Below are 56873 nucleotides of genomic sequence, written 5' to 3'. Positions count from 1 at the left end.
CTGTCGGCTGGCAGGTACGGGTCACCCAGCCCCGTCGCCAGCAGCGAGACGCGGGGGACGACAGGGGCGCCGGGCGCCGTGCCGGCGAAGTCGGAGACCACCGCGAGGACGACGGGATGGGGAGCGACGAAACGGACGTCGGGATCGCCTGACAGGGAGTCGATCAGGGCGCGCGGGTAGGCGGCGGTGCGGGCGATCGTGAGGCGAAGGCTCTCGGGGTTCTGAAGCAGCGCTGTGGTGCGATCTGTCAGGACGCCGTTCTTGATGCCGAGGAGGATCAGGAGCGGGACGAGCAGGGCGGCGAGCCCGATGATCTGGCAGAGCGAGGCCACCCGCTCGAAGCGCAGGTCCGCGAGAGCAAGGCGCAGGGTGAGCCCGAGGTGGGTCATGCGGGTCGGAAGATGGTTGCCCACTCGTCGCCGGTGCGGCTCGATTCCGCCCTGAGGACGGAGAAGCCGTATTCGGCGGCGAGGGCGAGCTGATGAGTGGCAAGGACGATGGCCGCGCCCTGCTCGGTGGCGAGGCGGCAAAGGCTCGACATGACGCGCGTCGCGTTCTCCGTGTCGAGAGCGGCGGTCGGCTCGTCCGCGAGGATGAGGCGCGGGCGGCGGGCGAGGGCGCAGGCCACGGCGACGCGCTGCCGCTGGCCCCCGGAAATGCGCGCCGGTCGGGCCGAGAGCAGTGTGCCGAGGCCGAGCGCATCGACGATGCCGGCGAGGTCGAGGCCGGTGCCGGCCCCCGCGAGCTCGGCCGCCGCGCGGATGTTTCCTGCAACGGTCAGGAACTCCATCAGGCCGTCGCGCTGGGGAATGTAGGCGATCGCACGGGCGCGGGCGTCGGTCAGCCGGCGCTCGTCCGCGGAGCGCCACGCGGCAGCGGCGTCGAGGCGGTTGCCCTCGCTCGCCCAGAAGTCGAACCGCTCGGCCCGGTCCGGGCTGGTGGCCAGCGCGAGCAGGCCGATCAGCGTCGACTTGCCGCTGCCGCTGGCGCCGACGAGGGCAAGGCGGTCGCCGGCGGCGAGGTGCAGCCGGGGCAGCGTCAGGGTAAAGCTGCGCTCGCTGTCGCGCCGCGTCTTGGCCAGACCGTCGATACGGGCGACGGGCGCGATCCCGGTCACGGCATCATTTCCAGCAGGACCGGGTAGACCTTTTCGCCATCGGCCGCGTCGGGGTTGATCGTCACCCAGGAGGAGGCGTCGGCATAGTAGAGCTCGTACATTGTCATCTTGGCTTTCACGGCCTCGATGACCTCGCGACGGCTGGCATCGCTCATCTGCATCCACGTCTCTTCCGAGATCGACGCGAGGTCGCTGCGGTATGGGAGGCCGGCGAAGTACCCGCCGAGGAGATCTCCGAGATTGTCGAACGCGTCGATCTGGGCCGGAGCCGTGCCAAGGCTCGGGTCGAGCGACCGGATCTGGCTCGGATCGCGCATCATGCGGGCGAGCGTGGTCTTGAGAGCGGAGAAGAAGGTGGCCGGGTCCGTGTCCGGCGCGGAGAACGCCTCCGTGATGGCCTGGAGCGTGACATAGAGGTCGTTCAGCTGGTCGCGGGTCAGCAGGACGCGCGGCGACATCGCCCGGCGGCTGGGGTCGTCGAGGGCGAAGTCGGCGGCCCAGGCCTGATAGGTGTCCGGGGCTTGGGCTTGCTGCTGGCGGCCGAGCCAGGCGAGACGCATCGCCTGTCCGACATCGGAGATCGAGCAGGCGATATCGTCGGGATTGGTTTCGCAAACGGTCGGCGGCGGCGGGCGGGAGTCAGCCGTCTGGCGGACCTGTTCGAGCAGGGACTGGGTCAGGTGGTCCACCTGAGCGCCGAACTGCTCGACGCTGCCGTCCTCGATGGGGAAGACGAGGGGCGCGCCGGCGCCGGGGCTGCGGCTGATGCTTCCGAGTTGGGCGAGAGCTTCGTCATGATAGGCCCGCCCGGCCCGGGTCTGCAGGAATAGCGAGAACGTGGCGATGCCGAGCTCGCCCTGCGCGCGGCTCGCGAAGAGGTCGGGCGTGGTGCCAGCGACCGAGCCCTGATCGTCGCCGATCAGCATTCCGGCGTCGCTGATGTAGATGATGTACCGGCCGTCGAAGTCGGACCAGCCGGGCATCTCGGCTGCGGCGGCGAGGCCGGCAAGGCCATCCTCGTCGAATTCGAGGCTGGAGACGGTGGTGGCCTGCACCTCGTTCAGTGCGGAAAGGAACGCGGCTTCGTCGAACTCGCTGGCGAGGGGATGAAACTCGTGCACCGTGTAGTCGAGGCCGGGAACCGCGCGCACGTCGCCGCGAAAGCCGACCATACCGAAACTGACGCGGGTGCGCTCGGCGTCGGAGGCAACGCCCTCCAGAATCCGGGTGATCGCCTCGCGCGTACGCTCGATGTAGGGGCCCATCGAGGTCGATGTGTCGACCACGAAGACGATGCCGACGCGGAACGGCTGGGCCTCCGTGGCCGGGGCGATCGGCAGAGCCTCCTGATTGATCGAGGCGACCTCCACGATCCGGCGTAAGCGGCGATTGACGCGCACGTCCCTGGCGTCGAGGATCGGCAGCAGATAGAATTGCTCGGTAATGGAGACCTGCTCGGCGGGCTCCACCGCGATCACGCCGCTCCCCTCGACGCTGCCATCACTGCGGACCGACTCGGCCAGCAGTTCGGCGCGAGTGCTCATCGTTTCGTTTCCAATGAACGTCTCGAGGGATGAACTGTCCTCGAAGAACAGGACCGGGATGCGGTCGACGGGACTGTTGAAGCCGAGGACGATCGTCTGTTTCCACAGGACGGTGGAGTCGGCGCGCATCCACCCGGTTTCGTTGCCGTCGCGGTTTGCGCCGATCTCGAGCCACTCGGTGCCGTCATGGGTTTCGCTCGCGAAGACATAGTAGGCGGTGAACACAGGCGGCTTCTTGATCGGGGCGCCGTCAGGCGCCTCGGCGAGAACGGCGCCGGGGCGTGTCAGGACACGTCGGTCCAGGATGCGCTCGGCCGGTTCCTCGGTGTCGAGCTTCATCGGCTCGCGGGCCAGGGTCGGCACGGCGAGGGCGAGGAGAATGGCAAGCGTGACGGCGGAGCAGTACCTGGACATCCGTTTTCTCCCTCAGCCGCCACAGGCCGCGAGCGCCTTCGGCATCGCGATGCGCAGGACGTCGACGGCGGTGGAGTCGCCCTGATCGGCCCGGCGCTTCAGTTCGTCAGCAAGCGTCAGGAGCGCGGGCTTCGCTTCTGGCAGGCCGGCCGCGCAGGCCGCCTGGTAGTTGGTGAGCGCGCGAATGTCGTTTTGCGTCTCGAAGAGGCAGGCGTTGAAGTCGACCGAATCTTGGGCCTCGGCGAAGGTGAGCAGGGTCGGGCCGTAGTCGGCTGCCCGCGCGGGTGCGAAGGCAGCGATGGCGCCGGCGCAGTCACCCGCGGCGAGGGCGTCGAGGCCGGCCTGATGCGCTTCGGCCGGCGTTGGCGGCGACGCCGGAGCCGGCGCCGGGGCGGGAGCAGGCTCGGGTGCCGGTACGGGCGCCGGGGTGGGCGCTGGTTCCGGCGCGGGCACGGGTTCGGGCGCCGGTTCTGGTTCGGGCGCGGGTTCCGGTTTGGTTGCTTCGGGGGCGGGGTCGACCGCCGGGGCAGGCTCGACAGCGGCCACTTCCTCGGTCGATTGCGCGTACCAGTAGTAACCGCCCGCGCCAGCAGCGAGCAACAGCAGGACCAGTGCGATCGGCAGGATGGGCCACGGGCGGGGCAGGGGCCGATCTTCCCGTGGAGGGTTCACCACGACCGGCGGCTCCTCTTCCGGCGGGTCTGTCTCCGCTCCCGGCTCTTCCCGCTGGATCGAGTCCTCTTCCGGTGGGTCCGTATCGACCTCTTTCGGTGGCCGGGTCTCTTCCTCCTTGGTGATCACGGTCGCCGACCCGTTCCTCGGCTCCTCCCGCGGCTCCTCCCTGGTGAGCGGAACAGGGACGAGTTCGATCGTGCGGGTGATGTCGCGCCAGACGACCTGGCCCGTCATTCCGACCTCGGGGAATGTCATGGCGAGGATGTCGTCGTCGCGCAGCGCGTTATCGACGACAGCAGGTCCGACGATCACGGTGAGGCCGGTTTCGGTCTCGGCGAAGGATTCGGCGCGGAACAGATGTTCGGCCTGCTGCCAGCCGTCGGGGCCGAGGAAGGCAAGTTTGGTGGTGCCGCGGCGGATCGAGATCGAGATCTGCGCTGGCAGGAACTCCGGCCGATCGATCCTGAGTTCGGCTCGTCCACCCGCGAGCGAGTCAACGTCGCGAAGTGCGATCGCGGTCGGCTTCATTGCGGAACCTCCCCCAGACGGGCGAGAATGCGCCCGAGTTTTTCGTTTGCTGCCACGTTGATGCCGCCCGCCTGGCCGGTGCTGGCATTGTCCCGGGCGAGGTCCAGCAGCGCGCGCATCCAGTCGAGGAAGTAGAGCTTGCGCAGGCGGTCGAGCGCTCGCGGGTTCTCGGGCAAGTCACAGGGCTCGCCGGGACCAGGCGGGACGAGCCGGACGAAGCGACCGGCATTCGAGGGCTCGGAGCGGCCGCCGGGGTAGCTGACGAGATCGTTGAGGGTGAGCGCGCCGAAGATCGAGACCCTGCGCGCGGCGGCGCTGAGCTGGAGCGAGTTCAGGGTGAAGGCGTCGAGCCGCTCCTCGAGCCGCCGGGCCGTGCCGAGGCGGTCGGCGCTGCCGACGATCTCGTTGACGAAGGCGCGCAGGACTTCCTCGTCGATGTCGAGGCGGATGCACCACGGGCTACCCGGCACGCGCTCCGAGAGGTTGCTCGCCCATCGGTCGAGCACGGTGGCGCCAAAGCCGGACGCCTCGTCCTCTTCCTCATTCTCGAAGGCGGCGAAGATGCTGCTGGTGCCGGCCTTGGCGGCGGACTGTCCGGCCCCGCGGCGGTCAGCGAGATAGGCCGCCTCGATCAATGGCTCATCGACCTGGAAGTCGGCAATGAAGGGGCCGATCTCCGTGCCATGCGCGTCGAGAGCCCGCACGAGCGTCTCCATCCGGCCGACGCGCTCGGCCACGCGTTTGCCGATGTCGCCGGACTCGTAGAAATCGATCAGAGATTTCTGGAGCGCGGTTCGCACTTCCTCTGCGCGGCTGGCGATCTGGTCGTACTTGAGGTCGGGGTTGCAGATCGGCGCGAGGCGCTCGGCGAGAAGCGTGCTGCCGCCATCGTTGAGAGCGAGAAGGGCGTCGAACTTCAGCTCCGGGTCTTCGACGTGGGCGCGCACGAGATCGTCGGCGAGGTAGCGCGGACGGAGGCTCGACGTGAGCCGCTCGGAGAACTCGTCGGCATAGCCGATTTCCTCGCCGACCTCCTTGCCGGGGGCGGCGGGGGCGTACGTGAAGAAGCCGGCGTTTTCCACACCCGGATTGCGCAGCATGAAGACGTTGCGGAACGGCTGGCCCGGGGTCCATTCCGTGATCCAGCCGCCGCCGAACGACTTGCGGAGATTGTTGTCAAAGCGCTTCTGCACCGGATCGTCGTTGCCGGTGGTCCGCCCGAGCATGATATCGCACTTGGTCATGCAGAAGAAGAGCGCGGGCGGCTTTCCACGGCGCTGCTCGGGGCTGGCGCCGTGGGTTCGCCGGATCCAGCCGAGCACGAGATCGCCGAGCTCGGCCACCTCCTGGTTGCCGTGGTCCTTGCAGAGCAGCATCGCGTTCAGGTCGAGATCGTCGGCGTAGTTGTCGAACAGCACGGCGACCTTGCCACGGCGGAAACACTGCGAGCGCGGGTGTTTGCCCTGCTCCTCGGGCTTGCGCAGCACCTCCCAGACCGACTTGCGACCGCGGGAGCGCGCGCCGGGGAAGTCAAGGAGATCGGTATGGGTGAGGAATTCCCACGGCGCTTCCTCGAGGGTCACGAAGAGCTCGGCGGTAAGGGCGCTCGCGACGGCGACCGGCAGAGTGATGAGCCCGCCACCGGGCACTTCGGAAAGGACGTTGAGCTGTGGTACGGCGCCGGTCGCGTCGAGATCCTGGAGCGCATCCACGTGCAGCACGCCACGTGCGCGGTCGGCGAGGGCGCTGAGCGAGGTGAAGACTTCGGACGGGTGCCCGAGCTGGTCGAGGGCGCGCTTGAGCGTAAGGTAGAGCTCGTTGAACTCCTCGATGTCGGCCCAGAGCAACGACAGGGCGCGGACGCGGCCGGACACATCGAGGAAGGGCAGAGTCTCTTCGAGAAACGTCCAGTATGCCTCGCCGATCTCGCCGGCCATCAGGTGGTCACGCACGTTGCGCTGAATGTATTCGCGAAGTTCGAACACCACTTCCAGCGCGAAGCCGGGCTGGGGCTTAGCGGCGCGCAGCGGACCGAGCGCGGCGGCGAGCGCGGTGATCGACTCGTCGGTCGGGACGCGGCTCTCGATGTCGGCCTCTTCGTCCGGGCCGACCTGGAGGCGATACTGGCCCTTGAGATCGAACTGGAAGCTGTTCGCAAGGATCTTGACGATGTCGACCTCGCGCAGCGTCCGGAGCACCACCGGATAGCCCGGTGGGGTCTTGCGGGAACGCAGCGAGAAGCGGGTGACGAGACCGGTGGTCTCGTCACCTCCGGCAGGGTTCACCTGTTCGAGAAAGTCCTGACGCACGGCCTCGTCGCCGCTGCCGAACACCACCTTCACGGCGCGGCCCGGCGGGGTGATGAGCTTGCCGATGAGGAATGACTTGCCCATCTGGCTCGCGCCGAAGACGCCGACCGACATCGGCCGCTCGGCGGCCACCGCGAGGCGGCGGGCGTCGACGGCATGACGGCGGAGCTGCTTCTGCAGAATCGTGATCTTGGCACTCGGGTCGCGGTTCTCCGCGAGCCAGTCGACAGCCTCGATCGCGGCCGTCGCCGCCTGGCGGCAGGCGTCGCCGAGGGCACGGTCCTTGTCCCGCAGGAAGGGTGTGGCCTCGGTCGTCATGCGCGCGCTCCCGCAGGATCGAGGTGCACCTGGAGGACTCCGGTGTCGAGCCAGTAGCCGGCCTCCGCCTGACTTTCGATCAGCATCGTCTGAAGCCGGCAGGTCACGGCACCGGTGAGGTCCTGCTTTTCTGAATCGCGAACCTCGGAGATCTTGAAATCTTCCATCATGTGCTGCTCCTCGCCCTCACGGAGTGCTTCCTGACGCTCGAAGGTGACGTGCAGCGGCAGATTCAGCTTGTCGACGAGGTCGGGGTTCTTGAACCCGACGTAGTAAAGTGGCGTGGAACGCCAGCGCGGGATCGGCAGCTGCCGGAAGCCGATGAAGGTCGGGCTGCCCAGCACGAGGGTGAAGGTGTTGATGCCCTTGCCGGTGTCGAGATCGACGTTCTCGAGGCGCACGTTCTCGGCGCGGATCTGCCCGGTGTCGGACATGGCGCCGATGTAGCGGGCGGTGGAGCGCATCTTCATGCCCTGGGTCCGCAGCGTGAGATTGCCGACCGCGCGGCTGAGCGTGTGGCAGAGCATCGCGCCGACGACGGCCGTGGTTTTCGGGTCGAAGATGCGGAAGTCGCTGGAGCGGAACGGATACCAGTTGCCGACGCGGTAGCTGCCCATTGGGATGATGCGGTTGGCGGAAACCGGCATGGCGGACCGGATGAGCCGTCGCACGATCGCATACTGCGAGGGCCGCCCTGAGATGAGCAGCACGTCGCAGTCGTGCGCCCGCACCAGATCGCAGAGATCGCGGATCATCGGTCCGATCAGGCCGTCGATCAGCCGCTCGATCAGGTCGGGGTCCATGGCGATGGGGGTTGCGAGGAGGTCGTAGTCAACTCCCCGGCGCAGGCGCAGCGTCGCCTGGAAGTGTTCGATGGCCGGGGTCGCCACCACCTCCACGCCGGACAGCAGCTCCCGGAGTGTTGCCGGGCCATCCGTCGCGGTGTCGCCGCGCTCGTAGCGCCGCAGCAAGCCTACCGCTGCCTGGGCGAAGACCTGGGCGACGAGTTGGCCGCGCATCGTGCGCTCGCTCTGGCTCATCGCCTCGCGATCGCCACCGAAGAGTTCCGACAGCAGATCGCGCGGAGCCTCGATCCCGGCCCCGGCCATGGCATCGCCGAGATCGCGCAGCAGGCAGTTCTCGACGAGCTCCTTCAGGATGTCGTCGCCGGCGAGCCGGAAGCCTTCGCGGAACACCTGCACCGGCTCGACCACGGTATCGGTGCCGGGCTTGATCTCGTGGCGCATGATCATGAGATCGGTGGTGCCGCCGCCGATGTCGATGCTGGCGACACGCAGCGCCGAGCGGCCGTCCTCGCTGCGGCGATTGCCTGCGGCGAGGTCCAGGAACTCCCTCGGCGTCCCATGAAACTTGTGCTGGATCTCGTTGAAAAGCCAGACGAGATGGGTGCAGGTTGCCTCGTCGAAGTCGAGACGTATCGCGGGTTTCGGAACGGGAGTCGCGCCGTTCCACCCCATGACGTCCCAGACGAGATCGACTGCCGCCGCGATGCGTTCGCGCATCATCCGCTGCTCGGCGAGGGGCGTGGCGGTCGGGAGCGTCAGGACGATCTGTTTCAGCGTCCGCGGCGAGGCGGAGTTCGGCCGGTTCTTGCGGACGTCCACCGAATTGATCTGCGTCGAGGCCTGGATCAGCAGTTCGCCCAGCATCAGCGTGTAGAGCGACGAGCGGGAGTACCGGCGCATCATGCCGGGCAGGGAGCCCTTCTTGCGCGACATGACGGTACCGTCCTCGGTCAGGCGCGCGATCATCGGCCCGCGGATTTCCTCCGGCTCGGCGAGATTGGAGCTGTTGTTGGTCCAGGGCTGGATGCGGGCCTCTCCGTCCCAGAGATAGCGTTTCGGGCTCGACAGGCCGCTCGCACCCTCCGTTCCGTCGGTCTTGGCCGCGAGCCAGGCAGCTTCCGGGCCGACCCGCACCGGGCTCGGCCACCAGAAGGCCTCCCGCTTGGTCCGGTTCGAGGCGCTGGCGTGGGTGATCGGGCCGAAATCCACGGACGCGAACTCGATCCGGCTCTCGAACGGCTCGGAATAGACATACTCGACCCGGCTGAGGTCGCGCAGTTCGAGCCGGTAGGTTTGCGAGACATCGGCGTAGGCGGTGGTCGACGCATCTTCGACCAGCACGCCGCACATGCGGCTGTTGCCGATGTCGAGAACAAGGCTGACGCCGACCGGATCGCGACGACTGAACTGCGAGAAGATATCGGTGAGCTCCACCGACGGGATCTGGCAAGTGCTGGCGATGGCATCGAGCAGGACCATGTAGGCCGCCCAGTGTTCGCCGGGCCTGGTGGGTTTTTTCTCCATCCGGCGCAGTCCGATCGCATACTGGTCACGCAGCCAGCCGGCGACCCATGGCCGAGCCATGAAGGCCGTGTTGCGGTCGTGTTCGGAGCAGAAGCCGAAGAAGACCCGATCCCTCGCGTCGCCGTCGTCCTCGGGTGCCGTGTACGGCTGGCCCGCCTGGCGCGGCGTGAGCAGCGTGTCGAAGGCGAGGACGACGCGGTGGGTGCGGCCGGCCTCGTCGGGGGTGTCGAGGGCGGCCACCTTGATCCGGGCCCACGTCGTCGGGCCGTCGTCGAAACTGCTTCCAGTGCGCCGGAAGAACGGGAATGGCAACCACAGCCGGTCGTAGCGGGCGAGGGCGTCGACCGCCTTCATGCCGAAGATCTGGTCATCGTCGGGCTCGATCGGCCGGGTCTGGCCGGGGACGGTGTAGAAAACCTCCTGGTCTGCGCCGACCTGCAACGGGAAGATGCAGACCATGCCTGGGGTTTCGTCGTCGGCGAAGGCGAACTTGCGCGAAAGGGAGTCGACGGCGGCGGCATCGAAGCCGAAATCCATGAACTGAACCCCCGAGTTCGGGATCAGGGATACCGTTTCGCCCGGCTTGAACTCGATGAGGGTCTTGAGCACGCGGGTTCTCTCTATTGGAGCGTGAAGGTGGTCATCCGCGCGACCTCGTCAGGACCAACCGCACCGCGGAGGGTCTGGACGTCCTCGCCCTGACGGATCTGCATCGCGAACGGGACGGAGGCATCGGGTGCCTCGCTGGCAGAGGCGAAGTGGCGGACATCGACCCGGTAGCTGCCGGGAAGCGCATCATCGCGGAGCAGGAAGGCGTTCTCGACGGGGCGCTGGCTGGGAGTGCTCATGTAGCGGACACAGACCGCACCCTCGCGCGCGTTGCAGCGGTTGGCGTCGACATCGACTTCGCCGCCGCAGGCCAGCGGCCTCCAGCTGGAGAGGGTCTGGTTGTCGGGGCAGGTGATCTGGAGGTCGAGGTCGGAGTGGCCGTTCCAGAGAAGCGTGATCGTGACGTCACCCACCTTGCCACCGGCGCGCTCGCGCGCGCTGTCGAGGTCGGTCCGCTCGGGAGCGGGTATCGGCGTCTGTGCAGGGTCGGGCCGCGAAGGGACGGGTGTCACCGTCGGCGCCAAGTCAGGCTGTGCGGGTGCCATGGCAGTCTCGATCCGGCATTGCGGGGCATGTGCGATCTGACTGCGGAGGGCGTCGAGATGGCGTTCGAGGTCGGCGCGCTGCCCGACGGCGGCGGCCTGCGCGAGCGCGGGTGCCTCGCAGATGCCGAACGCGCTGCCTGGCAGCACGACGCTGCAGGCGAGCAGCAGGCGCCAGTAGATCGCGGCGAGCAGTGCAAGGAAAAGCAGCCAGAGGAGCGGGGCCAAGATCCCGGCGATCCCGTGCTGCGAGGGAGGCAGGGACGCGACGCTAGCTGGAGGCGCCACGCTTGCGGGGGTGGGGGCGCTCGTCGGTGGCACGGCCCGGCGCGTGTTGTCGAGCGCGGTGACGATCTTGTCGCGGAGCATGCCGGTCTCGGCGGTGCGGTTCTCATCGCGCGTGCCCCACTGGACCAGGACCGGCTGCTTGTCGGCCACATAGAGGATGTCCGCGATGTCGACGGTCGAAGGCACCGTGAGAATGGCCTGCAGCAGCGCCGCCCAGCGCTGATCCTCCATCTTCGGACTGGCGGCCTTGGCGTCGGCGTCGGCCGCGATGTCGTCCATCAGACCGCGCAGGCGGTCGAGCGCGGCGATCCGGTCCTTCTCGGCAAGCGTGGAGACGGAAACCGGGTCGGCCTCGGTCGTGGCCATCCATGAGACGACGCCGCCGCCAGTGCGCGGTTCGGCAAAGAGGGCCGCGTGCGAGCTGCCGAGCGTGCCAAGAAGGTACGCGTGGACCTGGTCCCAGGAATCGTAGACGCGGTGCTGTCCCACGCTCAGGACGCGGAAGCCGTCGAGCTTCGTCTCACCGAGGAACCGGCGCATCATGACCAGGCTCCTACTTTCCGGCGGAGGCCGCGACGCGCTCCGGGGCGCAGGCGTCGGCCGACATCTGGGGTGCGAGGCCGTTTGCCTGGAGGAAGGCCACGATGTCCTCGCTCGACAGCGCATAGTCGCCGTGCACGAACTGCTCGTCGTTCGACTGGGTGATGAACGTGTTGATGCCGACGACACGACCACAGAGATCGACCAGTGGGCCGCCGCTGTTGCCGGGCGAGAGGCCCGCGGTATGGAGCACATGGGTGACGTCGCTGGCATCCTGGACCGTGGTGACGATACCGTTCGTCACGACTCCCGCCGGCGGGGGAGCTGGCGTGCCGCCGGTGATGGCCTGGGCGTAGGCGGCCACCTCGGCCTCGACGAAGAAGGTCGGGTAGCCGCTCGCATAGACCTGCTGAGTGCGTTGAGCGGGGGCGAAGCTCAGGGGCAGCGCCGTCTCGACGGCCGCGGGAACGCGGACGAGAGCGAAGTCGGTCCCCGAGCCTGCGGCGTCGCCGAAGCCGGTCCGGACGAGCACCTTTCCCGGAAGTGCCTCGCCGATCAGTTCGTTGGTCACGAGAACTTCGTCCGCCTCGCCGACCACATGGGAATTGGTCAGGATCGTGTCGTTCGTGACGAAGAGGCCGGTACCCGAACCGAGGCTGTCCCCTTCCGGGCGCAGGATCAGCACGCTGCTGCGCTTCAGCAGTTCGTCAATTGTGCCGTCGAAGCCAAGGGAATCCCCCTGCTGGTCGCTGCCCTTGGCGTCGGCCGGCGGCAGCGCATCGGGCGTCGGGCGCAGCGTGGCGGGCGGGGGTGGCAGAAGATCGAGGCGGGAGTCGGCTGCCGGTGGGCCGACGGCTTCCTGGACCGACGAGGGGTAGAACCCGCCGTCATAGACGCAGACGCCACCGTCGGTCGCGCCACGGAGCCTCGCGATTTCGGACTCCAGCGTGCGATTGCCCTCCTCGAGCGCGGCGAGCGCGACCGGCTCCTCCGGCACGGCGGCCATGGGGAAGCGGAGCACCCCGGGGATCAGCAGGGCAAGGAGACCGACGGCCGCGATGGCGCTGGCGATCGCAGGTGCCAGCCAGGGCCGCCCGGGCGGCGGCGGTGGCGGGGAGGGGGGGAGAGTGGTCATCGATTAGAATCCTTCCCCTCGGGGCCTTCGGATGCGGGCAGAGCAGCGCACTCTTCCGCCGACAGGAGCCCGCTCGCCTGACGCAGCCGTCGGGTGAGGTCCTCGATGTCGGTTATGCGGAAGAAGCTGCCGTCGGCACCGTCGGCGATGCAGGCGTTGGCGTTTGCCGCCTCCGCCATCGAAATCACGCTGACGCTGGCATAGGGCAGGTTGGCCTTGAGCGCCCTTGCGGCAGCGCAAGGGTCGCCGCTGCAATTGTCCTCCCCGTCCGACAGGATCACGACGTTCACTGGCTGGTCTGACGCTCGCCCGCCCTGTGTGAGGTTGGGCACGGCACCGATCGCTTCCGCGAGCGCCGTGTTTCCGCGGAGGCCCAGCCCGCGAACGGCGGATTCGTAGCCATCTCGGCTGGCGGATCCAAATCTGCCCTCCTGTTGCGGTGGGCGTCCGCATTCGGCGAAGCTGAGGAGATTGAGCTCCACGTCCGCCGGCACCGAACGGCCAAGGTCCACCAAGGCGCTGCGGGCGAGGTCGATGCGGTCGATGCCGGGTCCGTTGTCGAGCTGCGTCCTCGCGGCGTCATACTCCATCTGTCGCGCCATGTCGGCGAACATGCCGGCCAGCCCGCCCTGACCGGTACCGGGAGGTGTGTCGCGCATCTTGGCGAGAAGAGCGGGATCAGCGTCGAAGTCCCAACGCATGCTCATCGACACATCGACCAGTATCAGCACTTCCGCGGACCGCGGCGGCTGGCAGTCGGCCGTCTGTTCCGGTTCGGACGGTTCCGGAATGGAGGCCTCCTCTATCCGGCACTGCGGCGCGAGATTGGCGGTCGCAAGCAGATCGTTGCGGATCTCCAGGAGCTCCGCCTGGCGCTCGGCCGCGAGAGAAATCGGGCTGGGCGGCGCCGGCGTCTGGCAAGCGTCGATACCCCAAGGTCGCAGTCCGCAGGCAGGGAGCAGCAGCGCCCCGCCAGCGAAGACCAAACAGAAGAACAGAGCCCACAGCACAGTGCGAATCATGGCGACGCCATCCGCATCGTCTGAACGGGCGACAAGCGTCCGGTCACGGGAATCCCGTTACTTATGTTGAGTGAGGACAGGCAGGGAATCTGCTATCCTGTTCGTGATATTGGACTAAGGTTGCCTTGCAATGCAACGGAAGGCAAGGACCGCGAGTGCACGCATCATGTTCTCTCCAGGGTTTCGTAGGACAGCGGAGCAACGGTGGCCCGGGCAGGGCTCGAACCGTCCCGCCCCGGCCGCCGCCGGGAGGACGGACGCGGCAGGAGCGGGACCAGGCGCATCGTCAATCTCCCTGCGACCGGAAATAGGCGATGGCACCATCATTGTCTTCGCCGGATTTGAGGCCACCGTGTGTCAGCTACCCTCGGGGAGCCGCTTGGAGCGCCGCCAGAGCATCATTTTGCCGGGTCTGCCTGCTCGGCGCCCCCGTCGTCGCTGGAATCGCCCGGCGTCACGTCGATGACTGCGGCGCGCTTGGTGATCTCGACCGATGGCTTGCAGTTCTCCATGCAGACTTCTGCCGAAAACTGCGGGAGTTCGGCCGTCGCGCGGTCGTCCAGGAAGAAGCCTTCGGCATTCGGCATCACCACTTCGGTGAAGTTCGCCTTGGAGAGCACGAAATCGTCGTCCACCTGATCATTGAGATACAGAAGGTACGCCGTGATCCCGTAGACCTCGTCATTGGTGAGCGACTGGGCGTCGCCGAAGGGCATGGCGCGGTGGACGTAGTCCCAGACCGTCGAGAGGTAGGGCCAGAAGGAACCGATGGTCTTGACCGGGTCGGCGTGGGTCAGCGACCCGAAGCCGCCGGCCAGCTGCGGCCAGCGGTCGACAGCCTCGCCGAAGTCGCCGTGGCACACGGCGCATTTCTCGACGAACGTCTCTTCGCCACTTGCCACGTCGCCGGAGCCTTCGGGCAGGCCGACCCCGTCCGGACGGATGTCGGTATCCCATGCGGCGATCTCTTCGGGGAGAGCTGCGCGGCCCAGCCCGTACCCACCCTCGCGACCGACCACGGCGGCGCCGCTCGAAGCCGCGGCGGTGACAGCGGAGTCACCCTCAGGCGCGGCGACCGCCTCGGCCTCCGCGCGGGTGACCAGTCCGAAGCCGGCCACGCCGGAAGCGGCCACCACGAGGCCAGCCCCGCAGAGAACGGGGGAAAGGACCGGAAGAAGCAGCTTACGAAATCTCGACATTCTCAGCCCTCCCGGCTTCATCGACCGCCCAGGTCTGGATGCCATTGTTGTGATAGATCGAGTTCTCGCCACGTATCGCGCGCAGCATCTGCTTGGTCGGCTGCACGTATCCGGTCGAGTCGTGCGCGCGGCTCTGCAGCAGCATCGGCCGGCCGTCCCACTCGAAATCGTGGTAGAAACGGTGGATCGACTTGTCCAGGCTCGGGCCGGACATCCGCGCCTTCACCCACGTGATGCCGCCGTCGATGGTGACGTCGACGCGGGGGATCGTACCTCGGCCGGACCATGCGATGCCGGTCAGCACGACCGGACCGGGTCCGGTCTGGATGGGCGCCTGAGGTGAGGGGCTGGTGATGACCGACTTCGCGTCCATCTCGAAGGTGAACTTGCGCGCAAGCCCGCTCGGGAGAAGGTCGGTATACTTTGACGTCTCCTCCCGCTGGTACCAGGGCTGGTCGCCGACCTCGATCCGGCGCAGCCATTTGATCCACATGTTGCCTTCCCAACCGGGGACCACGAGGCGCAGCGGATAGCCCTGTTCCGGGCGAAGTGCCTCGCCATTCATCGCGAAGGCGACGAGCACGTCGTCCATCGCCTTCTCGATCGGGATCGAGCGGGTCATGCCGGATGCGTCAGCACCCTCCGCCAGGATCCAGGTCCCGGAGCTCCTGACGCCGGCCTCCTTGAGGAGGAGGCGCAGCGGCACGCCGGTGTACATGACGTTGTGGATCATGCCGTGGGTGTACTGACAGCCGTTGAGCTGGGCGCCCGCCCATTCCATGCCGGAGTTCGCGGCGCATTCCAGGAAGTAGACGCGGTTCTCACGCGGGAAGCGCATGAGATCCTGCATCGTCAGGACCAGCGGACGATCCGCCAGGCCATGGATCATCAGGCGGTGCGCGCTTGGGTCGATCTCGGCGAGGCCGCCGTGGTGGCGCTCGAAGCAGAGGCCATTCGGGGTGATGATGCCGTCGAGCTCATGCAGCGGCGTGAAGTTGATCGAGGAAATGGTGTCGGCCGTCAGCCATGGCACATTGCGCCGCACCACGTGGCTCTCGAACGGCGAGGGATGGCCGTAGGGTCGCGCATCCACTCCGTCGCCGAGGTAGCGCCTCCAGGGCTGCACCTCGGTGATTGCGGGGTCTGGCGACCCCTGCGCCATGGCCCTGCCGGCCGCCATCCCGCCTCCGGCGACGAGCGCGGCGGTCAGGAGCTGGCGACGGGAGGGGCGAGGCATGTCATCGCTCATCGCGAAGGTCTCCTTGAGCTCGCAGGTCAGCCAGCGACAACGACGCTGGTGTTGGGCGAGGGGCTGACCGTGCCCTTGTTTCGAATGTGTGCTTCGACGACGTCCCAGATCGGCGGGCCCTCGGTCCCTTCGTTGACGCTGGCCCAGCCGGCGACGACGTAGGAGCGGGTGGGATCGATCGCTTCACCTGTCGAGAGAAGCGTCATGTCGCTGAGCCGCGCACCGATCTTTGCGTGAATATCGATGCGGTAGCCCATGCCGCCGACGCGGACCATGTCCCCGCCCTGCTGGTAGTACGGATCCTGATTGAAGAGATTGTCGGCGACATCCTCGAGCACCGTCTTCAGGGTCTCGCCGGTCATTTCGGTGCGATAGGCCTGCGGATAGCTCATCGCGGTGGCGTTGAAGACGTGCTCGCGGGTGATATCCTCGCCCGGCATCACGCTGGAGCCCCAGCGGAAACCGGGAGAGAGCGCGATCTCGGCGTCGCGCTCGGTCAGAAGCGCATCGCAGATCAGATCGTCCCAGGTGCCATTGAAGTTCCCGCGCCGATAGAGGAGCCCGTCGGCCTTGCCGAGCACTTCGGACATCTCGGCCTTGAAGGGCGCACGCGTCTCCTCGACCAGTGCCGCCATCTCCGGATCGGGGGCGATCACATCCGAGAAGATCGGGATGAGGCGGTGGGTCAGCCCCTTCATGGCCCCGCCGTCAACGTCGATGTCGACGCGGCTCACGAACTTGCCGTGCGAGCCGGAGGCGATCAGGAAGGTCTGTCCGACCTGCACCGGCTCGGGGATGGCGTCATGGGTGTGGCCGGTCAGGATCACGTCGATGCCGGGGACGTCCGCGGCGATCTTGCGGTCCACGTCGAAGCCGTTGTGGGACAGGAGGATGACGACCTCGGCGCCCCCGGCGCGCACCTCGTCGACGACGCTTGCCAGACGGTCCTTGCGGATCCCGAAGCTGAGGTCGGGGAAGAGCCACTTCGGATTGGCGATCGGCAGGTACGGGAAGGCCTGCCCGATGACCGCGACCTTGGTGCCGGCGCGCTCGAAAAGCTCGAATGCCGGGTAGGCCGGTTCGTCCCAGGTCGTATCGTAGGCGTTCGCGGCCAGGAACGGGAAGCCGAGCTCGTTCTCGACGATCTCCGTCACCCGGTCGATGCCAAGCGTGAACTCGAAGTGCGAGGTCATCGCGTTGGTGCCGAGCGCGCGGAAGAGCTTCACCATGTCCGCGCCCTGGGTCTTCAGCGCCGGGAGCGAGCCCTGCCAGGTGTCGCCGCCGTCGAGGAGGAGCGCGTCGGGCCGCTCTGCGCGGATGGCCTTGACCACCGTGGCGATGCGATCGAGCCCGCCCATCCGGCCATAGGTGCGGCCGAGCGCGACGAAGTCCTCGTAGGTCAGCGCATAGTCGAGAGCGGACCCTTTTTCGATTCCGAACTCTGCGCGGAATGCTGCGCCCGTCAGATGCGGTGGCCTGCCAACAGCGTCGCCGACGCCAAGGTTGACCTCCGGCTCGCGGAACCAGAGCGGGACGGTCTGGGCGTGGATATCCGTGACGTGAATGACCGTGAGGGTACCGGGGCCGGAGGTCCCGATCAGGTCACTCTGGGTCAGGCGCTGCTGGGCGGCGAGACGCGACCAGCTTCCGAAGCTCGACGCGCCGTAGAGAGCGGATGTCGCCAGCCCGGCCTGAAGAAAATGGCGTCTCGATATCATTGCGAGGCAGCCCTCAAACTTAAGCATTCATATCTGTGAATGCGTAATTGCGGAACAGGGCTTCGCGGGGCGTTACGCTCCGCGAAGCTGCAGCATTCAGTGCCGGACGGAAGGCCCTTCGACCGAAAGTCCGTTCCCGCGGCTGGCAAGGTAGAGTTCGATCGCAACGAACTCGGGGCTGCCGACGGCGAAAGTCTCGGCGCGGGTGTCGCGGACGCAGCCCTTGAAGCGGTTGTGTACCGAGACCAGCCCGGCGTTCTGCAGCCGGTAGGCGGGGAAGCCGTTGATCTGACCCTGGCTCAGGTGGTCGGCGCGGATCATGTCGCCATAGTGGTCTTCATGGCAGTTGGCGCAGGACAGTTCGAGCTGCCCGAAACGCGTGTAGTAGAGTTCCTTGCCCTTCTCCCACGTCGGCGCCACGGGTCCGTCGATTGCGACGTTGACGGGCATCCCGCGGGAGACGGACGCGATCAGCGCCGACATGTTGACCATGCGCGCGCCGTCGTAGTCCCAGGGCTCCGCCTTCATGCGCTCGGTGACGCATTCGTTGACCTGCATCTCGACGGTCTGGACCTCTTTGTGCTCCTCATCCCACTTCGGGTAAGTGGCCCGGACGCCGCGCAGGACGTCGGGAGACTCGTGGCAGGTGGAACAGGACTGTCCCTCCGGACCGGCGGGGGCATTGAAGTCCGCAATTGCCTGCTCGACGTTCAGCATGCCTGGATTCTCGAAGTCATCCATCTGCAATGCCTGCGTCTCCTCAGTGCGGTAGAGCCAGCCCGACGTCACTTCACTGAAGTTCGGCACATGCTCCGGTGCCGGAGCACGGGTGATCATTTCGATCTCACCGTTGACCACAAGCTTGGGGTCTTCGTCAGCCGCGAGGGCGGCCGCCGCAAGCGAAAGCCCCGAAACGGTCGCCATGGCGATTGCACCGAGGAGTTGTCTCCGCATTATTCTTCCTCCCTGGCGTTGATGATCAAGCCACTGTGATCTCGACGTTCTCTTTGTAGACCGACCCGTCGTCGTCGTACCAGGTGAAGGCGAATGCGCCGCTCTCGGGCACCGTGGCCTGGAACTCGAAGTAGGGGTTCGTCGAAACCGCCGGCTCGATCGTGACGTCGATCACGTTGGTGCCGTTGAAATCAGCCGTGAAGCGGTTGATGATCGAACGCGGGACGAGGTTGCCGTCCTTGTCGCGCCGCTGACCGCTTTCCATCGTGTGACTGATCAGGCTCTTGATCGTGACGGCCTCACCGGCCTTGGCCGTTTTGGGGACGCGCACGCGGGGTGTGACGTTTTCAGCCATCGTATTATCTCCTGTTCCGTCAGCCGCCGCAGCCGCCGATCGTGACCTTCACTTCACTGCTGGTCTGCACGAACCGGCCGTCGGCCAGTTTCGCGATGGCGTGGACGTCCTGCGTGGTGGCGAGACGGATGCGGGTCGAGGCCCGCTGTTCCGCGGCCAGAGGGCCGAAATTGAACGTGACGACGCCCGGGCTCGGGTTGCCGCCGGCCAGCACGATGATCGACACCGCACCGGGCGCGTCGACCTCGATCGGGACGGTGTTGCCGTTCTCGGCGATTTCGGGGGCGGTCAGGGTGATGCCTTCGCTGCCGATCTCGGCGCCACCGGTGAAGGCGGCAACCGCCTCGTCGATCGCCGCGCGAGCCGCCTGCGGCAGCACCAAGGCAGCGGCCGTGGCGCCGAGCGCCATCAGGAGGGTCTGTCTGCGGGTGTAATCCATCGGGTTTCTCCGTGCGTCGTCCGTCATTGCGCGCGGGTTATTGCGCGCGGAGGGTCATGAGGTAGGCGACGACATCCTCGATCTGCTGGCCCGTGAGGAGCGGGGGCAGGGGTCCATCCGGCGCTTTGCCCGTGAAGGCGTTTCCGGGCCGGATGAAGCCCGTCGTCTTGTAGAAGGCCGGCATCATCGAATCCGGAAATGCCATCTTGGCGTTGGCCACGATGCCGCGAAGTTCGGCCTCGGACCACCGGTCGGCCACCCCGTCGAGCGAGGGGCCGACAGTCCCGAGAAACTGGGCGGACTCGAGGGCGGTGACCTGGTGACAGGCGATGCAGTTTCCCGATGCCTTCGTTGTCATCACCTCGGCACCCGCCTCCGGGTTACCGGGCTGACCCGTAAGCGACTCTTCGACGTTTCCGCGCTCGCCGAAGACGACTGCCTCGGGGGAAACTGCGTCACCCTCGGCGCGAACACCCGTCGCGGCAAGGAGTGTCACGGCGATCACTGCCAGGCTTGGTTTCATCTGAACTCCCTTGCTCGCGCTGTGGCCACGCTTGCGCACATGTTAGCCTCGAAGCTAATCACAACACAACAACATATTTTAGTTATTGAATGCGATTTACCCGCGGGGCGACGTCACTCCTGCTCCTGCCCCTCGATCTCGAGCATCCGGGCGTGGTACTTCTGGAAAGGTTCATCAGTGAGATACCCCTTCTCGTTCACCCAGGTGAGGAGATTGAGAAAGGTCTGCTTCCCGAAGGATCCGGGCATCGTGGCGATGGCGGCGTCAGGAGCGGTGACAGCCTCGGGAACCTCCTCCGGAAAGAACATCGTCGTGGGGGTGAAGAGCACGCCCCAGCGCTTGACCATGTCCTTCTCCGGGAGGGTGGTGCCGTCGAAGTCGGTGACGGGAACATCCCCGAACATATTGAGCTGAATGGCGAAATAGTGTTCTTTCAGATAGGCGTCGATGGCGGGCACGGGATACACTTCCTCGTGCATGCGGGTGCAGTAGATGCAGCCGCGCTGCTCGATCATCACCATCAGGCGCAGGCCTTCCGCGTTGGCCTCGGCAAGATCGTCGCGGAGATCCTTGAACGTCTCGCGCATCCAGGCCGCCTTGTGCAGGCCGTCGTCGCCCAGCACGGCCGCGTGAGGCACCTCCTGTGCCTCCGCCGCAGTCACGGCCAGGCAAAGGGAAAGAGCGGTCAGGACGTGCCTCATTTCAGCCTCCGGTATCAGCCGATCCGCATGAAGATCGGGAAATGGTCGATCATCCACTGACCAATGCGATTGAGCGAGTTCGTCGCGATCAGGACGCCGAACAGGACAAGGAACAGGCCCATGACCTTTTCGACAGCGCCCAGGTGGCGTCGAAACCGCGCCATGAACCTGAGGAACGGCCCGACGAACATCGCGGCGATGATGAACGGGAGCGTCATGCCGATGCCATAGACCAGCAGCAGGAACGCGCCGCGTGCTGCCGTCTCGGTGCCGGCGGCCGTGAAGAGGATCGCGGCGAGGACCGGTCCCACGCAGGGCGTCCAGCCGAAAGCGAATGCGAGGCCGACCACGTAGGCGCCACCGAGCGAAAGCTTGCGGACGTCGCCGGGCTCCGACCGCAGCTGGCGATAGAGGAGGGGAATCCGCACAACGCCGAGGAAGTGGAGTCCCATCACGATGATGATCGCCGCCGCGACCCACCGCAGAAGTCCGAACCACTGGCGCACGGCCTGCCCGAGCATCGACGCGGACGCGCCGAGCAGGACAAACACCGTCACGATTCCGGCGGCGAAGAACAGGGAGCCCAGGACTGCCCGCGTCCTGACACTGGCCGCGACGGGGGTTCCGCTTGCCGTCTCGTGCAGGCCGGAGCCGGCCAGGTACGACAGATAGAACGGCACCATCGGGAGAATGCACGGGGAAACGAACGAGAGCAGGCCGGCAAAGAGCGCCCCTGCGGCGCTGACATCGAACATCCCGGCTACCCTCTTTCATTCTGGCGAGATTCATACTTATATTCATATATTATGTAGTCAAGCCAGCTGTCGATCGGAGGCAGCCCATGAGATTCATTCGCATCCTCGCGATCTGCGGGGTGCTCCTGATGCCAGGCGCCGCCTGGGCACAGCTCTCCATGGTCATGGTCGAGCAGGAGGGGTGCGTGTGGTGTGCCCGGTGGAACACCGAGATTGCCGAGATCTGGCCGAAGACCAGGGAAGGACAGGCCGCCCCCCTGCGGCGCGTCGACCTGAACGCTCCGCTACCCGGCGATCTGGAATTCGACTCTCCGCCGCGAATTACTCCGACGTTTGTACTGATGGACGGTCCGGTCGAACTTGGGCGGATCGAGGGCTATGCCGGCGACCAGTTGTTCTGGATGATGATCACGGTGATCTTTGATCGCGTCGGCCCGCAACACCAATTGCCAATAGACTGATATGTGACAATTGGAAGTGCCCGACTTGAATGCATGCAGTTCTTTGTATATCTGGATGGATAGCTATTGCGGCGATTAGGGGGGTCCCCTCACTGGGGTTTATAACGATGGCGCTGCCACTTTTTGACGAGAAGCTGACTGACGCGGAACTCGACAAAATCGTCCAGAATGCGCAGAAGGCGTCAGATTTTCTGAAGGCACTCAGCCACGAAGGGCGGCTGGTGATACTTTGCCACCTCGCCAGCGGGGAGAAATCCGTCAACGAGCTCGAGCGGCTGCTCTCGGCCCGGCAGGCAGCGGTCAGCCAGCAGCTCGCGCGCCTGCGGCTCGAGGGTCTCGTCAAGACCCGCCGGGATGGCAAGACGATCTACTACAGCTTGACGGATGACCGGCCGCGGCAGATCATCGAAGTGGTCTACGAGCTATTCTGCCGCCCTGATTGACCCCGCAGGGACGACGGAGCAGCGCGGGGAACTCGCGTGGGAGGGGTCGATGGTCGATGTTGTTGGTGCCCCATCGCTGGCAGCGTTGATCGGCCTGCTCGGCGGCATCGTGCTTGGTCTTGCCGCGCGGCTCGGACGCTTCTGTACGCTCGGAGCGATCGAAGACCTGCTCTACTCCGGCAGCACTGTCCGCATCCGCATGTGGTTGCTCGCAATTGGCGCGGCGATCATCGTGACATTCGGCGCGATCTCCGCGGGGCTCCTTCGCGCGGAGGACACCTTCTACCTCGGTCAGGGCTGGAGCCTCTCGGGCTCCGTGTTCGGTGGTCTCCTCTTCGGGTATGGCATGGCGATTGCGGGCGGCTGCGGTTACGGGGCGCTCGCGCGACTCGGCGGTGGGGATATGCGCTCCTTTGTCATCGTCCTTGTCATGGGTCTCGCGGCCTACGCGACGCTTTCGGGGCCTTTTGCCGAATTGCGGCTGCTTCTCTTCGCCCGCGACCCGATGCCTGCCGTGCCGCCCGGCCTCGCCCATGCCGCGGCCCGGGCGACGGGGCTCTCGCCGGTCGTCTGGGGAGTCGGGGCAGGCGTCGCGTTCGTGCTGATCGCGCTCTGGCCCTGGCGGAAGCAGCGGATGGGGACCGGGTCCGCGGTTGCCGGCATTTCGGTCGGCTTGGCCATCGCGTCGGGCTGGATCGGGACGCAGTGGCTCGCCTACGAGAGCTTCGGTGCGGTCACCGTCGACTCCCACACCTTCTCGTCCCCGCTCGGCCAGACGATGCTCTACGTGATGACGTCGTCGGGGAGCAGTCTGAGCTTCGGTGTAGGCTCGGTCACCGGTGTTCTTGTCGGGGCCTTCCTCGGCAGCATTCGCAGGGGGCGCTTCCGCTGGGAGGCCTGCGAGGACCCGCGAGAACTGAGGCGTCAGATCATGGGCGCGGCGATGATGGGGTGTGGCGCGGTCGTTGCGGCTGGATGCAGCATCGGTCAGGGCATCTCCGCCATGTCCCTCCTGGCATTCAGCGCACCCGTCACGTTGGCGTCGATCTGCCTCGGAGCGGCGATTGGCCTCCGCCAGCTGATCGAAGGCCTGGCACCCGCCGAGTGATCATTCACGCAGTCAGGCCCGGGCTTCTGGCGCAATTTCCGTCACGAAGCATCGGCGCCGCCGCCATGGCGCCGCACGCCTGAGGAGGCGGGAGGCAGCATTCGTCGCGCGGGCCTTCCGTCGCGCGGCATCGGCGGAGGTCATGGTCCGACCGTCGATCTCACCGTCTGCGAAGAATTGTCCGGCGCCAGCCCGGCCACACGCTGCCTCAGCAGCACATAGAGCGGCGGAACCAGCAGCAGATTGAGCAGGAGCGAGCTCACCATTCCCCCGAACAGCACCAGTGCGACGGCGCGCTGATACTCCTTTCCGACCGGATCGCCGAGGAGCAGCGGCACCACGGCAAGCGCCGTCGTGAGTCCTGTCATCAGGATCGGCAGCAGTCGATCGGTCGCCCCCTGAAGGGCGATCCCGACGGTATCCCGCCCGCCCGCGGCTTCGAGGGTTTCGTATCGGGTGAGCAGCAGGATGCCATTGCGCGCCGCGACACCGGCAAGCGCGATCAGCCCGACCGTGGAGGCGATGTCGAGGCCCGCCCCGGCGAGGCGCAGGGCCACCGCACCTCCGACCAGCGCGAACGGCACATTGAGCGCGACCAGCGCGGCCATCCATCCCGAGCGGAAGGCGAGTGACAGCAGGAGCAGGATCCCGAGGAGGCTCAGCGTCCCGGACCAGAGGAGGTTCTTCGTCGCGCGCTGCTGACCGACGTAGTCGCCGCCGATATCGAGACGGTACCCGGGCGGCAGCTCCACCGCCGCCATGGCGCCGCGCGCCGCCGCGACCACACCGACGAGATCGCCGCCGGGCACATTCCACTGCACCACCGCGCGGCGCTGCCCTGCGTCGTGCGCGATCTGGTAACGGTCCTGCGCAGGCGCGAGGCTCGCGACGGCGCTCAAGGGCACGGTCGCGCCCGTGGCGCTGCGAAGCGGCAACTGCGAGATCGCGTCGAGATCCGCCCGTGCGGCCTCGGACGCCCGGACGATCAGGTCAAAGCTGCGATCGCCCTCGACGATCCGCGATACCGGCAGGCCGTTCAGCGCGGCGCCGACCTGTCGGACGATCTCCGTCGGCGTGAACCCGTAGAGCGCCGCGGCAGAGCGATCGACCCGGATGTCATGGCCGGGGATCGCCACCAGCGGCTCGGCCTGCAGGTCGGTGATGCCATGGATGCCGGACACTGACCGCAGCACCGCTCCCTGCAGCCGCTCCAGCTCGTTCAGATCCGAGCCGAAGATCCGCACGACGACCTGAGCGCTGATGCCTGACAGGATCTCCTGCATCCGGTGCGTGATGAACTGCGACACGTTCGACGCGACCCCGGGCAGGGCGGTCAGCTCGGTTCGAATGGCATCGAGAACCGCGCTTGCATCATGCAGGGACGGATCGAGCGTCACGTCGAACTCGGAGAAGTTGACCGGCTGCGCGTCTTCGTCGAGCCGCGAGCGTCCCGCGCGTTGGACCACGCTCTTCACGCCCGGCACCGCCGACACCATGCGGATCACTTCCCTGCCGATACGCATGGTCTCTTCGAGCGATGTTCCGGGCATGGTCGTCGTCGCGACGACGACGTTGCCTTCGCCTTGCTGCGGAAGAAACGCCCGGTGCGCGGTCGAAAGCAGCAGGACCGCCAGCAGGGTTCCGGCAATGCTGGCAAGAAGGGCGGTCCGGCCCATGCCGACGATCCGGGCAAGCAGATCGAGGTAGCGCGTGCGAAGCCAGAGGGCGGTGCGGCTCAGGCGCTCCTCCCGGGCGTCGCGGCGCAGGGTGAAGTAGCAGAGCACCGGCACGAGGGAGAGCGCGACCAGCAGCGAGCCCGCGACCGCCGCGATATAGGCAATTGCCATCGGCGCGAAGAGCCGCCCCTCGATCTCCGACAAGAAGAAGATCGGGACGAAGGCCAGCACCACGATCGCCGTGGCGAAGACGACCGAGTTGCGGATCTCCGATGAACCCTCAAAGACCGTCTCGAGCACGTTGATCTTGTGACCGGTGGCCCGCGCTTCGCGTTGGCGTCGCAGGATGTTCTCGACGTCGATGACCGCGTCGTCGACAACCTCGCCGATCGCAAAGATCAACCCGCCGAGGGTCAGGGCATTGATGCCGACCCCGAGCCCCCACAGGATCAGCGCTCCCACGGTGAGCGACGTGGGAATTGCGATGAGGCTGATGAGCGTCGGTCGCCAGTGACCGAGAAGCAGCAGCAGCACCAGTGCCACGACGGCGATCGATTCAATCAGCGCGCGCTGGAGGTTCGAGACCGATCGTTCGATCGACGTCGCCTGACGGAAGACATCAGGGATCATCTGGATGTGGTCGGGCAGGCTCTGCGCGAGGCGTGCGAGCGTCTCCTGAACCGCGTTCGAGGTGTCGAGCGTGTCCGCGCCCCAGAGCTTCGACACGGTACCGACAACGGCGTTGCCGTCGATCGTCTGGCCGTCGCCGCGCCTGATCTCCGGGCCTTCGGTGACCTCGGCGACATCGCCCAGCGTCAGCGGCACGCCGTTGCGCAGCACGATCAGCGTCTGCGCAATATCGGTCACGCTGCGCGCGCGCCCGTCCACCCGCAGGAAATACTCCTGATCGCGGGACGGCTGCATGAACGCGCCCGGCAGGATCAGGTTCGCTTCGCGCGCGGCGGTGATCACGTCGTCCATGGAGACGTCCGCCGTCCGCATCCGGATCGGATCGACGAGCACCTGATACTGTTTCACCCCTCCGCCGGTGGCGACCACCTCGGCAACCCCGGGCTGTGCAAGCAGGGCGTTGCGGAAGTCCCAGTCCACCAGGCTGCGCAACGCCAGCGGATCGGGCTCGGGCGACCAGTCGATCAGCGCGAACTTCTGCAGCCAGCTCACCGCCGACGTCATCGGCATCATCTGCGCCGGCATCGCACCGGCCGGCAGGAGCGGCGCGGCCCGTTGCAGGCGCTCCTGCGCGAGCATCCGCGCGTCATAGACGTCGATCGATGGCTCGAAGACCACGATGATCCGCGACAGGCCGACCGTGGAGAACGACCGCATGCGGGCGACGTGCGGCATTCCCTGCAGCGCGGACTCGAGGGGACGCGTGATCAGGGTCTCCACGTCTTCGGAGGGAAAGCCGGGCGCCTCGGTCTGGATCTGGATCTGCGGCGGGGCGAACTCGGGAAAGACGTCGAGCGGCATGCGCGGCACAAGTGCGACCGCCGCGAGCGCCAGAGCGATGTAGATCGCGATGACCGTCCAGCGATGGCGCAGGGATGCGCGGATGATCCAGTCGAACACTTGTCTCGTCCTCCGAGGTCTTCGGTGGCGGCCACCAGCCCGTCAGTGATGATGATGATCGCCCGCGGCCACCGCGCTTCCGCGCCGATACGCCCCTTCCAGCAGGGTCTTTCCCCGGAGGACGACTTCCTCGCCGGGCTCGATGCCTTCCGCCGCGCGAAGCCAGCCCGACGTGCGGTCGGCGACCTCGATTTCCCGGCGCTCATACCCGCCGTCCGTTGTCACATAGACGACGTCGGGGCCGAGCACCGCCTCGGCGGGAAGCCAGACGCCGCTTGACGGCTGGATGACGATTTCGACCGGCAAGGATTGTCCCAGGGCGAAATCGTGCCCGAGCCCTTTCAGGCTGACGAGAGCCCGCGCCTGCTGGGTCGTCGGGTCGATGTCCGGCACAACGATCCCGAGGGGCAGGGCGATCGCACCGCCGTCCGGGCCGCCGCGGGGAAGCAGCACGTGAACCTTGTCCCGCTCCGCCTCGACCGACGCGGGCACGGCTTCCTCGTCCGTCGCTGCCGGTGGGGCGGCGCTCTCCGCTCCGGTGTCGGCGGGGGCTCCTGCCTCCGCGGGTGGGTCATTGCGAGCCGAGGTGCCGTGCGGGGCCGGAGCTGATCCGCCGATCAGCGGAACCATATCGACAGGAGCGACTTCCCCGGTCGATCCGCCCGAGTCCGGCACCTGTCCGAGATCTCCCCATTCCGTCCCTGCGTCGGGCAATCCGGCTGGACCGGGGCGCGCGCCATCGGGCGCGGCAAAATTCTGGTCCGCCATCTCCGCCGGTGGCGTCACCGCGTTGACTGAAAGCTCCGGGGGGCGCTGCAGCCGTGCCTCCGGGCCGCCGAGAGGCACGGCTGCATAGGCGGTCACCTCGAGCGTCAGGGGCGCATCGGCGCGCAGGATCCGCGCCACCGCCCGGCCAAGCACGATGAAGTTCTGCATGGTCCGGTCGCCGGCATCGATCATGTCCCCCGGCCGTACCAGAACCTCCGTGACGATGCCGGCGTCCGGGGCAACGAGGTTCAGCCGCTCGACCGGTCTGCCGCTCTCGATCAGCGCGTCGATCTGTCCTTCCGTCATGCCCCACCAGCGGAGGTTGTCACGCGCGCCTTCGAGATAGTTCGGAAGGTTGCCCTCGCCCCGCAGGATCTCGAGCCGTTCCTCGTTCGCCAGAAGCCCCAGATAGCTGCGCTGCGTAAAGATGAAGTCGGGGCTCGTGACGGACGCAATCGGGTCGCCCTTCGCGACAATGCTGCCCGGCAGGACGAACACTTCGGCCACCTGTCCGCTGATCGCCGCGTTCACGTCGGTGATCGCAACCGGGTCCGAGATGACCCGCCCGATCGCCGGAATCCGGCGTTGTGGCGCCTCGGACCCCACCGGTCGCGTCAGGATGAAGCGCGAGCTTGCGGCCGGAACCTCCACCCGCGCGGCGCGCTGCACTGCCGCGGATTCCTCGGTGGCTGTATCGGCCGCGGCCGCACTGACGACGAGGGCGGCGATGGCAAGCGCCGCGCCGAGACGCATGCCGCTGATACCGAAGCGCCTCACCGTCCGGGCGTTCCTGATCACCTCAGTACTCGCGGACAACGTGCTGCTCGGCCGCATCGGGCGGCAGCAGCGTCACCATCTGGCCGGGCCGGAGAGCGCGGGCGATCTGCTCGCCCGGGGTCAGCCGGACCGTTCGCGCCCAGGGTGTCGCCGGGTCGACGAGCGGCAGGACGGCGTCGACGACCGCAGCGGCCGCCTCGGCAGTCTCGGCGCCGGGCAGCGAAACCGAAAGCGTGTCTCCCGGTCGCAAAGCTTCGGCGATCCCGATCGGAACGCTCGCCTCGATGAGCAGCGCCCCGGGATCGGCCACCTGAAACACCGATGATCCGCTCGCGGTGAACAGCCCGGCCCTGGTGCCCGCGTTGACGATGCGGTCGCCGCCGATGTTCACTTGCGTGATGTAGCCGTCGATCGGCGCGAAGATCGTGACCTCGTCGACCGGTGTCCGGGTGCGCTCGATCGTGACAACGTCGTCTTCGGAGAGCCCGCGCCAGCGCAGGTTCATCCGTCCTTCGATGAGTTTCTCCTCGCCGGTCATGGATATCGCCATCATGACGTCCCTGGCGCGATAGGTTTCGATGTAGGTCGTCTGCAATGTGTCGAGCTCGGCGCTCGTGAAGCGCGCAAGCGGCTCACCAGCGCTGACCCGCGTTCCCGGCGGGCCGCTCAGCACCGCCGTGATCCTTGCATTGACGCGCATCGTCACGTTCACCACGCGACGGGGGTCGACCATGACGCGGGCGGGGTAACCGGGCACTGACGCGGGGCCCTCGACGACGTGATCGTGCACGCCGGCGCCACCGCCAAACGAGGAGGCGTCCGAATGCGCCCGCGCCGCCGCCGGAGCGCAGAGCGCCGCCATCCCGGCCAGAAGGGCGGCCGCGCAAAGCTCAGCAGGCCGGCCGCGCGTGAGCGGGCGCCGCGTCATGGATCGGTTCCCCCGGCAGACGCCGCCCAGCAGGGACCGGGTTCACGATCAGGGCAGACCGTCTGCTGATCCGTCACCGTGCCTTCCGTCACGGCCTGATCGAAGTCCGACGCGTTCAGGTCGGCGCCGCGCAGGTCCGCGCCGCTCAGGTCGGCGAAGAACAGCGCGGACGAATAGAGATCCGCCCCGGCCATGCGCGCCTCCCGGAAGGAGGCGCCCTCGAAATCCGAGGTCGGCGCCTGCGCGCCCGTCAGGTTCGCGCCGTCGAAGATGGCCCCCGGCGAATGCACCATGACCATGATCGCGCCCGAGAGATCGGCACCGGTCAGATCCGCCTCGGCCAGCATCACACCCCCCAGCGTCGTGCCCACGAGACTCGCGCCGGTGAGATCCGCGCCGCTCAGATTCGAGTTGATCATGCTGGTCCCGTCGAGCCGTGCGCCCGAGAGATTGGCGCGGGAGAGATCGACATGCATCAAGGTGACCTGCGTCAGGTCATCTCCCGACAGATCGCACTCCACGCAGGCGTGTGTGCTCTTGAGCCGCTCGATTTCGGCCGCGCCAGCGTGCGCTGTGCCGGCAATGCAGATCAGCGCGGCCGACAGGATGCCGCGGCCGGTGTCATGGGGAAGCCTGCCCACGTCAATGCCCGTGGGCAGCAGGCTCGCCCGCGGCCGCATGCTCGCCCGGAATGATGACGCGCGCCTCAAGAGGCATTCCATCCGACAGGACCGTGTGAAACGAGACGCGCGCACCTTCGACCGGTGCAATGCGGGGGTCCTCGGCCTGCATCATGTGATCACCGGTCGGTTCGAGAACCAGATCGAGCCTTTCCGCGCCAGTCACGAATGACGCGTGCCCAACCAGATTGCCGGAGGCAATGGGTTCGCCGCCATGGTCGGTGAGCCAGACAATCAGCTTTCCCGCGTCGATGCCGAATTCGACATGACCCGCGTCGCCGGCCGTCACGAGACCGCCGTTGGGACCGGCAGGTGGATGGGCGGGGTCGAAATCGTGCGCGGCGACGGCGGACGCCGAAACCGCGACGAATGCGACCACGGCAACAGCTGCCCGCAAGCAAGATGCAATCACTCGCGCCTGAACCATTTCGGCACCTCGACAGAAGCGTTCAAAGGGGGGGGGAAGGCGCCACGGCAGTGTGCCGCGGCGCCGGTATCGCCGTCAGACCGATGTGCTTCGGGAGGACTTCAGTCCCTCCCAGCTCTCGGGCACGACCACATGGTCATGGTGCCCCGCCGGGCTCGGCAAGCGGGCCACGATTTCGTCGGTGTCCGCGTCGATGACGACGAGACCCGCCTGACCGGACTGGTTCCCGGAATAGACCGTGGTGATGTACTTGCCGTCTACCGTGCAGTCGCAGGTGTGCGGATCTGGCCCGGTATCCCAGCGGGTAACGACCTCCCACGTCTTCGGATCGACCTTGCAGATGAAGCCGTTGTTGGGCTTGCGCGCCCAGATCGTGAAGAACACCCACCGTGAGTCAGGGACGTTGCCCATGTGCAGGGGAAGGTACTTCGTCCCGAAGCCTTCGACGAAGGCCTCCTTCTTCCATTTCATCGGGTCCGGATCCTCGGAGCGATAGACCGCGACGTTGTTCTGCAGCACGTTGTTGCAGGCGAGGAAGAACTCGCCCGAGGTGATGAACCCCGCCTCGTGGAGTGGCGTCAGCACCGACGGGATCGAATAGGTCCACGTGGTCCCCGACTGACGCACGAGGTCGAAGTGATCGGGCGAGCCCTTCGCCGTCGAGAGCAGCGCCAGCGGCTCCCAGGTTTCGGTGTTGACGATGACGCAGCAGCCGTGGCGGCGGATCAGGATCGCGCCGAGGGGCAACGTCGGGTGCCAGGTGAACGCGTCGACGAACACCGCCGTCGGATCGGCGGGCATCAGCTCTTCCCCGAGCATGGCCTCATGGCTCGTCTTCATTCCCTTGCGCCCTTCGAAGTCGAAACGACCTGTCGAGGCATCGGGGAAGATGTGCTGGATATTGAGCTCCCGGGCGTTGGGATCGTAGTCAGCCCGGAAGGCCTTCACGATCTTCGGATCGTCGTCGATCGTCGTGATCAGGACCATGTCCTTTTGCCCGTCGGCAAAGGCCACGTACTTTTCCGCGTTGACCCCGACCCCGATCGACACGTGAACGCCAAGCGCCATGCCGGTTGCAGCGGATATGTCACTGACGACGCTGATGGAGTTCTGCGTACCCGTCCCGTCGTAGCGCATCTTGAACATCTTGAAGTCGCCGCGGTCGCGCCATTCGGGCGAGTTCTCGTTGACGTAGGGCGCCCCCGGCGGCTGCATCGTCTGGTAGAAATCGAACGACTTGTACGGGTCGGCCGACGGCATCGCGGCGATGTGGTGGGGAATCGGCATGTCGATCCCGGCGCGGCCGTAGTTGTACCAGGCCAACGTCTCAGGCGCGCTGAGATCGAGCGCCGAGACCGTCCCTGAGTACTTTCCGGGCAACAGGATGACGTTGCCATGAAACTGCTTGAAGAGCGCGTGCGTGCCCTCGCTGGTGGCGTCGTGAACGGCGGCCAGCGCGGCGCCGATCCCGCCGGACCCGAGCGCCAGCCCTGCGCCGGTCGCCAGCGCCCCACGCAGGTAGTTCCGTCTCGTCAGCATGGATTTATTCCTCGACTTTCTCGAAATCGGCTGGCGTCCACTCGCGGGTCCCCACGAACGTCCTTTCAACCTTCCCATCGGCAGAGATCAGATAGCTGGTGGGCAGCCCGCGGAAGCCGAGGCGGTTCGACAGGCCATCGGGCGCGTAGACGTTGTTGGGCGCCACATACATCGGCGTGGTGAGCCCTCCCTCGGTCTTGACGATGCCGACCGTGCGGACAGTCTCGGCAAGTTGCGTCTGGGCACCTCCGAACAACGCGTTGCCCACCAGGTCCGAGTTCGCGAAGATGACGTTCAGTTCGGGTGCCGCCCCGACCGTGGACTCGATCGCCTTCAGTTCCGCAACCGATGCCGGAGCCGCGGTGATGAAGAACGTCAGGAGGGTGCGCTTTCCCTGCGCAAGCTTTCCGAATGTCGTCTCGTTGCTCTCAGCGTCGTAAAGCACGACGTCGCCCGGGAATGTGTCCCCGGGTTGCAGTCCGTCGGGAAAGACTTCACCCCCGACCTGATCGGCGGTCGGGAACCCGCCGTCGTCCGCGCAGATGGCACTGCTCGGCACCGCGACTGCGGCCACCAGTACGGCGAACAGCGACAGACTGCCCATTCCGATGAGCCTCATTGACGTCCCTCCTCCACGTTGACAGCACGTTGTAATCCTTCCCTTGTCGGGTTCGGCGACTTGCGGTTTACCGGCGCGCCATTCCGGTTTTGCGCCCTGGCACTACTGCGACAGCTTCAATACATCCCGTGTTCTTGTGCTACGTGCCCGATGAGCCTGTCCCACAGTATCGTGCTTCCATTTAAACGCAACAAAAAATTCGCAAACATGAATATCGCATCGTTTGAACCGGATTTGTGTGGATAATATCAAGCTCAGGGCTGATTGATCATATGGGATACGAATTAGTCAGAGATGACTTACTTGATGCGATGGTGTGATCCGGCTTCCGGAGGTCTCGTCAACCAGAAGGGAGAGCTGGGGCGATCATCAAGTAGTCAACTTGCAACGGAATAGCTGCGTCGGTCGCGAAGCGACGGACTCCCGGAAGATCGGCTATGGGAGGACTGAGAGCCGCAACCATTCGGAGAGTGCCGTGTTCAGGCAGCGTCAGCTCCTTCATGGACCGTCGCCGGGATATCGGCGAGGCCGACCCGGTGCTGTCGCGCTGATCCGTCGCGCTGATCCGGCGCGTCGCCGCCGGGTGGCGGGTACCGCCGCCCGCTTCAAGCGCTCAGACGGCCAACTCTCCGTGGGGTTGCGCTCGCGGAGAGGCTTCCCTCGGGATTGTTAGGGGCGGCGCACCGCATCGCTGCGGGAGATGTTTGAAGGGGGAGATGGACGCCCACAGGCGTCTCTGAAAGCGGAAGCGTCCGAGCCCGTGTCCAACGAGCGGCGTCCCGAGATGGCCGGCTGGCAGCAGCCGGCCATCTGTCGGGTCGGGATCAATCACCCGTCCCGGAGTTCCTGCAGCCGGTCAGGCCGAAGTCAGTCGACGCCGACCATGACGTCGGAAGCCTTGATCACCGCGTAGGCGGTCTTGCCGACCTCGAGGCCGAGCTCGTCGACGGACGTGTTGGTGATGGCGGCGGTGACGACCGTGCCGCCGACGTCGATCTTCACATGGCTCGTCGTGGCGCCCTTGGTCACCTCGACGATCTTTCCCTTCAGGCTGTTGCGTGCACTGATCCGCATCGGGACTCTCCGTTTACTCAAGTGTTGGAATACAGACCCGACGGCCGGCGGGCTCGAGCCAGGCGACCGTCACATCTACTCCGTAGAGAGCCCGGAGCGCCTCGGGCTTCAAGGTGGCAGTTGGTCTCCCCAAGCTGACGATCTCGCCCCGGCGCATCAGCGCAACGCGGCTGGCGCAGGCGAAAGCCTGCCCCGGATCGTGGGTGGAGAGCACCACCGCGATGCCCCGCGCGCCGAGGGCGCGGACCTGGGCGATGACGCGCGCCTGATTGCCGAAGTCGAGGCTCGCGGTCGGCTCGTCCATCACCACGAGGCCGGGCTCCTGGGCGAGGGCGCGGGCGATCAGGGTCATCTGGCGCTCTCCGCCGCTTACTTCCGAGAACCGCCGCTCGGCGAGGTGCGCGATGCCGATGGTGGCGAGGGCGGCGCGGGCGGCGGCGTGATCGGCGGGGCCGGGTGCCGCGAAGGTGGCGATCCGGCTCGCCCGCCCCATCAGCACCACGTCGGCGACGCTGAACGGAAAGGTCGGCGCGCCGGCCTGCGGCACATAGGCGATGCGGCGGGCGAATTCGGCGCGGGAGAAGGCTGCCACCGGCTTGCCGTCGAGCTCGACCCGGCCGGCGTGTGGCGGCAGCAGACCGAGGAGGGTGCGAAAGAGCGTGGTCTTGCCGCAGCCGTTCGGCCCGAGCAGGCAGAAGACCTCGCCCGGCGCGATGGCGAGGTTGACGCCGCCGCCGACGCGGACTCCGCGGTAGCCGAACGCGAGATCGACCGCGGTGAGCATCAGCGCCACGCCTGTCGCGCCGCGATGAGCAGCCAGAGGAAGAACGGCGCGCCGATCGCTGCGGTCAGGATGCCGAGCGGCACCTCGGTCGCGGCGAGGCAGCGGGCGAGGGTGTCGACGGCGACGAGGTAGCCGCCCCCGAGCATCAGCGCCACGGGCAGCAGCCGGGCGAAGTCGGGGCCCGCGAGACTGCGGGCGACGTGCGGCACGAGCAGACCGATCCAGCCGACGATGCCCGAGATCGAGACGGCGGCGGCGGTCAGGAGCGTCGCGGCGGCGATCAGCACGAGCCGCAGGCGGGTGGTCTCGACACCGAGGGCGCGGGCTTCCTCGTCGTCGAGGGTGAGGAGGTTCATCCGCCAGCGCAGGAGCACCATGGGAACAAGGCCGAGCACGATCGCCGGCACGATCGACAGGACATCACCGCGGGTGGTGCTGGCCAGGCTGCCGAGCAGCCAGAAGGTGATGGCCGGAAGCTGGTCGTAGGGGTCGGCGAGCACCTTCACGAGCGAGACGCAGGCCCCGAGCAGCGCGCCGATCGCGACACCCGCGAGCACCAGCACCAGCACCGGATCGCGGCCCCGCGCGGCGGTCCCCACAGCGGCGACGATGGCCACGGCGCCGAGACCGCCGGCGAAGGCGAGACCCTGAATCGCGACGACCGGAAGCGAAAGGAAGATGCCGGTGACAGCCCCGACGCTCGCGCCCGCCGACACCCCGAGGATGTCGGGGGAGACGAGGGGGTTGCGAAAGAGCCCCTGAAACACCGCGCCGGACCCGGCGAGAGCGGCGCCGACCAGAAGCCCGGCGGCGACGCGCGGCAGGCGCACCTGCCAGACCACGGTCGCCGCAGTCTCCGGGACGTCGGCGGCCTCGCCGCCGAGCTTGGCCGCGATGATCCGGAGAACATCGCCCGGGCCGACCGGATAGCGCCCGACGACGAGCGAGACGAGCAGCACCGCCGCGAGAAGCGCGAGCGGGATCACCCACGCCCGGAATGCCGCCCGGCTCACGGCTCCGCGGTCGCCCCTTCGAGCAGCGTTGCCACCTGCTCGTCGGTCAGTTCGATGTGATAGAACAGCCGGTAGAAGTCGCGCATCGATGCGGCGAGATCCACAGGAGCCGCGCCCGGATAGAGGATGCTCGTCAGCCAGTCGACGCCGATCACCCGGTTGATCCCCGGCGGCGTGTCGAACCAGCCGAAGGGCAGATCCGGCGCGAGATAGACGCGACCCTCGCGCACGGCGGCGACGTCGGCCCAGACCGGATCACGCGCTACCGCCGTCCGGAAGGCGGGGTCGGCGGCGATGATGATGTCGGGGTTCCAGGCGAGCACCTGCTCCACCGAGACGTTGGCGAGACTGCCCGGCCCGGCCGCATCTGCGACGTTGGTCGCTCCGACCGCGTCGAGCACCTCCATGTTGATCGAGCCCGCGAGCCCGGTCTCGAGGCCGTCCGGGCCGCGCCCGTAGTAGACACGCGGCCGGTCGCTCTCGGGGATCGCGGCGATACGGGTCTCCAGCCGCGACATCGCGGTCTCGGCATAGACCGCCTGCTTCTCGGCGGTCTCCGGCACGCCGAGGAGCGCGCCGACCTCGCGAAGCGTGGTCGGGGTTCGTCCGAAACTGCCATCGACCAGCACATAGGGAATGCCGGTCTGCTCCTGCACCCGGTCAGCGAGCGAGGCATAGGTCGCATCGACCGAGCCCACGTCGAGGATCAGGTCGGGCTTCAGCGCGAGGACCATCTCGATGTTCGCGGTATTGCCCTTGCCGGTCAGGCGGCCAGTCGTCGGCAGGTCGCGGTAGGGCGCCGCGAGAAACGGCTTCTGCGCCGGAGTGGGCTCGCGCGCCCAGCCGATCATCTTGTCCGGCGCGAGGGCATAGAGCAGCACCGAGGCCGGCGGCCCGGCCGCGAGGACCCGCTGCGGCGCGTCCGGGACCTCGACACTCCGCCCGGTGGAGTCGACCACGGTTCTCGTCTGGGCGAAGGACGCAGGACCGAGCGCGAGGGCCAGCGCAATCGCTGTCAGGAACGTTCGTCTCAGCATGTCCGTCTCCCGTCGGGGCAGAACTCTCTTTGCCTTGCTATGTCCAGTGAGATACATCGGTCAAGCAATCTTGCCCGTTCGCATGCCGGCTCGCACCCGCCTTGAGTGCGGCCGTCAGGGGCAGGGCGGGAAAGCCTTCGGGTCGCTCCGTCCGTCCCTTGCGAACGCCGGCCGCCTCGGCCAAGAACAACCTGATGGTGCCTCGTCGCGGCGGACTCGCGGCCGGGCGCGCCCCATCTGAGCACTGGAGCCCCACATGATCGAGAAGCGCGCATTCTACATCGACGGCGAATGGGTCGCCCCCGCTACGCCGCGTGATTGTCTGGTGTTCGACCCCGCGACCGAGGAGCCCTGCGCGGTGATCTCGCTCGGTGATGCGGCCGACACCGAAGCCGCCGTCGCCGCCGCGAGCCGGGCCTTCCCGGGCTGGGCCGCGACCCCGCCGGCCGAGCGCAAGCGCCTCGTCACCGGCATCCTCGCCCAGTACGAGAAGCGGGCCGAGGAGATGGCGCAGGCGATCAGCCTCGAGATGGGCGCCCCGATCGACCTCGCCCGCAACGCGCAGGCGCCCTGCCTGCCGTGGCACTTCAAGGGTTTCCTTCAGGCGTTCGACGAAATCGAATGGATCCGGCCGCTCCGCGCCGACACCCCGAACGACCGCATCGCCGTCGAGCCGATCGGCGTCGTCGGGCTGATCACGCCGTGGAACTGGCCGATGAACCAGGTCACGCTGAAGGTGATCCCGGCGCTGCTCGCGGGCTGCACCTGTGTGCTGAAGCCGTCGGAGGAAGCGCCGCTCTCCTCGCTGCTCTTCGCCGAGTTCGTCCATGACGCGGGCCTGCCGAAGGGCGTCTTCAACCTCGTCAACGGCGATGGCGCGGGCGTCGGCAGCCAGCTTTCGTCCCACCCGGACGTGGAGATGATCTCGTTCACCGGATCGACCCGCGCCGGCCGTGCGATCTCGCGCAATGCGGCGGACAGCCTGAAGCGCGTGACGCTGGAGCTCGGCGGCAAGGGCGCGAACCTCGTCTTCGCCGACGCCGGCGAGCGCGCGGTGATCCGCGGCGTCAAGCACATGTTCAACAACTCCGGCCAGTCCTGCAACGCGCCGTCGCGGATGCTGGTGGAGCGGCCGTTCTACGATCGCGCCGTCGAGATCGCCCGGGACGTGGCCGAGGCCACGCGCGTCGGCTCACCGCGCGAGTCGGGGGGACATATCGGTCCGGTGGTGAACGAGCGCCAGTGGAACCAGATCCAGGGCTACATCCAGAAGGGGATCGACGAAGGCGCGCGCCTCGTTGCCGGCGGCCTCGGCCGTCCGGAGAACCTCAACCGCGGCTTCTACGTCCGCCCGACGGTGTTCGCCGATGTGGTGCCGGGAATGACGATCGAGCGCGAGGAAATCTTCGGCCCGGTGCTCTCGATGATGCCCTTCGACAGCGAGGACGAGGCGGTCGCGATCGCCAACGACACCGCCTACGGTCTCACCAACTACGTCCAGAGCGAGGACGGCGCACGCCGCAACCGCCTCTCCCGTCGCCTGCGCGCCGGAATGATCGAGATGAACGGCCAGGGGCGCTCGCTCGGCGCGCCGTTCGGCGGCGTGAAAGCCTCGGGCCGGGCGCGCGAAGGCGGCGTCTGGGGGATCGAGGAGTTCACCGAGGTGAAGGCGATCTCGGGCTGGTCGCCGGAGTCCGACGTCGCGGCCGAGTGAGAAGCGAGAAGGGCCTGACCGGTTATCCGGTCAGGCCCCAGCCGAGCGGTGGCATCGGGCGGGTGGCCCGTACCACCCGCCCGGTGAGGAAGATCGCGGGCCAGACCGGTTTTCCGGCCTGGCCCGCCCGACGCAGAGGACCTGCGGGTCAGTCCTCGACCTTGGTGTTCTCGAGGCTGTAGCCCGACTGGAAGGTCAGGAAGCCTGGAAGGTTGGTGAAGCCGGTTACGCCCTCGCGCACGGCGTAGTCCTGCTGCCGCCACATGAAATAGACGATCGGTGAGAGCTCCAAGGCCCGGTCGACGAACTGGTCGTAGACCTCGGCCCGCGCCACCGGATCGACCGTCGCCCGGCCCTTGTCGAGGAGCCCGTTGATCTCGGGATCATCGAAGTAGGGCGAGTTGTTGGTCCGCACCAGCTTGTCGCCGCCGTAGTAGTAGTTGGTGAGCCAGTCGGGATCGGCGATCTCGCCGAGCGAGCCCAGCACAGCGAAGTCGTAGTCGGCGTTGCCGGCCTTTGACATGCGCGTTGCCCAGTCCGGCAGGTCGAGCGTCAGCCTGATGCCGATCTTGGCGAGCTCCGACTGTACCGCGACGGCAGTGTTCTGGTGGAACGAGTACTGCGACGACGCGAGCAGTCGCGCCTCGAAGCCGTCCGGATACCCGGCCTTGGCCATCAGCTCCCTGGCCTTCTCGATGTCATGGGAGAAGTAGTCCTTCTTCGCCTCCGAGTAGCCCATGTAGCCCTCGGGGATGGCGAGACCCCAGATCGGCGCGCCGATGCCGTTGAACGCGGTGTTGATGATGGCGCTGCGGTCGACGGCGTAGGCGATCGCCTGCCGCACCTCGGGCTTCGAGAATGGCTCGAACTTCGTGTTGAACTGCAGGCCCATGAACGGCCCGTAGGTGCTGATGAGCTCGGTCCCCGGCCCGGCCTTCAGCGCCTCGGCGTCCTTGGCGGGTACGTAGTCGATGATGTCAACATCGCCGGATTTCAGCGCGTTCACCCGGGTGTTCTCGTCGCCGTAGAAGACGAAATGGATCTCGTCGAGGGCGGGCTTGCCCTCCTTGTAGTAGTCATCAAACTTCTCGAGCACGATTTCCTGCCCGCGCGTCCACTCGCCGAAGGTGAACGGACCGGCACCGATCGGGGTGGCGGTCGGGTTGTCCTTGTTCTCGGCGAGCCAGGCGGCGGGGACGATGACCGACTCGGGTAGCGCGAGATAGCCGATGAGCGCGACGGAAGGCGTCGACAGCTTCAGGACGACCGTCTTGTCGTCGGGCGTCTCGACCGCGTCGATAATCGAGAGCTCGTTGCGAAAGGCCGCCTTGCCGTTCGGATCGAGGATGTGCTCGAACGTCGCCTTCACGTCGGCGGCGGTGACCGGCGATCCGTCGTGGAACTTCGCGTCGCGCAGGTGGAACGTGTAGGTCCTGGCGTCCTCGCTGATCTCGTAGCTTTCGGCGAGTTCCGGCGAGATCTTCCCGTCTATGCCGTAGTTCACGAGGCCGCGGTGGATGGCGAGCTTGACCGTGCGGGCGGCGGTGCCGGGCTGGACCACGGTGTCGAGGCTCGACGGCTCGGCCGAAAGGCCGAACCAGAGCGAGCCCTCGGCGATGGCGGACGTGGACATCAGGGCGAGGAGCCCCGTGGCCAGACCGAGTTTCCGCACGATGTTCATTTGGGGTCCCCTCCTTGTCGGGATCGTTTCTTCAGGCGTTGCGCAGGCGTGGGTCCAGGTGGTCGCGGAGCGCGTCGCCGAGGATGTTGACGGCGAGCACGGTCATCGCGAGGCAGAGCGAGGGCCAGACCACGTACATCGGGTTCTGGCTCATGTAGCCGCGCGCGGTGCCGATCATCTGGCCCCACGAGGGTTCGGGCGGCACGATGCCGAGACCGAGGAAGCTGAGACCCGACTCGAGCAGGATCGCCGCGGCGATCGTCAGCGTCGCCTGCACCACGAGCGGGGCGAGGATGTTCGGCAGGATCGCCCGGAAGATGACACGCGTGTAGCGCGCGCCCATGGCGTGCTCGGCCTCGACGAATTCCTGCCCCAGCACCTGGAGCGTCGCGGACTGCGCGACGCGGGCGAACTGCGGAATGAAGATGATGCCGATGACGATCGACAGGCTGAGCACGCCGCTCTGCCAGAACCCGACCGCGAGAAGCGCAAGCAGGATCGCCGGGAACGACAGCATGATGTCTACGCCGCGCATGATGAAGAACCCGACGGTGCGGTTGCCGTAGCCGCCGACGATGCCGAGCGCGGTGCCAAGGAGGGCCGCGATGGTTGTCGAGACCAGTGCGACGACAACCGTCGGCCGGATCCCGACGAGCAGCCGCGAAAGGATGTCACGACCGAACTCGTCAGTACCGAGAAGATGCGCGGACGAACTCCCCTGATTGACGTTGTTCTGGTCGAGCGCCAGTGGATCCCACGGTGCGATCCATGGGCCGATCATTGCGACCACGACGATCCCGAAGATGACGCACAGACTAGCGAGAACGAGCGGTCGTCGGAGGAGGCCGGACAGTCTCATGCGCGTTTCCTGCGGATGCGGGGGTCGAGGAGCGTGTAGAAGAGGTCGACGCAGAGGTTGATCAGGATGAAGAGCGCCGCGATCGTCAGGATCGCCCCCTGCACCAGCGGGTAGTTGCGGTTGGAGACGGCGGTGACGAGAAGCGTCGAGAGGCCGGGCCAGTTGAAGAGCGCCTCCACGAGCACCGTCCCGCCCATCAGGTTGCCGAGCTGAAGGCCGATGATCGTGACGATCGGGATCGCGGCGTTCCTGAGAACGTGACGCCAGACGATGCGCCGCTCCGACATGCCCCGGGCGCGAAGCGATCGCACGAAGTCCTTGCCGAGAATCTCGAGCATCGAGGAGCGGGTCATGCGGGCGATCGAGGCGGCGAGACCGAAGCCGAGAGTGATCGCCGGCAGAATGAGCTTCTCGAAGTGCATCGCGACGCTGCGCGACATGTTGGTGTAGCCGCTCGCGGGCAGCCAGCCGAGCTTGAGACTGAGCCCGAGGATGAGAAGCGAGCCGAGAATGTAGACCGGCACGGAGATGCCGAGCGTCGCGACTGACGTAAGGAGCCCGTCGAGGAAGCGCCCCCGGTTGAGCGCGGCCGCGATACCGAGGGGCACGCCGATGAGCGATGCCACGAGGATCGCGGCGAAGGCGAGTTCCAGCGTCTTGAAGACGCCGTTGCCGATGTATTGCGCCACCGGATAGCCATCGAGCGAGGTGCCGAGATTGCCCTGCATCGCGCCGCCGAGCCACTTCACGTACTGCGAGAGCACCGGCTGATCCAGGCCGAGCTGGGCACGGGTAGCGGCGATTGCTTCGGGCGTCGGATTGCTGTCCGGCCCGAGCAGCATCAGCACCGGATCGCCGGGCATGATGTACATGAGCGAAAAGACCAGCGTTGCGATGACCCAGAGCTGGACGATCGCGGTCACGAGACGCGAGCCGATGGCGAAGCCGAAGGCGCCGATGTTCTGCATGGGATCAGGCCTCCGCTGCGGCAGGCTGCATCGTGCCGACCTGCGGCACGGCATCGAGGAGCGTTCGGGTGTAGGGGTTCCTCGGCCGCTCGAAGACCTCTTCCGCCGGCCCGCTTTCGACGATCCGGCCCTTCTGCATGACCGCGATCGAGTCGCTCACGTGGCGCACCACCGACATGTCGTGCGAGATGAAGAGGTAGGTGAGATCGAATTCCGCCTGCAGGTCGTGGAGCAGGTTCAGGACCTGCGCCTGCACGGAGACGTCAAGGGCCGAGACCGCCTCGTCGCAGATGACGAGACGCGGCTGCAGCGCGAGGGCGCGAGCGATGACGATGCGCTGGCGCTGGCCGCCCGAGAACTCGTGCGGGTACTTCCCCGCCGCTTCCTTCGGCAGGCCGACCGCATCAAGGAGGCGGGCGACGATGGCATCGCGGTCCTTGCCGCCCCGGTGGATGTCGACGGGCGCCGCGATGAGGTCGCGCACCGTCTCGCGCGGATTGAGCGAGCCGTAGGGGTTCTGAAAGACGAGCGCCATGTCCCGCCGCGCCTGGCGCATCGCTGCGACGTCGAGGCCCGCGAGGTTCTGCCCTTCGATCAGGATGTCGCCGGAGTCGGGTTCGATCAGGCGCATCACGAGGCGCGAGAGTGTCGACTTGCCGCAGCCGCTCTCGCCGACGAGACCGAGCGTGCTGCGCGCCGGGATCGCAAGCGACACGTCATCGACCGCGCGCACCTCTCGGCCAGCGGAGAGGGGGGTCGCCTGCAGCGTGTAGGTCTTGGTGAGGCCGCGCAGTTCGAGCAGTGTCGCACCGCCGGTGACGGCGGGCGCCGCGCGCACCGTGGCGGACGGCTTCACGACGCTGACGATCTCGCCCTTCGCGTCGCGCTCGATCACCGGCAGACGGGTGCGCGGCGGGGACATCGACGGCATCGAGGCGATGAGCGCCCGGGTGTAGGCGCTCTTCGGCGCAGAGAAGATCTGCGCCGTCCGCGCCTCCTCCATCATGTCGCCGTGGTAGATGACCGCGACCCGGTCGGCGACCTCGTGGATCACGCCGAGGTCGTGGGTGATGAGCAGGACCGCCGCGCCGATCTCGGCGTTGAGTTCGCGCAGCAGCGTCAGCACCTGTTTCTGCACCGTGACGTCGAGCGCCGTGGTCGGCTCGTCGGCGATGATGACGTCCGGGTTGCAGGCGACCGCCATGGCGATCATCACCCGCTGGCATTGCCCACCGGAGAGCTCGTGCGGGTAGGAGCCCATGATGCGCGGCGGGTCGGGCATCCGGACCTTCTCGAGGAGAGCGAGCGCCCGGGCGGTCGCCCCGCGCCGTCCCAGCTTCTCGTGCAGGAGGATCGCCTCGACGATCTGGTCGCCGCAGGTGAAGATCGGGTCGAGCGAGGCCATCGGATCCTGGAAGATCATCGAGATCCGCTTGCCACGCAGCCGGCGCAGCGCGGAGGCGCCCGCCCGGAGCAGGTCGGTGCCTTCGAACATCACGCGCCCGCCCGTCACCATGGCGTTCGGCGGCAGGAGGCCCATGGCAGCGAGCGACAGGATGGTCTTGCCGCTGCCGCTCTCGCCAACGAGCCCGAGGATCTCGCCCGAGCGCAGGGTGAGCGAGGCGTTGCGGATGGCGGACCGAAGCGTCCCCTCCGTCCGGAAGGATATGGAGAGATCCTCGATCTTCAGCACGTCGTGTCCGGCCATGGCAATCCGCTGCTGATCGCCGCGGAGTGGGTCCGTGGCTGAGTATGGAAGGTGTTGCGCGTTTTCTTTCTGTCATAAGGGCAATGTGAGTCGATTGCGTCAAGCGTGACGTGATCGATCGCGCAATGAAGGGTCATGCATGCCCATTTATGGAGCATTGTGTGGCTGATCTAGCATTCATGCTTGCCGCTGCGCGCGACTATCCATTACCGTCGAGGCAGATTTCAGCGGAAACTGGGCGAATCATGTCGACCGAGACACCGGGAGGCTCCGGCGCGATCAGCCGCGTCGTGATCATTTCTGGAGCAAATCGAGGAATTGGGCTCGCGATCGCGCAAGAGCTTTCAGGGCGAGGCTACCGCCTCAGCCTCGGCGCGCGTGACCCGGCGTCGCTCGCCGACGTGTTCGGGCCGGAGAGCGACTCGCTCCAGTTCGCGCGCTTCGATGCCTTCGACAAGACGAGCGCTACCGACTGGGTGGCGGCGGCCGTCGATCGCTTCGGCCGTATCGACGGGCTCGTGAACAACGCCGGTTCAGCCGAGCAGGTCTCGCTCATGGACGATGACGAGGAGGCGCTCGACCGGCTCTGGACGGTGAACGTCAAGGCGCCGCTGCGCCTGACGCGCCTCTGCCTGCCGCATCTCGAGGCGACGGGCGCGGGGCGCATCGTCAATGTCGCCTCGCTCTCGGGCAAACGCGTGCGCAACGGCTCGGTCGGCTACAACATGACGAAGTTCGCGCTCATGGGCCTCACTCACACAACCCGTCACGTGGCGTGGGACAGGGGGGTCCGCGCCACCGCCGTCTGCCCGAGCTTCGTGCGCACCGACATGAGCAGCCACACGAAGAAGCTCGCCCCCGACGAGATGATCCAGCCCGGGACGATGGCTGAACTCGTCCGCACGCTCATCGAACTGCCGAACAGCGCCGCGATCGCGGAGCTGCTGGTCAACTGCCGCCTCGAAGACATGCTCTGAGGCCCCGGAGGAGCCCCCCTTGTCCCGCATCATTCCCGATCCTGTCCCCACCGACCGGACGTTGCCCCAGAAGGTCGACGTCGTGGTGATCGGCGGCGGCATCGCCGGCGTCGCGACGACGCTCTTCCTTGCGGAAAAGGGCGTCTCTGTGGCGCTCTGCGAAAAGGGGCTGATCGCCGGTGAGCAGTCGACCCGCAACTGGGGGTGGGTCCGCCAGATGGGCCGCGACCCGCTCGAGCTGCCGCTCGCCATCGAGAGCCTGACTCTCTGGCGGACGATGAATGCCCGCATCGGCGAGGAGACCGGCTTCCGCCAGCGCGGCATCACCTACCTCTGCGATACCCGCCGCGACGTGGCACACTACGAGGAGTGGCTCGGGCACGCGAGGACCTACCAGCTCGACTCCCGGCTGGTCGCGCCGAAGGACCTCCCCGGGCTCCTGCCGGGGATCACCGAAGGCCGGTTCCTCGCCGGCCTGCATACCGCGACAGACGGCTGTGCCGAGCCCACCAGGGCGGCTCCCGCGATGGCGCGCGCGGCGGCGCGCCTCGGTGCGCATGTGCTGACGAGTTGCGCCGTGCGAAGCCTCGAGACCGAGGCGGGCCGGGTCAGCGGCGTCGTCACCGAGCACGGCCCGATCCGCTGCGCCTCGGTCGTCCTCGCCGGCGGCGCGTGGTCGCGGCTCTTCGCGGGCAACCTCGGGATCGACTTCCCACAGCTGAAGATCCTCGGGACGACCGCGCGCATCGACGGCGTCAGCGGCACCGTGCCCGACATGCCGGTCGGCGGCGGCACCTTCGCGGCGCGCCCGCGTCTCGACGGCGGTTACACCGCGACGATGCGCAACGCCAACATCGCGCCGATCACGCCGGACAGCTTCCGTCTCTTCGCCGACTTCGCGCCGACCCTCGTCAAAAGCTGGCACGAGCTCACGTTGCGGGTGAACGGCCGCTTCTTCGAGGAGTGGCGCACGCCCAAGCGCTGGGCGGCAGACGAGGTCTCACCCTTCGAGCGGGTGCGCATCCTCGATCCGCAACCGCACGACCGTTTCAACAGCGACGGGCTGAAGCATCTCGCCCGCGCCTTCCCGGGCTTCGCCGGCGCGCGCATCACCCACAGCTGGGCCGGGCTCGTCGATGCGACGCCCGACGCGGTGCCGGTGATCGGCCCGGTCGGGAGCATCCCGGGCTTCTACATCGCCAGCGGCTTCTCGGGGCACGGCTTCGGCATCGGGCCGGGGGCGGGCAAGCTGATGGCAGAGATCGTGACGGGATCGCCGACGTGCGTCGATGCCCGTCCCTTCCGTCTCGACCGGTTCAGGCGGTCGGCCAGGACGGCGCATGTCGAACACACTCCGGGCACGAGGTTGGCACATCAATGACGTGGAGAATTGGCGTAGATTCCGGCGGCACATTCTGTGACGTGTGCCTCTTCGACGACGAGACCGGACGGCTCGAGATATGGAAGGTCTCTTCGACCCCGGACGATCCCTCGCGCGGCATCGCGGCCGGCGTCGAGGAAGGCCTCGCCACTGTCGGCGCCAAGGCTGCGGACGTCTCGTTTCTCGGCCATGGCACCACGGTCGCAACGAATGCGCTGATCGAGCTCAAGGGAGTGAAGACCGGCCTCATCGTCACCGACGGCTTCCGCGACCTGCTCGAGATCGGCCGGCAGAAGCGGCCGTCGCTCTACGACATGACCGCCGACAAGCCCGAGGTGCTGGTCTCGCGCGATCTCCGCATTGAAGTTCCCGAGCGCCTGCGCGCCGACGGCAGCGTCGAGGCGCCCCTCGACGAGGCGGCGGTCCGCGCGGCCATCCGCCGGCTGAACGACGCCGAGGTGAAGGCGATCGCCGTCTGCTTCATCTACGGCTTCCTCAACACCGTCCACGAGGCGCGGGTCGTGGAACTGATCCGCGAGGAATTCCCCGGCGTCTTCGTCAGCGTCTCGCACGAGGTGGCGCCGGAGTTCCGCGAGTACGAGCGGATGTCGACGGCCGTCGTCAACGGCTACCTCGGCCCGGTGATGCAGCGCTACATCGACCGCCTGCAACAGCGTCTCCACGACCTTGGCCTCGGGGCCACGCCACAACTCACCCAGTCGAACGGCGGTGTGATCGGTTTCGAGACGGCCGCGCGGCTCCCCGTCCGCACCGTTCTCTCTGGTCCCTCGACCGGCGTCGTCGCGGCGCAGGCGATCGGACGGATGGCCGGCTTCCCGAACCTCATCACCTTCGACGTCGGCGGGACGTCGAGCGACGTGGCGCTGCTCCAGGACGGCGTCTGCAAGCTGACGGGCGAGGCATCGGTCCACGGCTATCCGATCAAGGCGCCGATGCTCGACATCCATACGGTGGGCGCGGGCGGCGGGTCGATTGCCTACGTGGACTCCGGCGGCCTCCTGAAGGTCGGCCCGCGCAGCGCCGGCGCCGATCCCGGTCCGGTCTGCTACGGCCGTGGCAACACCGAGGCGACGGTGACGGACGCGAACGTCGTGCTCCAGACCCTGAATCCGGTCGAGATCCTCGGCGGGCGCATGAAGGTCCGCCGTGATCTTGCCGTCGAGGCCGTCCAGCGCCTCGCCGACAAGCTCGGCCTCGGGCTCATGGAGACCGCGCAGGGGATCCTCTCGGTCCTGAACGCCAACATGGCGAAGGCGATCCGGGTCATCTCCGTCCAGCGCGGCCACGATCCGCGCGACTACGCGCTGATGGCGTTCGGCGGCGCCGGTCCGCTCCATGCGGCGCGGCTCGCGCGCGAGCTCGACGTGGCGCGCGTCATTGTGCCGCGCACGCCCGGCACCCTCTGCGCGCTCGGCCTGCTCCTGACCGACCTCCGCGCCGACTTCGCCGTCAGCCGCCTGATGGCGCTGGCGCCCGAAGCCCTCGACGGCGTCCGCGTCGGGTTCCGCTCGCTCGAGTTGCAGGCGGCGGAGTGGTTCGAGAGCGAGAGCATCGGGGTGGAGCGGCAGGTCGTGAGCCGCACCGTCGACATGCGCTACGCCGGGCAGAACTACGAACTTTCCGTGCCGATGCCGGCGGGCGAGATCGAAACCGCGAGCTTCGAGGCGCTGGCCGAGGGCTTCGCCGCCGCGCACATGCAGCGGTTCGGCTTCATCGCCGAGGGCGAGACGGTGCAGATCGTGACGCTGCGCGTCGAGGCGGCGGGGCTCGTCTCCAAGGCCGAGTTCAACCGGCTCCCGGATGCCGGGGCGGACGCCTCGGCCGCACGGATCGGCGCACGCGAGGTCTGGATGCCGGAAGTCGGCGGCTTCACCGAGTGCGTGGTCTACTCCCGAGACGGTCTGAAGCCCGGCAACCGCATCGACGGTCCCGCGATCGTCGAGCAGATGGACACGACGACGGTGATCCTCCCCGACATGCAGGCGACCGTCGATCCCTATCTCAATCTCGTGCTGGAGGCCCGCTCGTGAGCACCGAAACCGCCCCGGTGGATCCGGTCGCCGTCGATCCGGTCACCGTCGATCCCGTCACCGTCGATCCCATCACCGTCGAGGTGATCGGCAGCGCGCTCACCTCGATCGTGGAGGAAATGGGCGAGGCCCTGGTCCGCGCCAGCTACTCGACCAACATCAAGGAGCGGCGCGACTGCTCGACCGCGCTCTTCGACTGGCGGGGGAACACGCTCTGTCAGGCCGAGCACATCCCCATGCACCTCGGGAGCTTCATCGCGTTCCTGCCGAACGTGCGCAAGCGCTTCCCCGAAGAGACGATCCGTCCCGGCGACGTCTTCATCGGCAACGACGCCTACGAGGGCGGCGGCACGCACCTGCCCGACATCGTGCTCGCCGAGCCGATCTTCCACGGGGACCGGCTCGTCGCGTGGGCGATCAACACCGCCCACCACGCCGACTTCGCCGATCGCGGCCATGCCCACATCTATCAGGAAGGTGTGCGCATCCCGCCGGTCCGGCTCTATCGCGAGGGCGTGCTGCAGGAGGATATCCGGAACCTGATCCTGTTGAACTGCCAGGTCCCGCGCGAGCGCCTGTCGGACTTGCGCGCGCAGATGTCGGCGAACCATCTCTGCGTGCGGCGGATGCAGGATCTCTGCTCCAAGTACGGCGCGGACAAGGTGCTCGCCGCCGGTGACGCGCTGCAGGATTATGCTGAGCGCAAGATGCGCGCCGGCATCGCCGCGATCCCGGACGGCACCTACGAGTTCGCCGACATCTTCGACAGCAACCAGTTTCCCGAGCCGATGGAGCTGAAGGTCGCGATCACCGTGAAGGGCGACGCGATGCATCTGGCGTTCGACGCGCCGCCACAGGTCGCGGCAGGGCTGAACGTCATCTACACCGGTCTCCTCTCCACCTGCTACTACGCGGTCAAGGCGGTGATCGACCCGACCGTGCTGCCGAACGCCGGCCTCGCCCGGCCGCTCACCGTCGAGGCACCGGAAGGCTCGTTGCTGAACTGCAAGCATCCCGCGGCCGTGGACGGACGCATCGCCGCCTGCCAGCGGGTCGCCGACATCGTTCAGGGCGCGCTCGCGAAGGCTCTGCCCGGCAGGGTGACGGCGGCGGGCAACGGCACCTGCACCGGCGCGCTCTTCACCGGCGTCCGGCCGGACGGCTCGCTCTGGGTCTATCTCGAGACGATCGGCGGCGGCGGCGGGGCGCGGCCCCACGCGGACGGCCTCTCCGGCATCCACGTTCACATGACCAACACCTCGAACCTGCCCGTCGAGGCGCTCGAACTCGAGTACCCGCTGACGCTGCTCCGATACGAACTCGTCGACGGCTCGGCCGGGGCGGGCACCTACCGTGGAGGCATGGGCCTGCGGCGGGTCTACCGCATCGAGGCGGACTGCCGCTTCAGCGTCGAGGGGGGACGGCTTCAGGCGCAGCCCTGGGGTCTCGACGGCGGCCTGCCAGCGGAGGGCGCCCGCTATGACTTCGACGAGGGCAGGGTGAACGTCCCCGGCACCATCGAGCTCAAGGCCGGCCAGATCATCGAACTCGTGACCCCCGGCGGCGGCGGCTACGGCGACCCGGCTGCGCGCGCGCCAGAGGATGTCGCCCGGGACTTGCGCGAGGAGCGCATCACCGCGGAGTTCGCGTCGGGAACCTACGGCACCGCATCCCCCGAAGCCAAGACGAAAGCGATGGCATGACCACTGATACCCTCACCAAGGAGACCAGAACGTTGAAGGTGACCAAAGTCAAATCCGGCAGCCCCTTCGAGGAGCAGGAGAGCTATTCCCGCATCGTCGCCCTGGACAACTGGATCTTCGTCTCGAACAGCGCCGGCCGCAACTACAAGACGCGCGAGATGTCGACCGATCCGGTGGAGCAGGCCAGGCAGTGCTTCCACAATATCGAGGGCGCGCTCGCCTCGGTCGGCGCGTCGCTCGCCGACGTGGTCCGCTCGCGCGTCTTCATCCCGAACCCCGCCGACGCGCCGTCAGTGATGGCTTATGTCGGTGAGAAGTTTCGCGGCATCGATCCGGCCAGCACCGTGACCTGCTCGCCGCTTGGCAGCCCGGATTTCAAGGTCGAGATCGAACTCACCGCCTACAGGGGCGCGGGCGCGGCCACCGCCGAATACATCAGCGTGAGTCTCTGACCGCGCCGGGTATGCGGCCGCCGGCATTTGTCGCGCGGCCGCTGAAACCTCCTGCACGGATCCGCTTCCGTGCCGCCATCCGGTCAGGTTAGATGCGGCGTCCAACAACTCGCGCGGTTCGCCAAATGACCGACTCCTTCGAGCCAAGTCAGTCCGATGACATGTTGCCGGCAGAGCGGCGGGATCGGATCATCGAATGGTTCGTCGCGCATCAGGTTGCCTCGACCCAGGACCTCGCCAAGTGGCTCGGCGCGTCGATCTCCACGATCCGCCGCGATCTCGATTATCTCGCGTCTCAGGGGATCGTCCGGCGCACCCACGGCGGCGCGGTCCGCGTGCGGCGGAACACCACCTCCGAACCCCTCGCGAGTGAGGCGCAAAGCATCGCCGTCGAGGAGAAGCGCGCCATCGCCGCGGTCGCGGCCGGTCTGCTGCTGCCGGGGCAGAGCGTCATGCTCGACACGCGCACGACGCTGCATCACGCAGCCTACGCGATCGCTGACCTGACGATTCCGCTGACCATCGTCACCAACGACGTTCATGCCGCCAGCGTGCTCGCCAACAGGGCGCACATCAAGCTGCTGGTCCCTGGCGGGATCTGCCGGGACGGCGCTTACGTGCTGCTGGGCGAATCCGGCATCCGCATGGTGCAGGAACTGCGCTGTGACCACCTGTTCCTCGGAGCGCAGGCGGTGGACCTCGAATGCGTCAGCGACACGTCGCTGGAACTCGTCCAGCTTCAGAAGGCGATGATCGACGCCGCCCTTGAAACGACGCTCCTGCTCGACAGCAGCCGCTTTGGCAGCCGCGCGATCTACCGGACCGCGCCGATCGAGCGGCTGCGGCGCATCATCACCGACGAGGGCCTGCCGGTCGAGGAGCGGGAGCGCTACGCCTCGGTCGTGCCGGAACTGCTGGTGGCACCGTTTCCCGACGGCTCCGCCGACGACCGCTGACGGGTGCCGGCGGCAGGGACGCGGGGCCTATTCGGGGAAGACCGCCATCCGGCGGATGCCGAGCCCGATCGACTGCCCCCGGGTGAGAGCGAGGCGTTCCCATTCGTCGCGGGCAATCTCTGCCTCGACGCTGCGCCCGTCCGGCGTCGCGAACTCGGCCCGGACGGTGCCGCCGTGGGCGACCACGTGGTCAAGGCGCCCCACGGCGTAGGCACCGGGCGTCCCGGCGACGAGGGGCAGGAGGTCATGGGCACGGACGAAGCCCTGCGCCGCCCCGTCGCCGATGCCCTCGGCAAGGGTGACGGCATCGCGTGGCAGTGGCTGGCCCGCGACGCTTGCGACACCGCCGTGGACCTCGACGGCGAAGCGGTTGGCACCGCCAAGGAAGCTGTGCATGAAGGCGGTGGCGGGACGCGCCTCGACCTCGGTCGGCGTGCCGCTCTGCTCGATGCGCCCGGCGTTCATCACCACGATGCGGTCGGCGACCTCGAGCGCCTCCTCCTGATCGTGGGTGACGAAGACCGTGGTCACCGCCAGTTCCTCGTGGAGCTGGCGCAGCCACCGGCGCAGGTCACGGCGAACGGCGGCATCGAGGGCGCCGAAGGGCTCGTCGAGCAGCAGGACCGAGGGCCGGATCGCGAGCGCGCGGGCGAGTGCGACTCGCTGGCGCTGTCCGCCGGAAAGCTGGGCGGGGAAGCGGTCGCCGAGGCCGGCAAGCTGGACCGTCCCGAGCAGGCGCTCCACCCGCTCGCGGCGTTCGCTGCGCGACGGCCGGCGGCTCGACGGCATGACGCGCATGCCGAAGTCGACGTTCTCGCGCACCGTCATGTGGCGGAAGAGGGCGTAGTGCTGAAAGACGAAGCCGATCCGGCGCTCTCCGGCGGGCAGGTTGGTCGCGTCGCGACCGTCGATGATGATCCGCCCCGAGTCGGGGAAGTCGAGACCCGCAATCAGCCGGAGCAGGGTGGTCTTGCCCGACCCGGACGGCCCGAGCAGCGCCAGCAGCTCGCCCTCGGCGATATCGAGCGAGAGGTCGTTGACGGCGGCGAAGGTCTCGAAGTGGCGCGAGACGTGGTCGATGACGATGCTCATCCGGCCCGGTTCTCCATGACGTACTTGATCCCGAGCGTGGCGAGCGCGATCAGCGCGAGGATCGAGGCGGACGCGAAGGCGCCGGCGATGTTGAAGTCGTTGTAAAGCAGCTCGATGTGCAGCGGCAGCGTGTTGGTCTGCCCGCGGATCGCCCCGGAAACCACCGAGACCGCACCGAACTCGCCCATGGCGCGGGCGTTGGTGAGCAGCGCGCCGTAGAGCAGCGCCCAGCGGATGTTCGGCAGCGTCACCAGGCGGAACGTCTGCCACGGGCTCGCGCCGAGCGAGAGGGCGGCTTCCTCGTCCTCGGACCCTTGCGCCTGCATGAGCGGGATCAGCTCGCGGGCGACGAAGGGCGCGGTCACGAACAGGCTGACGAGCACGATGGCCGGGACCGAGAACATGATCTGGACGCCCCAGGACTGGAGCGTCGGCCCGAGCAGTCCCTGTTGGCCGTAGAGAAAGAGATAGATCGTGCCGGCGACGATCGGCGAGACGGAGAACGGGATCTCGATGAGCGAGATCAGGAGCTTGCGCCCGGTGAATTCGTAGCGTGCCACCGCCCATGCGGTGGCGATGCCGAAGACCATGTTGACCGGCACGACGATGACCGCGGTCAGCACCGTCAGGAAGATCGCATGCCGGGTGTCCGGCGCGGCGATGTTGCCGAAGTAGGCGCCGATCCCGTCCGCGAAGGCGGAGACGAAGATCAGCACCAGCGGCACGAGCAGCGTCAGCCCCGCAAGCACGAGGGCCAGTGCGATGAGGGCCGTGCGGCCCCGCGTGTCAGCTGCGGCGCGCATAGCGAAGGGCCCAGGCCTGAAGGCTGTTGGTGATGAAGAGCATGAGGAAGGCGGCGATCAGCAGCACCGAGGCGAGCGCGGCGGCGGCACCGTAACTGTACTCGTCAAGCCGGATGAAGATCAGGAGCGAGGTGATCTCGGTCTGCATCGGCAGGTTGCCGGCGATGAAGACGACCGCCCCGAACTCACCGAGCGAGCGGGCGAAGGACATGGTCGCACCGGCGAGGAAGGCGGGCATGATCAGCGGCCAGATCACCAGCGCGAAGGTCTGCCACGGCCGCGCGCCGAGCGACTTGGCGGCCTCCTCCACATCGGCCGAGACGTCCTCGAGCACCGGCTGGACCGTACGCACGACGAAGGGGATCGAGGTGAAGAACATCGCCGCCATGATCCCGAGCGGCGTGTAGGCCACCTTGATGCCAAGCGGCTCCAGCAGGCTGCCGAACCAGCCGTTCGGCCCGAGCAGCGTCACGAGCGTCACGCCCGCGACAGCGGTCGGCAGCGCGAAGGGCAGATCCACGAGCCCGTCGAGCAGCCGCCGGCCGGGAAAGCGGTAGCGCGTCAGCACCCACGCAAAGAGCAGGCCGACGACGGCGTTGAGCACGGTCGCGGCCAGCGCGCAGGTGACGGTGATCCGGTAGGACGCGAGCGAGCGCGGCGCGGTGATCACCTTCCAGTACTGTTCCCAGCCGAGGCTCGCGGTCTTGATCGCCATCGCGACGAGCGGCAGCAGGATGATCAGCGCGAAATAGGTGAGCGCCACGCCCATGGACAGTCCGAAGCCGGGCATCACCCGGCGGCGACGTTCGAGACTGGAGAGGGACATCGGAGCTCCGGTTACGGCGGAGGGACGGGGGAGGGCGGGCCATGCCAGTCCCGGACCGGAATGGCAAGGCGGCCGCCGGTCGGGCGGCCGCCGGGGTCACTGCAGCGGCGGATTACTGCGCGACGAAGACATCGTCGATGAGCCCGCCGTCGGAGAAGTGCTCCTCGGTCGCCTTCTGCCAGCCACCGAACTCGTCCTCGACGGTGTAGAGTTCGACTTTGGGGAACTGGTCGGCATGTGCCGCCATCACCGCATCGTCATTCACCCGGTTGCCGAAGCTCACGATGATGTCCTGCGCCGCCGGCGTGTAGAGATAGTTCAGATAGGCCTCCGCCTCGGGCCGGCTGCCGCGCGCATCGACCACCTTGTCGACGACCGCCACCGGGAACTCGGCGAGCAGGCTCACCGGCGGCACCACCGGCGTCACCTTGTCCGGGCCGTACTGCTTGGCGATCGCCGAAAGCTCGGCCTCGAAGGTGATCAGCACGTCGCCGATACCGCGCTCGGCAAACGTCGTGGTCGCGGCCCGGCCGCCGGTGTCAAAGACCGGCACGTTGGCGAAGACCTTCTTCAGGTAGTCGGTCACCTTCTCCTCGTCGCCGCCGAACTCGTGGTTCGCCCAGGCGCGCGCCGCGAGATAGGTATAGCGCCCGTTGCCGGAGGTCTTCGGGTTCGGGAAGACGACCTTCACGTCGTCCCGCGCGAGATCGCCCCAGTTCCTGATGTCCTTCGGGTTGCCGGCCCGGACCACGAAGGCGGGCAGCGAGTAGTAGGGCGAGGCATTGTTCGGCAGCTTCGTCTGCCAGTCCGGCGCCACAAAGCCGTTCTGCGCCAGCACCTCGACGTCGGTCACCTGATTGAAGGTGACCACGTCCGCCTGCAGCCCCTCGAGGATCGCGCGCGCCTGCTTCGACGAGCCCGCGTGGCTCTGGTCGACCTTCAGCGCCCGTCCATGCTCGGTCTGGTAGTCAGTCGTGAACTGCTGGTCGATCGCCGCGTAGAGCTCGCGGGCAATGTCGTAGGACACGTTCAGGATGCCATCGACGTCAGCATGCGCTGCCGGCGGTGCAAGGAGGGTGCCGATCGCGAACGCAATCGCGGGGAGCCTCAGGTGCCTCATGTCGGTCCTCTCGGGTACGTGGGAAGCCGGAAGATAGCCACGAGGCCGCTGATGACAATCGAACGGCCGGGTCGGGGGAAAATAAGAGCGTGGTCCCCGCCTTGGCGGGAAGCGTAGGACATTTGCCGCGATTTTCCTGCCCCGGCAGGTACTGCGGACCAGCCGCACCGCTCGGGCGGGGACGCAGTTTCGACGCGGATCGGGGTTTGTTCACGCATCCCGGAGCAGGACGCGTCCTGCGCCTCGGCCGGACTCGGTCGAGAGGGATGAGTTTCAGGGGGTTACTCGCATCGCGCATCCGCGGAATGTTGCCCATTTGCCATGGGCCGGGGGTCCGGCGAGGCCGGTTCGCCGCATTTTCAGTGTCCGCAGGGCGACATCGGCAGGGGCGGCGGCCTGGGCTCTGCCCCGACCCAAAGGCGATGCCCGGGAGCCGCGAAGTGCTTCTGCCGCAAACGTATTTTCCGCGCTGGGCATCACCTGCAACCCAGTGGAAGCCGCCCCGGACCCCGAGGCCGGATATGCCAGCCCTGCAACGGTTTCGGACAATCTTGCTCAGGTTAACGCCGGTGGCTTCCATCCCGATTGAAATCATGATGGTTCTGTAGATCGAAATCGGTGTGGGCCAGTTCACCCGGCCGCACGTGGTCTTGTTGTCTGTGGAGTTCTGTTATGCGCGTTTCTCTTGTGGTGGCGTGTCTGTTCGCCGTCGCTTCGCCGGTCTATGCCGCCAGCCTCACGTCTGGTCGGACACACGAAATTCTGACCCTTCCCAACGGGATGGAAATCATCGCTCCGAAGACCGAGGACTTCGTCCGTACCGGTCACGCGGGCGCATGGGGCGGCCGCGTCCACGCTCGTACAGGCGAAACGGTTAACAATCAGTATAACCCGAGCGATCGCGCCGGCGGCTCCTACGTCAACAGCGGCGGGATCTCGGGTCTCCGGCTCGTCGGCACCGCCGACAGCGAGGGCAAGTTCCGGCTGGCGATCGTCGACGCATGGGATCAGCGGCCGACCACGAGCTTCGAGATCGCGTTCCGCGCCGGTGGCGAGACCGTGGGCACGTTCAAGCTGACCGAGCGCGAGGCGACCGGCACCGCCCACTACGCCGAGACCGGCGGCTTCCGCCCCGGACAGCGCGTGGTCGCCTGGATCAAGCAGACCAGCAAGAAGTGGTTCTCGGGCGACATCGCCGCCTTCGGCCTGGTCAGCAAGCGCGTCTGCAAGTAAGCGTGTCCGCAAGCAAGCGAGACGCGGCTGTTCGCGGCGGACGGCTCCACGGAGCCGCGCGCCGCGTGGCGGTCGCGTCACCCTACCGGTCGACGAGCTGCTCCATCAGGCACTCGTAGGCGGCTTCGATGTCGGCGCAGAGCGCCCGGCGCACCGCCGCTTCGTCACGGGCGCTGAACGCCTCGATCATTTCGCGGTGGTGCGTGTTCGCCTCGGGATAGTTCTCGCCCAGCTTATGGAAGTACGGGCTGATCTGCAGCCACAGATCCTCGATGATCCGCATCAGGATCGCCGACCCCGACGCGCGATAGATGGTGAAGTGCAGCGCGTGGTTTCCGCGCAGATAGCGCCGGCGGTCCCCCGCTGCCTCCGCCGCTTCGACCTCGGCGAGATGTTGCTGGCCGGCGGCGATATCCGCCGCACTGGCGCGGGCCACGCCCCAGCCGGCGGCGATCGGTTCGATCTCCAGCCGGACATTGCGCAGGTCGGTCAGCCGCTCGCGACTGAGTGGCGCAACCCCCACTGACCGGCCTGAAACGACCGCCAGCGCGTCGGCGGCGGTCAGCCGCTTCAGCGCCTCGCGAACCGGCATCGGACTGACCCCGAACGCATCCGCCAGCCCCTGAACCGTGATCGTCTCGCCGGGCGCCAGACGGCCGTCGAGGATCAGGTCACACATCTGCCGGTAGACCTGTTCCTGCAGGGTGTCGCGCGTCAGCGGAGTGATCCGAGCCGAAGAGGCGACGCCTGGATTGGTGGTCATTTGCGCGTGGTCTCCTGCGCCCGGGCCTGCGCCCCTGAAGCGTATTGATCCATGATCAAATATCTATACCCTCACGATTCGTCGGGAACAACTCGACGAAGGGCCAGAACGGCCCGCCTTGGGGAGGATGGATGCGATGACCCTTTCGGTCAGGTCGCTGCTGGCGGGTGCCGCGGCGGGCGCACTGCTCTTGAGCGGTGCGGCGGAGGCTCAGGAGAAGCACAAGATCTTCCTGAGCATGAGCTACATCGGCAATGACTGGCAGGCCGAGGCCGCCAATATGGTCAAGGCAATGGCGGCGCACCCGTCACTGGCCGACAAGGTCGACCTGCAGGTGCAGGTCTCCGGCCCGAACGCCCAGCGCCAGATCCAGCAGATCAACGCCATGGTGCAGAGCG

Annotated in this window: 50 protein-coding genes (2 of these 50 only partly in view); 12 read left to right on the top strand and 38 right to left on the bottom strand. The window is 67.3% G+C overall.

The window, feature by feature from the left end; all coding sequences use genetic code 11:
• From HNP73_RS13660 to HNP73_RS13575, 18 genes are all read right to left on the bottom strand, one after another.
• On the bottom strand, positions 1-389 hold the 5' portion of the coding sequence (locus HNP73_RS13660) for an ABC transporter permease family protein (protein WP_221288502.1). It extends 823 nt beyond the left edge of the window; 389 of the gene's 1212 nt are visible here — the first part of the coding sequence; the start codon lies at positions 387-389; its stop codon lies beyond the left edge, outside the window.
• Positions 386-1117, bottom strand: a complete 732-nt coding sequence (locus HNP73_RS13655; protein ID WP_184150319.1) for an ATP-binding cassette domain-containing protein — start codon at positions 1115-1117, stop codon at positions 386-388. The genes HNP73_RS13660 and HNP73_RS13655 overlap by 4 nt, the downstream gene beginning before the upstream one ends.
• Positions 1114-3075 (bottom strand): vWA domain-containing protein, encoded by a 1962-nt coding sequence (locus HNP73_RS13650; RefSeq protein WP_184150316.1) that lies wholly within the window; start codon positions 3073-3075, stop codon positions 1114-1116. The genes HNP73_RS13655 and HNP73_RS13650 overlap by 4 nt, the downstream gene beginning before the upstream one ends.
• 12 nt (positions 3076-3087) lie before the next feature.
• The gene (locus HNP73_RS13645; RefSeq protein WP_184150313.1) at positions 3088-4278 is read right to left on the bottom strand and encodes a hypothetical protein; all 1191 of its coding nucleotides are present in this window, start codon (positions 4276-4278) and stop codon (positions 3088-3090) included.
• Positions 4275-6905 carry a virulence factor SrfC family protein gene (locus tag HNP73_RS13640; RefSeq protein ID WP_184150310.1) on the bottom strand — a complete coding sequence of 877 codons (2631 nt, stop codon included), beginning with the start codon at positions 6903-6905 and terminating at the stop codon, positions 4275-4277. Before HNP73_RS13640 ends, HNP73_RS13645 begins: the two co-directional genes overlap by 4 nt.
• The gene (locus HNP73_RS13635) at positions 6902-9844 is read right to left on the bottom strand and encodes a virulence factor SrfB (RefSeq protein ID WP_184150307.1); all 2943 of its coding nucleotides are present in this window, start codon (positions 9842-9844) and stop codon (positions 6902-6904) included. The genes HNP73_RS13640 and HNP73_RS13635 overlap by 4 nt, the downstream gene beginning before the upstream one ends.
• A gap of 11 nt (positions 9845-9855) precedes the next feature.
• Positions 9856-11217 carry a hypothetical protein gene (locus HNP73_RS13630; RefSeq protein WP_184150304.1) on the bottom strand — a complete coding sequence of 454 codons (1362 nt, stop codon included), beginning with the start codon at positions 11215-11217 and terminating at the stop codon, positions 9856-9858.
• 10 nt (positions 11218-11227) lie between these two features.
• A complete protein-coding gene (locus HNP73_RS13625; protein ID WP_184150301.1) occupies positions 11228-12349 on the bottom strand; it encodes a trypsin-like peptidase domain-containing protein in 1122 nt (373 codons plus the stop codon).
• The gene (locus tag HNP73_RS13620; protein ID WP_184150299.1) at positions 12346-13371 is read right to left on the bottom strand and encodes a vWA domain-containing protein; all 1026 of its coding nucleotides are present in this window, start codon (positions 13369-13371) and stop codon (positions 12346-12348) included. Before HNP73_RS13620 ends, HNP73_RS13625 begins: the two co-directional genes overlap by 4 nt.
• Positions 13372-13769: 398 nt before the next feature.
• Positions 13770-14570, bottom strand: a complete 801-nt coding sequence (locus HNP73_RS13615) for a c-type cytochrome (RefSeq protein WP_184150298.1) — start codon at positions 14568-14570, stop codon at positions 13770-13772.
• Positions 14554-15819 (bottom strand): sulfite dehydrogenase, encoded by a 1266-nt coding sequence (gene soxC, locus HNP73_RS13610; RefSeq protein ID WP_184150296.1) that lies wholly within the window; start codon positions 15817-15819, stop codon positions 14554-14556. The genes HNP73_RS13615 and soxC overlap by 17 nt, the downstream gene beginning before the upstream one ends.
• A gap of 26 nt (positions 15820-15845) precedes the next feature.
• Complete coding sequence (soxB, locus tag HNP73_RS13605) at positions 15846-17537, bottom strand: thiosulfohydrolase SoxB (RefSeq protein ID WP_184150294.1); 1692 nt, start codon at positions 17535-17537, stop codon at positions 15846-15848.
• A gap of 96 nt (positions 17538-17633) precedes the next feature.
• Positions 17634-18491 carry a sulfur oxidation c-type cytochrome SoxA gene (gene soxA, locus HNP73_RS13600; RefSeq protein ID WP_184150292.1) on the bottom strand — a complete coding sequence of 286 codons (858 nt, stop codon included), beginning with the start codon at positions 18489-18491 and terminating at the stop codon, positions 17634-17636.
• A gap of 25 nt (positions 18492-18516) precedes the next feature.
• Positions 18517-18846 (bottom strand): thiosulfate oxidation carrier complex protein SoxZ, encoded by a 330-nt coding sequence (gene soxZ / locus HNP73_RS13595; RefSeq protein WP_184150290.1) that lies wholly within the window; start codon positions 18844-18846, stop codon positions 18517-18519.
• A 19-nt stretch (positions 18847-18865) separates the two neighbouring features.
• Positions 18866-19285, bottom strand: a complete 420-nt coding sequence (soxY, locus tag HNP73_RS13590; RefSeq protein WP_184150287.1) for a thiosulfate oxidation carrier protein SoxY — start codon at positions 19283-19285, stop codon at positions 18866-18868.
• 37 nt (positions 19286-19322) lie between these two features.
• Positions 19323-19808: a sulfur oxidation c-type cytochrome SoxX gene (gene soxX / locus HNP73_RS13585; RefSeq protein WP_184150284.1), complete on the bottom strand. Its 486-nt coding sequence runs from the start codon at positions 19806-19808 to the stop codon at positions 19323-19325.
• A 113-nt stretch (positions 19809-19921) separates the two neighbouring features.
• Positions 19922-20509, bottom strand: a complete 588-nt coding sequence (locus HNP73_RS13580; protein WP_184150281.1) for a thioredoxin family protein — start codon at positions 20507-20509, stop codon at positions 19922-19924.
• Between the two features lie 14 nt (positions 20510-20523).
• Positions 20524-21264 carry a cytochrome c biogenesis CcdA family protein gene (locus HNP73_RS13575; RefSeq protein WP_184150278.1) on the bottom strand — a complete coding sequence of 247 codons (741 nt, stop codon included), beginning with the start codon at positions 21262-21264 and terminating at the stop codon, positions 20524-20526.
• Positions 21265-21350: 86 nt separating this feature from the next.
• Here HNP73_RS13575 and HNP73_RS13570 point away from each other — a divergent pair, with 86 nt between their 5' ends.
• The 3 genes from HNP73_RS13570 to HNP73_RS13560 all read left to right on the top strand — a co-directional run bounded on the left by HNP73_RS13570 (position 21351) and on the right by HNP73_RS13560 (position 23276).
• A complete protein-coding gene (locus tag HNP73_RS13570) occupies positions 21351-21725 on the top strand; it encodes a thioredoxin domain-containing protein (protein ID WP_184150275.1) in 375 nt (124 codons plus the stop codon).
• Positions 21726-21832: 107 nt separating this feature from the next.
• On the top strand, positions 21833-22168 hold the full coding sequence (locus HNP73_RS13565) for an ArsR/SmtB family transcription factor (RefSeq protein ID WP_184150273.1): 336 nt from the start codon (positions 21833-21835) through the stop codon (positions 22166-22168).
• A 49-nt stretch (positions 22169-22217) separates the two neighbouring features.
• The gene (locus tag HNP73_RS13560) at positions 22218-23276 is read left to right on the top strand and encodes a YeeE/YedE family protein (RefSeq protein ID WP_184150271.1); all 1059 of its coding nucleotides are present in this window, start codon (positions 22218-22220) and stop codon (positions 23274-23276) included.
• Positions 23277-23416: 140 nt separating this feature from the next.
• On the opposite strand, the gene HNP73_RS13555 is transcribed toward HNP73_RS13560, so the two are convergent.
• The 11 genes from HNP73_RS13555 to HNP73_RS13505 form a co-directional block, all read right to left on the bottom strand.
• A complete protein-coding gene (locus HNP73_RS13555; RefSeq protein ID WP_184150268.1) occupies positions 23417-26542 on the bottom strand; it encodes an efflux RND transporter permease subunit in 3126 nt (1041 codons plus the stop codon).
• Between the two features lie 42 nt (positions 26543-26584).
• Positions 26585-28087, bottom strand: a complete 1503-nt coding sequence (locus HNP73_RS13550; protein ID WP_221288501.1) for an efflux RND transporter periplasmic adaptor subunit — start codon at positions 28085-28087, stop codon at positions 26585-26587.
• A 22-nt stretch (positions 28088-28109) separates the two neighbouring features.
• Complete coding sequence (locus HNP73_RS13545; protein WP_184150262.1) at positions 28110-29015, bottom strand: efflux RND transporter periplasmic adaptor subunit; 906 nt, start codon at positions 29013-29015, stop codon at positions 28110-28112.
• A complete protein-coding gene (locus HNP73_RS13540; protein ID WP_184150259.1) occupies positions 29012-29695 on the bottom strand; it encodes a pentapeptide repeat-containing protein in 684 nt (227 codons plus the stop codon). The genes HNP73_RS13545 and HNP73_RS13540 overlap by 4 nt, the downstream gene beginning before the upstream one ends.
• On the bottom strand, positions 29658-30074 hold the full coding sequence (locus tag HNP73_RS13535) for a hypothetical protein (protein WP_184150256.1): 417 nt from the start codon (positions 30072-30074) through the stop codon (positions 29658-29660). The genes HNP73_RS13540 and HNP73_RS13535 overlap by 38 nt, the downstream gene beginning before the upstream one ends.
• A gap of 123 nt (positions 30075-30197) precedes the next feature.
• Positions 30198-31661, bottom strand: coding sequence for a hypothetical protein (locus tag HNP73_RS13530; protein ID WP_184150254.1), 1464 nt, complete (start codon positions 31659-31661; stop codon positions 30198-30200).
• Positions 31662-31665: 4 nt separating this feature from the next.
• Entirely contained in the window at positions 31666-32265 is a 600-nt protein-coding gene (locus HNP73_RS13525) for a TlpA family protein disulfide reductase (RefSeq protein WP_184150251.1), read from the bottom strand.
• A gap of 882 nt (positions 32266-33147) precedes the next feature.
• Entirely contained in the window at positions 33148-33354 is a 207-nt protein-coding gene (locus HNP73_RS13520) for a TOBE domain-containing protein (protein ID WP_184150248.1), read from the bottom strand.
• A 13-nt stretch (positions 33355-33367) separates the two neighbouring features.
• Entirely contained in the window at positions 33368-34138 is a 771-nt protein-coding gene (locus tag HNP73_RS13515; RefSeq protein ID WP_221288658.1) for an ABC transporter ATP-binding protein, read from the bottom strand.
• Positions 34138-35151 (bottom strand): iron chelate uptake ABC transporter family permease subunit, encoded by a 1014-nt coding sequence (locus HNP73_RS13510; RefSeq protein ID WP_184150245.1) that lies wholly within the window; start codon positions 35149-35151, stop codon positions 34138-34140. Before HNP73_RS13510 ends, HNP73_RS13515 begins: the two co-directional genes overlap by 1 nt.
• On the bottom strand, positions 35148-36188 hold the full coding sequence (locus tag HNP73_RS13505) for an iron ABC transporter substrate-binding protein (protein ID WP_184150242.1): 1041 nt from the start codon (positions 36186-36188) through the stop codon (positions 35148-35150). Before HNP73_RS13505 ends, HNP73_RS13510 begins: the two co-directional genes overlap by 4 nt.
• Positions 36189-36444: 256 nt before the next feature.
• Between HNP73_RS13505 and HNP73_RS13500 the strand changes: the two genes are divergently transcribed.
• Positions 36445-37902 carry an aldehyde dehydrogenase family protein gene (locus HNP73_RS13500; protein ID WP_184150239.1) on the top strand — a complete coding sequence of 486 codons (1458 nt, stop codon included), beginning with the start codon at positions 36445-36447 and terminating at the stop codon, positions 37900-37902.
• 148 nt (positions 37903-38050) lie between these two features.
• Here HNP73_RS13500 and HNP73_RS13495 read toward each other — a convergent pair whose 3' ends face one another.
• The 4 genes from HNP73_RS13495 to HNP73_RS13480 are packed head-to-tail and all read right to left on the bottom strand — an operon-like array spanning position 38051 to position 43118.
• Positions 38051-39583, bottom strand: a complete 1533-nt coding sequence (locus tag HNP73_RS13495; protein WP_184150236.1) for an ABC transporter substrate-binding protein — start codon at positions 39581-39583, stop codon at positions 38051-38053.
• 31 nt (positions 39584-39614) lie between these two features.
• Complete coding sequence (locus HNP73_RS13490) at positions 39615-40442, bottom strand: ABC transporter permease (RefSeq protein ID WP_184150233.1); 828 nt, start codon at positions 40440-40442, stop codon at positions 39615-39617.
• The gene (locus tag HNP73_RS13485) at positions 40439-41410 is read right to left on the bottom strand and encodes an ABC transporter permease (protein WP_184150230.1); all 972 of its coding nucleotides are present in this window, start codon (positions 41408-41410) and stop codon (positions 40439-40441) included. The genes HNP73_RS13490 and HNP73_RS13485 overlap by 4 nt, the downstream gene beginning before the upstream one ends.
• A 4-nt stretch (positions 41411-41414) precedes the next feature.
• Positions 41415-43118, bottom strand: a complete 1704-nt coding sequence (locus HNP73_RS13480; RefSeq protein ID WP_184150227.1) for an ABC transporter ATP-binding protein — start codon at positions 43116-43118, stop codon at positions 41415-41417.
• A gap of 245 nt (positions 43119-43363) precedes the next feature.
• Between HNP73_RS13480 and HNP73_RS13475 the strand changes: the two genes are divergently transcribed.
• From HNP73_RS13475 to HNP73_RS13450, 6 genes are all read left to right on the top strand, one after another.
• The gene (locus HNP73_RS13475) at positions 43364-44095 is read left to right on the top strand and encodes an SDR family NAD(P)-dependent oxidoreductase (RefSeq protein WP_184150226.1); all 732 of its coding nucleotides are present in this window, start codon (positions 43364-43366) and stop codon (positions 44093-44095) included.
• A 19-nt stretch (positions 44096-44114) separates the two neighbouring features.
• Positions 44115-45476 (top strand): NAD(P)/FAD-dependent oxidoreductase, encoded by a 1362-nt coding sequence (locus tag HNP73_RS13470; RefSeq protein WP_184150223.1) that lies wholly within the window; start codon positions 44115-44117, stop codon positions 45474-45476.
• Positions 45473-47527, top strand: a complete 2055-nt coding sequence (locus HNP73_RS13465; RefSeq protein WP_184150220.1) for a hydantoinase/oxoprolinase family protein — start codon at positions 45473-45475, stop codon at positions 47525-47527. The genes HNP73_RS13470 and HNP73_RS13465 overlap by 4 nt, the downstream gene beginning before the upstream one ends.
• Entirely contained in the window at positions 47524-49230 is a 1707-nt protein-coding gene (locus HNP73_RS13460; protein ID WP_343063299.1) for a hydantoinase B/oxoprolinase family protein, read from the top strand. The genes HNP73_RS13465 and HNP73_RS13460 overlap by 4 nt, the downstream gene beginning before the upstream one ends.
• Positions 49227-49682, top strand: coding sequence for a RidA family protein (locus HNP73_RS13455; protein ID WP_184150217.1), 456 nt, complete (start codon positions 49227-49229; stop codon positions 49680-49682). Before HNP73_RS13460 ends, HNP73_RS13455 begins: the two co-directional genes overlap by 4 nt.
• Before the next feature lie 125 nt (positions 49683-49807).
• Positions 49808-50638: a DeoR/GlpR family DNA-binding transcription regulator gene (locus tag HNP73_RS13450; protein ID WP_184150214.1), complete on the top strand. Its 831-nt coding sequence runs from the start codon at positions 49808-49810 to the stop codon at positions 50636-50638.
• Positions 50639-50665: 27 nt separating this feature from the next.
• On the opposite strand, the gene HNP73_RS13445 is transcribed toward HNP73_RS13450, so the two are convergent.
• The 4 genes from HNP73_RS13445 to cysP form a co-directional block, all read right to left on the bottom strand.
• Positions 50666-51730, bottom strand: coding sequence for a sulfate/molybdate ABC transporter ATP-binding protein (locus tag HNP73_RS13445; protein WP_184150211.1), 1065 nt, complete (start codon positions 51728-51730; stop codon positions 50666-50668).
• On the bottom strand, positions 51727-52533 hold the full coding sequence (gene cysW, locus HNP73_RS13440) for a sulfate ABC transporter permease subunit CysW (protein WP_184150208.1): 807 nt from the start codon (positions 52531-52533) through the stop codon (positions 51727-51729). Before cysW ends, HNP73_RS13445 begins: the two co-directional genes overlap by 4 nt.
• Positions 52517-53359, bottom strand: a complete 843-nt coding sequence (gene cysT, locus HNP73_RS13435; RefSeq protein WP_184150205.1) for a sulfate ABC transporter permease subunit CysT — start codon at positions 53357-53359, stop codon at positions 52517-52519. The genes cysW and cysT overlap by 17 nt, the downstream gene beginning before the upstream one ends.
• A gap of 112 nt (positions 53360-53471) precedes the next feature.
• Complete coding sequence (gene cysP / locus HNP73_RS13430; protein ID WP_184150202.1) at positions 53472-54479, bottom strand: thiosulfate ABC transporter substrate-binding protein CysP; 1008 nt, start codon at positions 54477-54479, stop codon at positions 53472-53474.
• Between the two features lie 672 nt (positions 54480-55151).
• On the opposite strand from cysP, the gene HNP73_RS13425 reads away from it, so the two are divergent.
• Positions 55152-55712 carry a hypothetical protein gene (locus HNP73_RS13425; RefSeq protein WP_184150199.1) on the top strand — a complete coding sequence of 187 codons (561 nt, stop codon included), beginning with the start codon at positions 55152-55154 and terminating at the stop codon, positions 55710-55712.
• A gap of 82 nt (positions 55713-55794) precedes the next feature.
• Here the strand turns inward: HNP73_RS13425 and HNP73_RS13420 are convergent, their stop codons facing one another.
• Positions 55795-56475: a GntR family transcriptional regulator gene (locus HNP73_RS13420; protein WP_184150196.1), complete on the bottom strand. Its 681-nt coding sequence runs from the start codon at positions 56473-56475 to the stop codon at positions 55795-55797.
• A gap of 136 nt (positions 56476-56611) precedes the next feature.
• Here HNP73_RS13420 and HNP73_RS13415 point away from each other — a divergent pair, with 136 nt between their 5' ends.
• Positions 56612-56873, top strand: the 5' end (the start) of a protein-coding gene (locus HNP73_RS13415) for a sugar ABC transporter substrate-binding protein (RefSeq protein WP_184150193.1). It continues 857 nt past the right edge of the window; the window shows 262 of its 1119 coding nt (coding positions 1-262); it begins with the start codon at positions 56612-56614; its stop codon lies beyond the right edge, outside the window.

This window comes from Amaricoccus macauensis (assembly GCF_014201905.1).
Lineage (GTDB): Bacteria > Pseudomonadota > Alphaproteobacteria > Rhodobacterales > Rhodobacteraceae > Amaricoccus > Amaricoccus macauensis.
The sequence above is the reverse complement of the archived record's forward strand: the minus strand, read 5'-3'. Positions and strand labels throughout refer to the sequence as shown.

What these genes read in the sequence shown, in the direction of transcription:
- HNP73_RS13650 (WP_184150316.1), bottom strand. Translation starts at nt 3,075, where the DNA reads ATGTCCAGGTACTGCTCCGCCGTCACGCTTGCCATTCTCCTCGCCCTC.
- HNP73_RS13645 (WP_184150313.1), bottom strand. Translation starts at nt 4,278, where the DNA reads ATGAAGCCGACCGCGATCGCACTTCGCGACGTTGACTCGCTCGCGGGT.
- HNP73_RS13640 (WP_184150310.1), bottom strand. Translation starts at nt 6,905, where the DNA reads ATGACGACCGAGGCCACACCCTTCCTGCGGGACAAGGACCGTGCCCTC.
- HNP73_RS13630 (WP_184150304.1), bottom strand. Translation starts at nt 11,217, where the DNA reads ATGATGCGCCGGTTCCTCGGTGAGACGAAGCTCGACGGCTTCCGCGTC.
- HNP73_RS13625 (WP_184150301.1), bottom strand. Translation starts at nt 12,349, where the DNA reads ATGACCACTCTCCCCCCCTCCCCGCCACCGCCGCCGCCCGGGCGGCCC.
- HNP73_RS13620 (WP_184150299.1), bottom strand. Translation starts at nt 13,371, where the DNA reads ATGATTCGCACTGTGCTGTGGGCTCTGTTCTTCTGTTTGGTCTTCGCT.
- HNP73_RS13615 (WP_184150298.1), bottom strand. Translation starts at nt 14,570, where the DNA reads ATGTCGAGATTTCGTAAGCTGCTTCTTCCGGTCCTTTCCCCCGTTCTC.
- soxC (WP_184150296.1), bottom strand. Translation starts at nt 15,819, where the DNA reads ATGAGCGATGACATGCCTCGCCCCTCCCGTCGCCAGCTCCTGACCGCC.
- soxB (WP_184150294.1), bottom strand. Translation starts at nt 17,537, where the DNA reads ATGATATCGAGACGCCATTTTCTTCAGGCCGGGCTGGCGACATCCGCT.
- soxA (WP_184150292.1), bottom strand. Translation starts at nt 18,491, where the DNA reads ATGCGGAGACAACTCCTCGGTGCAATCGCCATGGCGACCGTTTCGGGG.
- soxZ (WP_184150290.1), bottom strand. Translation starts at nt 18,846, where the DNA reads ATGGCTGAAAACGTCACACCCCGCGTGCGCGTCCCCAAAACGGCCAAG.
- soxY (WP_184150287.1), bottom strand. Translation starts at nt 19,285, where the DNA reads ATGGATTACACCCGCAGACAGACCCTCCTGATGGCGCTCGGCGCCACG.
- soxX (WP_184150284.1), bottom strand. Translation starts at nt 19,808, where the DNA reads ATGAAACCAAGCCTGGCAGTGATCGCCGTGACACTCCTTGCCGCGACG.
- HNP73_RS13580 (WP_184150281.1), bottom strand. Translation starts at nt 20,509, where the DNA reads ATGAGGCACGTCCTGACCGCTCTTTCCCTTTGCCTGGCCGTGACTGCG.
- HNP73_RS13575 (WP_184150278.1), bottom strand. Translation starts at nt 21,264, where the DNA reads ATGTTCGATGTCAGCGCCGCAGGGGCGCTCTTTGCCGGCCTGCTCTCG.
- HNP73_RS13570 (WP_184150275.1), top strand. Translation starts at nt 21,351, where the DNA reads ATGAGATTCATTCGCATCCTCGCGATCTGCGGGGTGCTCCTGATGCCA.
- HNP73_RS13565 (WP_184150273.1), top strand. Translation starts at nt 21,833, where the DNA reads ATGGCGCTGCCACTTTTTGACGAGAAGCTGACTGACGCGGAACTCGAC.
- HNP73_RS13560 (WP_184150271.1), top strand. Translation starts at nt 22,218, where the DNA reads ATGGTCGATGTTGTTGGTGCCCCATCGCTGGCAGCGTTGATCGGCCTG.
- HNP73_RS13545 (WP_184150262.1), bottom strand. Translation starts at nt 29,015, where the DNA reads ATGACGCGGCGCCCGCTCACGCGCGGCCGGCCTGCTGAGCTTTGCGCG.
- HNP73_RS13540 (WP_184150259.1), bottom strand. Translation starts at nt 29,695, where the DNA reads ATGCGGCCGCGGGCGAGCCTGCTGCCCACGGGCATTGACGTGGGCAGG.
- HNP73_RS13530 (WP_184150254.1), bottom strand. Translation starts at nt 31,661, where the DNA reads ATGCTGACGAGACGGAACTACCTGCGTGGGGCGCTGGCGACCGGCGCA.
- HNP73_RS13525 (WP_184150251.1), bottom strand. Translation starts at nt 32,265, where the DNA reads ATGGGCAGTCTGTCGCTGTTCGCCGTACTGGTGGCCGCAGTCGCGGTG.
- HNP73_RS13520 (WP_184150248.1), bottom strand. Translation starts at nt 33,354, where the DNA reads ATGCGGATCAGTGCACGCAACAGCCTGAAGGGAAAGATCGTCGAGGTG.
- HNP73_RS13515 (WP_221288658.1), bottom strand. Translation starts at nt 34,138, where the DNA reads ATGCTCACCGCGGTCGATCTCGCGTTCGGCTACCGCGGAGTCCGCGTC.
- HNP73_RS13505 (WP_184150242.1), bottom strand. Translation starts at nt 36,188, where the DNA reads ATGCTGAGACGAACGTTCCTGACAGCGATTGCGCTGGCCCTCGCGCTC.
- HNP73_RS13500 (WP_184150239.1), top strand. Translation starts at nt 36,445, where the DNA reads ATGATCGAGAAGCGCGCATTCTACATCGACGGCGAATGGGTCGCCCCC.
- HNP73_RS13495 (WP_184150236.1), bottom strand. Translation starts at nt 39,583, where the DNA reads ATGAACATCGTGCGGAAACTCGGTCTGGCCACGGGGCTCCTCGCCCTG.
- HNP73_RS13490 (WP_184150233.1), bottom strand. Translation starts at nt 40,442, where the DNA reads ATGAGACTGTCCGGCCTCCTCCGACGACCGCTCGTTCTCGCTAGTCTG.
- HNP73_RS13485 (WP_184150230.1), bottom strand. Translation starts at nt 41,410, where the DNA reads ATGCAGAACATCGGCGCCTTCGGCTTCGCCATCGGCTCGCGTCTCGTG.
- HNP73_RS13480 (WP_184150227.1), bottom strand. Translation starts at nt 43,118, where the DNA reads ATGGCCGGACACGACGTGCTGAAGATCGAGGATCTCTCCATATCCTTC.
- HNP73_RS13475 (WP_184150226.1), top strand. Translation starts at nt 43,364, where the DNA reads ATGTCGACCGAGACACCGGGAGGCTCCGGCGCGATCAGCCGCGTCGTG.
- HNP73_RS13465 (WP_184150220.1), top strand. Translation starts at nt 45,473, where the DNA reads ATGACGTGGAGAATTGGCGTAGATTCCGGCGGCACATTCTGTGACGTG.
- HNP73_RS13455 (WP_184150217.1), top strand. Translation starts at nt 49,227, where the DNA reads ATGACCACTGATACCCTCACCAAGGAGACCAGAACGTTGAAGGTGACC.
- HNP73_RS13450 (WP_184150214.1), top strand. Translation starts at nt 49,808, where the DNA reads ATGACCGACTCCTTCGAGCCAAGTCAGTCCGATGACATGTTGCCGGCA.
- HNP73_RS13445 (WP_184150211.1), bottom strand. Translation starts at nt 51,730, where the DNA reads ATGAGCATCGTCATCGACCACGTCTCGCGCCACTTCGAGACCTTCGCC.
- cysW (WP_184150208.1), bottom strand. Translation starts at nt 52,533, where the DNA reads ATGCGCGCCGCAGCTGACACGCGGGGCCGCACGGCCCTCATCGCACTG.
- cysT (WP_184150205.1), bottom strand. Translation starts at nt 53,359, where the DNA reads ATGTCCCTCTCCAGTCTCGAACGTCGCCGCCGGGTGATGCCCGGCTTC.
- cysP (WP_184150202.1), bottom strand. Translation starts at nt 54,479, where the DNA reads ATGAGGCACCTGAGGCTCCCCGCGATTGCGTTCGCGATCGGCACCCTC.
- HNP73_RS13425 (WP_184150199.1), top strand. Translation starts at nt 55,152, where the DNA reads ATGCGCGTTTCTCTTGTGGTGGCGTGTCTGTTCGCCGTCGCTTCGCCG.
- HNP73_RS13420 (WP_184150196.1), bottom strand. Translation starts at nt 56,475, where the DNA reads ATGACCACCAATCCAGGCGTCGCCTCTTCGGCTCGGATCACTCCGCTG.